The sequence below is a fragment of the Desulfomicrobium aestuarii genome, from assembly GCF_055385525.1.
Window position 1 is genome coordinate 2,274,011 of sequence record NZ_AP042427.1, and the last position, 54,881, is coordinate 2,328,891.

General features: G+C 65.7%; 57 protein-coding genes and 1 pseudogene (1 of these 58 cut by a window edge). 22 read left to right on the forward strand and 36 right to left on the reverse strand.

Annotated elements, in window-relative coordinates:
• Positions 1 to 323, reverse strand: the 5' portion of a protein-coding gene (thpR, locus tag ACZ5AC_RS10210) for an RNA 2',3'-cyclic phosphodiesterase (RefSeq protein WP_464247514.1). It extends 232 nt beyond the left edge of the window; only the first 323 of its 555 coding nucleotides appear in the window; it begins with the start codon at positions 321 to 323; the stop codon falls past the left edge of the window.
• A 280-nt stretch (positions 324 to 603) separates the two neighbouring features.
• Positions 604 to 2,079 carry a leucyl aminopeptidase gene (locus tag ACZ5AC_RS10215; protein WP_464247515.1) on the reverse strand — a complete coding sequence of 492 codons (1,476 nt, stop codon included), beginning with the start codon at positions 2,077 to 2,079 and terminating at the stop codon, positions 604 to 606.
• 127 nt (positions 2,080 to 2,206) lie between these two features.
• Between ACZ5AC_RS10215 and ACZ5AC_RS10220 the strand changes: the two genes are divergently transcribed.
• From ACZ5AC_RS10220 to ACZ5AC_RS10255, 8 genes are all read left to right on the forward strand, one after another.
• Positions 2,207 to 3,730, forward strand: a complete 1,524-nt coding sequence (locus ACZ5AC_RS10220; RefSeq protein ID WP_464247516.1) for an SDR family oxidoreductase — start codon at positions 2,207 to 2,209, stop codon at positions 3,728 to 3,730.
• Positions 3,715 to 4,203 (forward strand): pyridoxamine 5'-phosphate oxidase family protein, encoded by a 489-nt coding sequence (locus ACZ5AC_RS10225; protein WP_464247517.1) that lies wholly within the window; start codon positions 3,715 to 3,717, stop codon positions 4,201 to 4,203. The genes ACZ5AC_RS10220 and ACZ5AC_RS10225 overlap by 16 nt, the downstream gene beginning before the upstream one ends.
• A 124-nt stretch (positions 4,204 to 4,327) precedes the next feature.
• A complete protein-coding gene (locus ACZ5AC_RS10230; protein ID WP_464247518.1) occupies positions 4,328 to 5,278 on the forward strand; it encodes a YbgA family protein in 951 nt (316 codons plus the stop codon).
• 22 nt (positions 5,279 to 5,300) lie between these two features.
• Complete coding sequence (locus tag ACZ5AC_RS10235) at positions 5,301 to 6,275, forward strand: serine/threonine protein kinase (RefSeq protein ID WP_464247519.1); 975 nt, start codon at positions 5,301 to 5,303, stop codon at positions 6,273 to 6,275.
• A gap of 9 nt (positions 6,276 to 6,284) precedes the next feature.
• Positions 6,285 to 6,776 (forward strand): universal stress protein, encoded by a 492-nt coding sequence (locus ACZ5AC_RS10240; protein ID WP_464247520.1) that lies wholly within the window; start codon positions 6,285 to 6,287, stop codon positions 6,774 to 6,776.
• Positions 6,777 to 6,785: 9 nt separating this feature from the next.
• Positions 6,786 to 7,127 carry a phenylpyruvate tautomerase MIF-related protein gene (locus ACZ5AC_RS10245; RefSeq protein WP_464247521.1) on the forward strand — a complete coding sequence of 114 codons (342 nt, stop codon included), beginning with the start codon at positions 6,786 to 6,788 and terminating at the stop codon, positions 7,125 to 7,127.
• Positions 7,128 to 7,211: 84 nt separating this feature from the next.
• Positions 7,212 to 7,655 carry a hypothetical protein gene (locus tag ACZ5AC_RS10250; RefSeq protein WP_464247522.1) on the forward strand — a complete coding sequence of 148 codons (444 nt, stop codon included), beginning with the start codon at positions 7,212 to 7,214 and terminating at the stop codon, positions 7,653 to 7,655.
• A 38-nt stretch (positions 7,656 to 7,693) separates the two neighbouring features.
• The gene (locus tag ACZ5AC_RS10255) at positions 7,694 to 8,290 is read left to right on the forward strand and encodes a DUF445 domain-containing protein (protein WP_464247523.1); all 597 of its coding nucleotides are present in this window, start codon (positions 7,694 to 7,696) and stop codon (positions 8,288 to 8,290) included.
• A 15-nt stretch (positions 8,291 to 8,305) separates the two neighbouring features.
• Here the strand turns inward: ACZ5AC_RS10255 and ACZ5AC_RS10260 are convergent, their stop codons facing one another.
• Both ACZ5AC_RS10260 and ACZ5AC_RS10265 read right to left on the reverse strand, forming a co-directional pair.
• Positions 8,306 to 8,722: a secondary thiamine-phosphate synthase enzyme YjbQ gene (locus ACZ5AC_RS10260; protein WP_464247524.1), complete on the reverse strand. Its 417-nt coding sequence runs from the start codon at positions 8,720 to 8,722 to the stop codon at positions 8,306 to 8,308.
• A gap of 147 nt (positions 8,723 to 8,869) precedes the next feature.
• Complete coding sequence (locus ACZ5AC_RS10265) at positions 8,870 to 10,291, reverse strand: sigma-54 interaction domain-containing protein (RefSeq protein WP_464247525.1); 1,422 nt, start codon at positions 10,289 to 10,291, stop codon at positions 8,870 to 8,872.
• A 272-nt stretch (positions 10,292 to 10,563) separates the two neighbouring features.
• Between ACZ5AC_RS10265 and ACZ5AC_RS10270 the strand changes: the two genes are divergently transcribed.
• The 9 genes from ACZ5AC_RS10270 (at position 10,564) to ACZ5AC_RS10310 (ending at position 17,937) form a co-directional block, all read left to right on the forward strand.
• Positions 10,564 to 10,905: a c-type cytochrome gene (locus ACZ5AC_RS10270; protein WP_464247526.1), complete on the forward strand. Its 342-nt coding sequence runs from the start codon at positions 10,564 to 10,566 to the stop codon at positions 10,903 to 10,905.
• 81 nt (positions 10,906 to 10,986) lie between these two features.
• Complete coding sequence (locus ACZ5AC_RS10275) at positions 10,987 to 13,176, forward strand: molybdopterin-containing oxidoreductase family protein (RefSeq protein WP_464247527.1); 2,190 nt, start codon at positions 10,987 to 10,989, stop codon at positions 13,174 to 13,176.
• Complete coding sequence (locus ACZ5AC_RS10280) at positions 13,176 to 13,928, forward strand: 4Fe-4S dicluster domain-containing protein (protein WP_464247528.1); 753 nt, start codon at positions 13,176 to 13,178, stop codon at positions 13,926 to 13,928. Before ACZ5AC_RS10275 ends, ACZ5AC_RS10280 begins: the two co-directional genes overlap by 1 nt.
• 8 nt (positions 13,929 to 13,936) lie before the next feature.
• Positions 13,937 to 14,680, forward strand: a complete 744-nt coding sequence (locus tag ACZ5AC_RS10285; protein WP_464247529.1) for a formate dehydrogenase subunit gamma — start codon at positions 13,937 to 13,939, stop codon at positions 14,678 to 14,680.
• A gap of 59 nt (positions 14,681 to 14,739) precedes the next feature.
• The gene (locus ACZ5AC_RS10290; RefSeq protein WP_464247530.1) at positions 14,740 to 16,029 is read left to right on the forward strand and encodes a rhodanese-like domain-containing protein; all 1,290 of its coding nucleotides are present in this window, start codon (positions 14,740 to 14,742) and stop codon (positions 16,027 to 16,029) included.
• A 150-nt stretch (positions 16,030 to 16,179) separates the two neighbouring features.
• The gene (locus tag ACZ5AC_RS10295) at positions 16,180 to 16,554 is read left to right on the forward strand and encodes a rhodanese-like domain-containing protein (protein WP_464247531.1); all 375 of its coding nucleotides are present in this window, start codon (positions 16,180 to 16,182) and stop codon (positions 16,552 to 16,554) included.
• Positions 16,555 to 16,692, forward strand: coding sequence for a hypothetical protein (locus ACZ5AC_RS10300; protein WP_464247532.1), 138 nt, complete (start codon positions 16,555 to 16,557; stop codon positions 16,690 to 16,692).
• A 134-nt stretch (positions 16,693 to 16,826) separates the two neighbouring features.
• A complete protein-coding gene (locus tag ACZ5AC_RS10305; protein WP_464247533.1) occupies positions 16,827 to 16,955 on the forward strand; it encodes a hypothetical protein in 129 nt (42 codons plus the stop codon).
• Positions 16,956 to 17,226: 271 nt separating this feature from the next.
• Positions 17,227 to 17,937, forward strand: a complete 711-nt coding sequence (locus ACZ5AC_RS10310; protein ID WP_464247534.1) for a superoxide dismutase — start codon at positions 17,227 to 17,229, stop codon at positions 17,935 to 17,937.
• Positions 17,938 to 18,016: 79 nt separating this feature from the next.
• On the opposite strand, the pseudogene ACZ5AC_RS10315 reads toward ACZ5AC_RS10310, so the two are convergent.
• Positions 18,017 to 18,328: pseudogene (locus ACZ5AC_RS10315) on the reverse strand (secondary thiamine-phosphate synthase enzyme YjbQ); the annotation flags it as partial.
• Between the two features lie 108 nt (positions 18,329 to 18,436).
• Here ACZ5AC_RS10315 and ACZ5AC_RS10320 point away from each other — a divergent pair.
• Positions 18,437 to 20,599, forward strand: coding sequence for a malate synthase G (locus tag ACZ5AC_RS10320; protein ID WP_464247535.1), 2,163 nt, complete (start codon positions 18,437 to 18,439; stop codon positions 20,597 to 20,599).
• A 43-nt stretch (positions 20,600 to 20,642) separates the two neighbouring features.
• Here ACZ5AC_RS10320 and ACZ5AC_RS10325 read toward each other — a convergent pair whose 3' ends face one another.
• The 3 genes from ACZ5AC_RS10325 to ACZ5AC_RS10335 all read right to left on the reverse strand — a co-directional run bounded on the left by ACZ5AC_RS10325 (position 20,643) and on the right by ACZ5AC_RS10335 (position 23,627).
• Positions 20,643 to 21,284 (reverse strand): LysE family transporter, encoded by a 642-nt coding sequence (locus tag ACZ5AC_RS10325; protein ID WP_464247536.1) that lies wholly within the window; start codon positions 21,282 to 21,284, stop codon positions 20,643 to 20,645.
• Between the two features lie 331 nt (positions 21,285 to 21,615).
• On the reverse strand, positions 21,616 to 22,908 hold the full coding sequence (locus tag ACZ5AC_RS10330; RefSeq protein WP_464250611.1) for a protein kinase domain-containing protein: 1,293 nt from the start codon (positions 22,906 to 22,908) through the stop codon (positions 21,616 to 21,618).
• Positions 22,908 to 23,627 (reverse strand): metallophosphoesterase family protein, encoded by a 720-nt coding sequence (locus ACZ5AC_RS10335; protein WP_464247537.1) that lies wholly within the window; start codon positions 23,625 to 23,627, stop codon positions 22,908 to 22,910. Before ACZ5AC_RS10335 ends, ACZ5AC_RS10330 begins: the two co-directional genes overlap by 1 nt.
• A gap of 135 nt (positions 23,628 to 23,762) precedes the next feature.
• On the opposite strand from ACZ5AC_RS10335, the gene ACZ5AC_RS10340 reads away from it, so the two are divergent.
• Entirely contained in the window at positions 23,763 to 24,326 is a 564-nt protein-coding gene (locus tag ACZ5AC_RS10340) for a chalcone isomerase family protein (RefSeq protein ID WP_464247538.1), read from the forward strand.
• Between the two features lie 26 nt (positions 24,327 to 24,352).
• On the opposite strand, the gene ACZ5AC_RS10345 is transcribed toward ACZ5AC_RS10340, so the two are convergent.
• From ACZ5AC_RS10345 to ACZ5AC_RS10385, 9 genes are read right to left on the reverse strand one after another with little or no spacing between them, the layout of a single operon-like run.
• Positions 24,353 to 24,592: a hypothetical protein gene (locus ACZ5AC_RS10345; protein WP_464247539.1), complete on the reverse strand. Its 240-nt coding sequence runs from the start codon at positions 24,590 to 24,592 to the stop codon at positions 24,353 to 24,355.
• Positions 24,592 to 26,529, reverse strand: coding sequence for a transglutaminase TgpA family protein (locus ACZ5AC_RS10350; RefSeq protein WP_464247540.1), 1,938 nt, complete (start codon positions 26,527 to 26,529; stop codon positions 24,592 to 24,594). Before ACZ5AC_RS10350 ends, ACZ5AC_RS10345 begins: the two co-directional genes overlap by 1 nt.
• Complete coding sequence (locus tag ACZ5AC_RS10355; protein WP_464247541.1) at positions 26,526 to 27,473, reverse strand: DUF58 domain-containing protein; 948 nt, start codon at positions 27,471 to 27,473, stop codon at positions 26,526 to 26,528. The genes ACZ5AC_RS10350 and ACZ5AC_RS10355 overlap by 4 nt, the downstream gene beginning before the upstream one ends.
• An 18-nt stretch (positions 27,474 to 27,491) precedes the next feature.
• Positions 27,492 to 28,394, reverse strand: a complete 903-nt coding sequence (locus ACZ5AC_RS10360) for an AAA family ATPase (protein WP_464247542.1) — start codon at positions 28,392 to 28,394, stop codon at positions 27,492 to 27,494.
• The gene (dapB, locus tag ACZ5AC_RS10365; RefSeq protein WP_464247543.1) at positions 28,394 to 29,179 is read right to left on the reverse strand and encodes a 4-hydroxy-tetrahydrodipicolinate reductase; all 786 of its coding nucleotides are present in this window, start codon (positions 29,177 to 29,179) and stop codon (positions 28,394 to 28,396) included. The genes ACZ5AC_RS10360 and dapB overlap by 1 nt, the downstream gene beginning before the upstream one ends.
• A 19-nt stretch (positions 29,180 to 29,198) precedes the next feature.
• A complete protein-coding gene (locus ACZ5AC_RS10370) occupies positions 29,199 to 31,055 on the reverse strand; it encodes a BRCT domain-containing protein (RefSeq protein WP_464247544.1) in 1,857 nt (618 codons plus the stop codon).
• Positions 31,052 to 32,164 carry a potassium channel family protein gene (locus ACZ5AC_RS10375; RefSeq protein WP_464247545.1) on the reverse strand — a complete coding sequence of 371 codons (1,113 nt, stop codon included), beginning with the start codon at positions 32,162 to 32,164 and terminating at the stop codon, positions 31,052 to 31,054. Before ACZ5AC_RS10375 ends, ACZ5AC_RS10370 begins: the two co-directional genes overlap by 4 nt.
• A complete protein-coding gene (gene uvrB / locus ACZ5AC_RS10380) occupies positions 32,161 to 34,173 on the reverse strand; it encodes an excinuclease ABC subunit UvrB (RefSeq protein WP_464247546.1) in 2,013 nt (670 codons plus the stop codon). The genes ACZ5AC_RS10375 and uvrB overlap by 4 nt, the downstream gene beginning before the upstream one ends.
• Before the next feature lie 42 nt (positions 34,174 to 34,215).
• Positions 34,216 to 35,046: a phosphodiester glycosidase family protein gene (locus tag ACZ5AC_RS10385; protein ID WP_464247547.1), complete on the reverse strand. Its 831-nt coding sequence runs from the start codon at positions 35,044 to 35,046 to the stop codon at positions 34,216 to 34,218.
• A gap of 160 nt (positions 35,047 to 35,206) precedes the next feature.
• Here ACZ5AC_RS10385 and ACZ5AC_RS10390 point away from each other — a divergent pair, with 160 nt between their 5' ends.
• A complete protein-coding gene (locus ACZ5AC_RS10390) occupies positions 35,207 to 35,686 on the forward strand; it encodes a hypothetical protein (protein ID WP_464247548.1) in 480 nt (159 codons plus the stop codon).
• Here the strand turns inward: ACZ5AC_RS10390 and yjgA are convergent.
• From yjgA to ACZ5AC_RS10455, 13 genes are all read right to left on the reverse strand, one after another.
• Complete coding sequence (gene yjgA / locus ACZ5AC_RS10395) at positions 35,683 to 36,204, reverse strand: ribosome biogenesis factor YjgA (protein ID WP_464247549.1); 522 nt, start codon at positions 36,202 to 36,204, stop codon at positions 35,683 to 35,685. The two genes, ACZ5AC_RS10390 and yjgA, sit on opposite strands and share 4 nt — an antisense overlap.
• Before the next feature lie 21 nt (positions 36,205 to 36,225).
• A complete protein-coding gene (gene aat / locus ACZ5AC_RS10400; protein ID WP_464247550.1) occupies positions 36,226 to 36,936 on the reverse strand; it encodes a leucyl/phenylalanyl-tRNA--protein transferase in 711 nt (236 codons plus the stop codon).
• A gap of 4 nt (positions 36,937 to 36,940) precedes the next feature.
• Positions 36,941 to 39,169 carry an ATP-dependent Clp protease ATP-binding subunit ClpA gene (gene clpA, locus ACZ5AC_RS10405; RefSeq protein ID WP_464247551.1) on the reverse strand — a complete coding sequence of 743 codons (2,229 nt, stop codon included), beginning with the start codon at positions 39,167 to 39,169 and terminating at the stop codon, positions 36,941 to 36,943.
• Positions 39,170 to 39,484 carry an ATP-dependent Clp protease adaptor ClpS gene (locus ACZ5AC_RS10410; protein WP_464247552.1) on the reverse strand — a complete coding sequence of 105 codons (315 nt, stop codon included), beginning with the start codon at positions 39,482 to 39,484 and terminating at the stop codon, positions 39,170 to 39,172.
• Between the two features lie 8 nt (positions 39,485 to 39,492).
• Positions 39,493 to 39,795 (reverse strand): hypothetical protein, encoded by a 303-nt coding sequence (locus ACZ5AC_RS10415; protein WP_464247553.1) that lies wholly within the window; start codon positions 39,793 to 39,795, stop codon positions 39,493 to 39,495.
• Positions 39,796 to 40,161: 366 nt separating this feature from the next.
• A complete protein-coding gene (locus ACZ5AC_RS10420; protein ID WP_464247554.1) occupies positions 40,162 to 40,329 on the reverse strand; it encodes a hypothetical protein in 168 nt (55 codons plus the stop codon).
• A 197-nt stretch (positions 40,330 to 40,526) separates the two neighbouring features.
• Complete coding sequence (locus ACZ5AC_RS10425) at positions 40,527 to 41,990, reverse strand: ATP-binding protein (protein ID WP_464247555.1); 1,464 nt, start codon at positions 41,988 to 41,990, stop codon at positions 40,527 to 40,529.
• 22 nt (positions 41,991 to 42,012) lie between these two features.
• Positions 42,013 to 42,357 carry a response regulator gene (locus tag ACZ5AC_RS10430; protein ID WP_464247556.1) on the reverse strand — a complete coding sequence of 115 codons (345 nt, stop codon included), beginning with the start codon at positions 42,355 to 42,357 and terminating at the stop codon, positions 42,013 to 42,015.
• A gap of 47 nt (positions 42,358 to 42,404) precedes the next feature.
• Positions 42,405 to 43,055 carry a helical membrane plugin domain-containing protein gene (locus ACZ5AC_RS10435; protein WP_464247557.1) on the reverse strand — a complete coding sequence of 217 codons (651 nt, stop codon included), beginning with the start codon at positions 43,053 to 43,055 and terminating at the stop codon, positions 42,405 to 42,407.
• A gap of 15 nt (positions 43,056 to 43,070) precedes the next feature.
• Positions 43,071 to 44,306: a type III sulfide quinone reductase, selenoprotein subtype gene (gene sqr / locus ACZ5AC_RS10440; RefSeq protein ID WP_464247558.1), complete on the reverse strand. Its 1,236-nt coding sequence runs from the start codon at positions 44,304 to 44,306 to the stop codon at positions 43,071 to 43,073.
• A gap of 57 nt (positions 44,307 to 44,363) precedes the next feature.
• Positions 44,364 to 44,807, reverse strand: a complete 444-nt coding sequence (locus ACZ5AC_RS10445; protein ID WP_464247559.1) for an RrF2 family transcriptional regulator — start codon at positions 44,805 to 44,807, stop codon at positions 44,364 to 44,366.
• A gap of 303 nt (positions 44,808 to 45,110) precedes the next feature.
• Entirely contained in the window at positions 45,111 to 45,557 is a 447-nt protein-coding gene (locus ACZ5AC_RS10450; RefSeq protein WP_464247560.1) for an RrF2 family transcriptional regulator, read from the reverse strand.
• A 498-nt stretch (positions 45,558 to 46,055) separates the two neighbouring features.
• Entirely contained in the window at positions 46,056 to 46,514 is a 459-nt protein-coding gene (locus ACZ5AC_RS10455; protein WP_464247561.1) for an RrF2 family transcriptional regulator, read from the reverse strand.
• A 483-nt stretch (positions 46,515 to 46,997) separates the two neighbouring features.
• On the opposite strand from ACZ5AC_RS10455, the gene ACZ5AC_RS10460 reads away from it, so the two are divergent.
• Complete coding sequence (locus tag ACZ5AC_RS10460; RefSeq protein WP_464247562.1) at positions 46,998 to 48,713, forward strand: FAD-dependent oxidoreductase; 1,716 nt, start codon at positions 46,998 to 47,000, stop codon at positions 48,711 to 48,713.
• Positions 48,714 to 48,793: 80 nt separating this feature from the next.
• Positions 48,794 to 50,320: a DUF4139 domain-containing protein gene (locus ACZ5AC_RS10465; protein WP_464247563.1), complete on the forward strand. Its 1,527-nt coding sequence runs from the start codon at positions 48,794 to 48,796 to the stop codon at positions 50,318 to 50,320.
• An 85-nt stretch (positions 50,321 to 50,405) separates the two neighbouring features.
• Here the strand turns inward: ACZ5AC_RS10465 and ACZ5AC_RS10470 are convergent, their stop codons facing one another.
• The 6 genes from ACZ5AC_RS10470 to ACZ5AC_RS10495 form a co-directional block, all read right to left on the reverse strand.
• On the reverse strand, positions 50,406 to 50,573 hold the full coding sequence (locus tag ACZ5AC_RS10470) for a hypothetical protein (RefSeq protein WP_464247564.1): 168 nt from the start codon (positions 50,571 to 50,573) through the stop codon (positions 50,406 to 50,408).
• 43 nt (positions 50,574 to 50,616) lie between these two features.
• Entirely contained in the window at positions 50,617 to 50,955 is a 339-nt protein-coding gene (locus ACZ5AC_RS10475; RefSeq protein ID WP_464247565.1) for a P-II family nitrogen regulator, read from the reverse strand.
• Positions 50,952 to 51,680, reverse strand: a complete 729-nt coding sequence (locus ACZ5AC_RS10480; RefSeq protein ID WP_464247566.1) for a DUF1538 domain-containing protein — start codon at positions 51,678 to 51,680, stop codon at positions 50,952 to 50,954. Before ACZ5AC_RS10480 ends, ACZ5AC_RS10475 begins: the two co-directional genes overlap by 4 nt.
• Positions 51,677 to 52,372, reverse strand: coding sequence for a DUF1538 domain-containing protein (locus ACZ5AC_RS10485; RefSeq protein ID WP_464247567.1), 696 nt, complete (start codon positions 52,370 to 52,372; stop codon positions 51,677 to 51,679). Before ACZ5AC_RS10485 ends, ACZ5AC_RS10480 begins: the two co-directional genes overlap by 4 nt.
• Before the next feature lie 100 nt (positions 52,373 to 52,472).
• Positions 52,473 to 54,473 carry a monovalent cation:proton antiporter family protein gene (locus ACZ5AC_RS10490; RefSeq protein WP_464247568.1) on the reverse strand — a complete coding sequence of 667 codons (2,001 nt, stop codon included), beginning with the start codon at positions 54,471 to 54,473 and terminating at the stop codon, positions 52,473 to 52,475.
• 13 nt (positions 54,474 to 54,486) lie between these two features.
• Positions 54,487 to 54,867 carry a PadR family transcriptional regulator gene (locus tag ACZ5AC_RS10495; RefSeq protein WP_464247569.1) on the reverse strand — a complete coding sequence of 127 codons (381 nt, stop codon included), beginning with the start codon at positions 54,865 to 54,867 and terminating at the stop codon, positions 54,487 to 54,489.
• Between the last annotated feature and the right edge of the window lie 14 nt (positions 54,868 to 54,881).

The following is a 54,881-nucleotide window of genomic DNA, read 5'->3' on the forward strand; positions in this document are numbered from 1 at the left end:
TCCAGGGCTGCGAAATATTCAGCGCACTCCCGCATACCTTCGGCGAATCCCAACCAGACTACGCGCGGCGCGCCCCGGGGCGGAAAAAAACCGCCCGACCCGCCCTGCAGTTCGAACCGCCCCCGAGTCGCCGCCCGCATGGCCTTGACGATGCCCCCGACCTTGGCCTCGTCCGTCTCCCCCAGGAACTTGAGCGTCAGATGCGCCAACTCGGGCCTCACCCAGGACACCTTGGACTTGAGCCGCCCTCTCCACGCGCCCTGCACCTCGCGGATGCCCCTCGCGTACTCCTCGGGAATGGGAATGCCTATGAAAAGCCTCATGCCCCGTAACCCCTGCGCTATGTTCACTTCTCTGGAAAAAGCGCTGATTCCCCCGCACCGTCGCCAAGCGTGTCCGGGTCGGGGCGGCGTTGGCGCGTCGACTGTCCGACCGATCCAGGCATCGTTTGGTTCCCCGTCGTCATCCGCCCCGAGCGCGTCACCCGCGCCCTGCACGCGACGGGGAACCATTACGAGGCCGGAGAGGAAGTTTCGACGCGCCAACGTCGCCCCGACCCGGACACGCGCTCCCCGCCGAAGCCCTCAATGCCTTCTCCACTATCTACAAAGCCAGTTCGCCGTCATCTCCCTCGGCATAGGCCCCGACCAGCTCCCACAACGTCCTCACTCCGAACCCCGTGCCCCCGGGCCTGAAGACCGAGGCGTTCTCGTCGGTCCAGGCCGGACCGGCGATGTCCAGGTGGGCCCAGTCCACGCCCTCGGGCACGAAGTTCTTGAGGAACATGGCCGCGTAGATCGCCCCGCCCTCGCGGGTGGCGATGTTCTTCAGGTCCGCCACGTCGCTTTTCAGCGGCACGCCGTATTCGGCCCACAGGGGCATGGGCCAGTAGCGCTCGCCCACGCGACTGCCGCCCTCGCGGATGCGCTGGTCAAGCTCCGCCGTGGTGGCGAAGACGGCGGCGACCTTGGTGCCCAGGGCCACGAGGCAGGCGCCGGTCAGGGTGGCCAGGTCCACCAGGATCTCGGGTTCGAAGCGCGCGCTGTAGGCCAGGGCGTCGGCCAGGATGAGGCGCCCCTCGGCGTCGGTGTTGAGGATCTCGACGGTCTTGCCGTTCATGGCCGTGACCACGTCGCCCGGCTTGGTGGCGCGGCTGCCGGGCACGTTCTCGGTGCACGGCAGCAGCCCCACCACGCGCCGCGGCGCGCCGCCGGCCAGGCCGATGACCTTGAAGAGACCCAGGATGGCGGCCGCGCCGGCCATGTCGCCCTTCATCTCGTGCATCTTGGCCGCGGGCTTGAGGGATATGCCGCCCGTGTCGAAGGTCACGCCCTTGCCGACGAAGACCAGGGGCCGGCCTCCGTCCGGGTTGGAATCCAGCACGATGAAGCGGGCCGGCGTGTCGCTGCCCCGAAAGACCGAAGCGAAGGAGCCCATGCCCATGGCCACTATATCCTCGGGTCCGAAGACCTGCACGCCGAAGCCGTACTGCACGGCCAGGTCGTGGGCCACGCCGGCCAGATGCTCGGGCGTGGCCACGTTGGACGGGGTGTTGACCAGATCGCGGGCCAGGCGCACGCCTTCGGCCACCGCCATGGCGCGGTCCAGCCGGGCCCGCATGTCCTCGTCGCCGCCCAGGATGGCGAAACTCGCGGGAGCGTCGTCCTCGCCGGGGTCCGACTTGAAGGCCGTGAACCTGTACCCGGCCAGCAAGACGTCCGTGACGCACTCCGCGGCCATGTCCCCGTCCAGCCCCAGTCTGTCCAGATGTCCGGAGTCAACGGCCAGGCGGGCGAGTTCCTGGCCTGCCGCGACGCGCACGGCCGTGCCCACGGCGGAGCGAAAGGCGTCGGCATCGACCTCGTCAGCCTTGCCCAGTCCGACCAGCAGGCAGGACCCGGCCGCGCCGGAACACAGCCGCGTGCGCCCGGCCTTGCCGGAAAAGGCCATGTCGGGGTCCACGCCGAGGGCCGTGAGCAACGCCCGATCCTCCCCGACCCAGGACGCGCCTTCGGGCCTGAACATGACGAGGACCGCGCCGCCGGATTCATCGCAATTTCGAAAGATTTCAATATTCATCATTGCCTCATCGCTCAAAAATGGTGACATTAGAGTCAAAGGACATACGAGTCTTGGGCGCCCGAGTAAAGGCACGCGCCCGAAGTCGGACACGACTTCCCGCGCATACGCAACCAGGAGAACCCGCATGGATCACAACCGCACTGTCGCCGTCCTCGGGGCCACGGGCTACATCGGAGGCCGTCTCGTCCCGGCGCTGCTGGAGCGCGGATGGCGTGTCCGGGCCGTGGGGCGCAACCCCGACAAGCTGCGCTGCCGGGCCTTCGCCTCGAACCCGAACGTCGAACTGGCCCGCGCCGACGCCCTGGACGGCCCGGCCCTGACCGAGGCCTTGCGCGGCTGCTTCGCGGCCTACTACCTGGTGCATTCCATGTTTCCGGGGGTCAAAGACTTCGAGGACCGCGACAAGCGGGCCGCCATGACCATGCGGGACGCCGCGGCTGAGGCCGGGCTTGCGCGCCTGGTCTACCTGGGCGGGCTGGGCGACCAGGACGGCTCCTTGAGCGCACACCTCAAGTCCCGCATGGAGGTCGGCGAGATCCTTGCCGGCGGACCCGTACCCCTGACCTGGCTGCGCGCGGCCATGATCATGGGTTCGGGCAGCGCGTCCTTCGAGATTCTGCGCTACCTGGTGGAGCGCCTGCCGGTCATGGTCACCCCGGCCTGGGTCAAATCCCTGTCCCAGCCCATCGCCGTGACCAACGTCATCGACTACCTCTGCGGCAGCCTGGACGTCCCGGAAACCGCCGGACGCACCTTCGACATCGGCGGCCCCGACATCCTGAGCTACCGCGAACTCTTCGACGTCTACGCCCGCGTGGCCGGCTTACGAAAACGCGTCATCATCCCCGTGCCCGTGCTCACGCCCAAGCTCTCGTCGTACTGGATCCAACTGGTCACCCCGGTGCCCACGAGCCTCTCCCGGCCCCTGGCCGAGGGCCTGCGCAACAAGGTCGTGTGCCGCGAAAACACCATCCGCGAGCTCATCCCCACCCGCCTGCTGTCGCCCGAGGAAGCCATCGCCCGCGCCCTGGACCGCACGGTCCGGCACGAGGTCGAGACCTGCTGGTCCGACGCCGGCAGCATGCGCGTGCCCGAATGGATCGACTGCGGCGACGCGCCCTATGCCGGCGGGACGGTCTTCGAGTCGGCCCACACCGTGACCCTGTCCGCCACGCCGGCACGGGTCTGGCACGTCCTGACCCGCCTGGGCGGCGACGAGGGCTGGATGTACGGTGACTGGCTATGGAAAATGCGCGGTCGCCTCGACAAGCTCATCGGAGGAACCGGCCTGCGCCGGGGCCGCCGCCACCCGAGCGACCTGCGCGTCGGCGACGCCCTGGATTTCTGGCGGGTCCTGGTGGTGGAGGAGAACAGCCGCCTGCGACTGCTGGCCGAGATGAAGGTGCCGGGCGAGGCCCTGCTGCAGTTCGACGTGGAAGAGCGCGGCCCGAATCGCACCGCCCTGACCCTGCGCGCACGCTTCCTGCCGCGGGGTTTATGGGGTATCGTCTACTGGAAGGCGCTCGCCCCCGTGCACACGCCGCTGTTCAAGGGCATGCTCACGGCCCTGGCCCGCAAAGTCGGAGGAGCAATCCTGTCCGGACCCGTCACGCCACCCAAGGAGGACTCGAAATGCCGAATATCCTGACCGAACCCCGCTCCCAGGAAAAGACCATCAACGACCCCGACGTGCGCAAAAGTCTCGAAACCATCCTGAACGACCAGCGCAGCGGGGTCCTGGCCACGTGCTTCATGGACATCCCCCTGTGCAGCCAGATGGCCTTCGCCGTCGACGAGGACCTGCGGGCCCTGATCATGGTCACGCCGAGGCAGACCGCCAAGTACGACAACATGAGCGCCAACCCCAACGTGTCCTTTCTGGTCAGCACGGCCAGGAACGACCCGGCGGACCCGGCGCAGGCCCAGGCCCTGACCGCCACGGCCTTCGCCACGGAACTCGACGGGGAGCGCCGCCACCGCGCCGTGACCCTGTTCACCCGCAAGCACCCGAACCTCGCGGCCTTTGCCTCGGCCTCGGCCAACGCGGTCATGGAACTCAGGATCGGCACCTATTTCCTGGTCGACAACTTCCAGCAGGTCACGCGCATCGCCATGGGGTGACATTTTCGGCGCCGGACCGGCCGGTTCTGGACAACCGGCCAGAATTCGAGAATATTTCACGGAAAGGCATTTGCTTCGGACAACCCACGCGTCCCGGAGGCGCGCAACGGCAAGGAGAGACATCATGAACAGACCCATCCGCCTGGGGATCAGCCGCTGCCTGCTCGGGGACAAGGTCCGCTATGACGGAGGGCACAAGCTCGACCCGTTCCTGACCAAAACTCTGGGCGAGTATGTGGAATACGTCCCGGTCTGCCCCGAAGTGGAGTGCGGCCTGCCCATCCCGCGCGAGGCCATGCGTCTTGTCGGGGACCCGGAATCCCCGCGGCTGCTGACCCAGAAGACCGGCATCGACCACACGCGGCGCATGAAGGAATGGGCCGCCAAACGCCTCGACGAACTGGAAGGCGAAGGCCTGTGCGGCTTCATCTTCAAGAGCAAGTCGCCGTCGAGCGGCATGGAGCGGGTCAAGGTCTACTCGGACACGGGCAATCTCATCGGCCAGTCCGTAGGCGTCTTCGCCCGCATGTTCATGGAGCGCTTCCCCCTGCTGCCCGTTGAGGAGGAAGGCCGACTCCACGACGTCCACCTGCGGGAGAACTTCATCGACCGCATCTTCGTGCTGCGGCGCTACCGCGACATGCTCAAGGGGGGCCAGACCCTCGGCAACCTCGTGACCTTCCACACGCGCCACAAGCTGCAGATCCTGGCCCACAGCCCGGAAATCTACCGCGCCATGGGGCGGCTGGTGGCCAAGGGCAAGGAGATGCCCAAGGAACAGCTTTTCAGGAGCTACCACGAGCACCTCATGTCGGCCATGCGCATGAAGGCCACTCCGCCCAAGCACCGCAACGTGCTGCAGCACATCATGGGCTACTTCAAGAACGACCTCCTGCCCGACGAGAAGCAGGAACTCCTGGACCTGATCAACCAGTATGCCAGGGGCATCATCCCCCTCATCGTGCCGGTGACCCTGCTCAATCATTACGTCATGAAATACGAAGACTTCTATCTGCAGGACCAGACGTACCTGCGGCCCCATCCCGTGGAACTCAAGTTGCGAAACCACGCCTGACGGCCGGAACGCAGGAGGCCCCATGAGCAACGCCTACGACATCATCGCCAGATACGACCCCGAATTCCCGCGCAAGCGGGCCGGAAACCTGCTGACGGACACGACGGAGTTCATGAACATCCAGTACGGCGACGTGATCGAACTGGACGGGAAGCATTTCCTGGTGCTGCGGGACGAGAAGGAGCGCAGCTTCGGGGTGGAGGACCCCAAATACTGGGTCAAGCGCTGCCGGGAGCTGGCCACCGGGGAGCGCAAGATCCTCAAGCTCGTGTTCTACGAAAAGTTTCCCGTGTCCCTCGGCAGCATGCAGATCGAATGCTTTCGCAGCCCGCGCAAGGAGGCGCGCATCCTGGATCTGGTGCGCGGCGACGGGCGCTTCATGCAGGGTTATTCGCGCGACGACGCGGTGGGGAACAACGTGCGCGTCCTCGACGTGGTCAAGGGCGACCTCCTGTCCCTGGCTATCGACAAGATCGAGGCCGACCACAAAACCTACTTCTTCGAACTGCTGCCGGACATCCTGGAGAAGTTCGCCGAGGCCTGCCGGGCCATCGGCTTCCTGCACCGGCACGGCGAGAACCACGGCGACATCCGCCGCGACCACCTGTGGCTCGAACATGGGACGGGCAACTACGTCTGGATCGACTTCGACTACACCTACGAGTTCCAGGAGAGCCCCTCGGGCCTGGACATCTTCGGCCTGGGCAACCTGCTGCTCTATCTGGCGGGCAAAAAATTCTGCACCACCTTCAACATTCCCCGTCCGGAATTCGACGGCCTGTCGAACGTGCACCTGGAGCCCGCCGACTTCTCCATGCTCTTCAAAAACCGCCTCTCAAACCTGCGCAAGGTCTACCCCTATGTGCCCGAGACCCTGAACAACGTTCTCATGCACTTCTCCACCGCCTCTGAGGTGTTCTACCCGTCGGTCGGAGAAATGCTGGAGGAGCTTCTGCCCTGTATCGACGAAATCCGCCGCGGGCGGATCAACGCGTAAGGAGGCTTCATGGACCCCAAGAAAATTCTCATCGCAGTGGACGCATCCGAGAACTCGGCCCGTGCGGTGAACTACGTGGCCGACCTGCTGGGCGGCAGCAGCGGCTTCATGATCACGGTGCTGTACATCGAGCGCCCGCCCAACCGCGACCTGTTCCCCGACGAGGCGTCCTGGGTCGAGGCCGGCCAGACGCAGGAACTGCGCATCCGCACCTTCCTGAAGCAGGCCAGGACCACTCTGACCGCCGGGGGTCTGGCCCCGGAAGCCGTGACCATCGACTATGTTCCGCACTGCCAGTCGCCGGTCAACCCGGGGGCGGCGGAGTGCAGCATCGGCACGTCCATCGCCCGCGACATCCTGCAGTACCAGCAACGCGGGGATTTCGGGACCCTGGTCATCGGGCGGCGCGGCGTCTCCCGGGCCGAGGAGTTCCTGTTCGGCAGCGTGACCACCAAGGTCACCCACCTGGCCAAGGACTGCACCGTCTGGGTCGTACAGTAAGGAGGAACAATGCCCTGTCTCGAACTCACGACCAACGTGCGCATCACGGACAAGAGCGCCCTGATGCGCGCCCTCTCGGACTGCGTCTGCAAAGGCCTGGGCAAGGCAGAGACCTACATGATGGTCATCGTCAACGGCGAAGTGCCCATGCTCTTCGGCGGCAGCGAGGAGCCCGTGGCTCACCTGACCCTGCGGGCCCTGAACCTGAAGGAGGAGGCCGTCCGCATCCTGGCCGGGGATCTGACCGCCATCGTGCAGGACAGGCTCGGCATCGAAAGCCAGCGCACCTACATCGTGTTCATGGACGCCGACATGGGCAAATGGGCCTGGGACGGCCGCACCTTCGCCTGAGGGGCGGCTTGCCTGGCGAGGAGCCCTCGTGTACAGGGGCCGGGCGCCGGATCGCTTCCGGCCCAATCCTACACGAGGTGTGCCATGACCGAGAAGAATTACGCCCAGAGCATCGCCGGCGACCTGTTCCGCATGATCGAGTCCGCCAAGGAACAGGGCGTGGGCGTCGACAAGGGCTTCCGCAACCAGGCCATGTCGAGCCCCGGCATGTCCCTGACCTATCTTTTCCTGAACAAGTCCGATCTGCTGAAGGTTCCGGCCCTGCCCGGACCGGTCAAGAAGCAGGTCCGCCGCTCCAACGCCCTGGCCGTCATCGAGCTGGCCGTCGCGGGCGGAGTGAAGCAGACCGCGGGCATCCACCTCATCTGGTCCAGCGCCAAGCCCTGCTCGGGCATCGAGTCCGAGGCCGAGATGCTTGACGGCATCCAGATCCAGGGCCTTGCGGCCTTCACGGCCCAGATCAAGAGCGTGCTGCGCAGCGACGCGCCGCGCACCGTGGACCAGCTCGCCCCGGACCAGGCCGAATAGCCCTCCCCTCCATCGCGCTGTACGAACCGGAGACGCCCATGCTGCTCAAGCTCTTCCTGTCGACGGTGATCTGCGCCTTCATCGGCTGGATCACCAACTTCATCGCCATCAAGATGCTCTTCCACCCCCGCCGGCCCGTGCAGGTCGGCAGCCTGACGGTGCAGGGCATCTTTCCCAAGCGCCAGAAGGCCCTGGCCATGAACCTGGCCGCGGTCATCGAGGGCGAACTCCTGTCCCACGACGACATCCGCCAGGCCATGCAGCGCCCTGAATTCTCGGCCCGCCTCAAGGATCGGATCCTGGACGGGTTCTCGGAGTTCCTGTCGACGCGCCTGGGCGGGCTGAACCCCATGATCGCCATGTTTCTGGACGGCCCCATGATGGAAAAGGTCAAGGGCCTGCTGGACAAGGAGCTGGACAGGATCGTGCCGGGCCTGCTTGAGACGGCCACGGGCGAATTGGAGAACAGCCTCGATTTCCGCCGCATCATCCAGGACAAGATCGAGAACCTGTCCATGGAACGCCTTGAAATCCTGCTCATGTCCATCATGGCCAAGGAATTCCGATTCATCGAGGTCGTCGGGGCCGTTCTCGGCGCCTTCATCGGCCTGATCCAGGGCCTGCTCTTCTTCTGAGCGGGCCGAAGGGGCTCACTCGCCGATGATCTTGACCAGCACCCGCTTGCGCCGCCGCCCGTCGAACTCCCCGTAGAAGATCCGCTCCCAGGTCCCGAAGTCGAGCCGCCCCTCGGTCACGGCCACGACGACCTCGCGGCCCATGACCTGCCGCTTCATGTGCGCGTCGGCGTTGTCCTCGCCCACGTTGTGCCGGTACTGGCCGACGGGCTCGTGGGGGGCCAGCCTCTCCAGCCATTTCTCGTAGTCGTGGTGCAGGCCCGGCTCGTCGTCGTTGATGAAGACCGATGCGGTGATGTGCATGGCGTTGACCAGCACGAGCCCCTCCCTGATCCCGCTTTCGCGCAGGCAGGCCTCGACGTCCCCAGTGATGTTGATGAACGCCCGGCGGGTGGGCGTCTGGAACCAGAGTTCCTTGCGGTAGCTTTTCACGTAACCCTCCGTTTTGCCGCCCTCCCAGCCGCGGCGGCGTGAAGCCCGTGGCCCTTCGGGGCTGCGGACCGCGACTTGCGCCGGGCATCCGGCCGGCCCCGTCCCTCCATGCGGAGGGGGGAGATTCGCGGCGCCCGCCCCCGAAACTCAGCCCTGAATGACCTTGCGCAGGTCTATGCCGTACTTACGCATGCGGTTGAGCACCGTAAGGCGGTTGATCCCAAGAATCCTGGCCGCTTCCGACTTGTTTCCCGCCGCCTGGCGCAGGGCCTGCAGGAGTTGCTCCTTCTGATCCGCGATCCCGACGGGCGCCGATTCCCGGACGCCTGAGGCATTCATGCCGAACGCGCCCGGCAGGTGCCTGGGTTCGATGTGGCCGCCGTCGGCCAGGACGAAGGCGTACTTCAGGCTGCTCTTGAGCTCCCGCACGTTGCCCGGCCAGGGGTACTCCATGAACAGGGCCAGGGTCTGGGGGCTCAACCCCTTGATGTCCTTGTCGCTCTTGACCCGTAGCCGGTGGATGAAGTGGTCGGCCAGCAGCGGGATGTCCTCCTTGCGCTTGCGCAGGGGCGGCAGGTGCACGGGAATGACGTTGATGCGGAAGAAGAGGTCCTCGCGGAACAGGCCCCGCGAGATCAGCTCGGGGAGAATCTTGTTGGTGGCCGTGATGATGCGCACGTCCACGGACAGCTGGCGGTTCTCGCCGACCCGCTCGAAGGTCTTGGTCTCCAGCACGCGCAGGAGCTTGACCTGCACCGGCAGGGGCAGGTCGCCGATCTCGTCCAGGAAGATGTCGCCTCCGCCCGCGGCCTCGAAACGGCCCTGGCGGTGCCGGATGGCGCCGGTGAAGGCGCCCTTGACGTGGCCGAACAGTTCGCTCTCCAGCAGCGACTCGTTCAGGGCGGCGCAGTTGACCTGCACGTAGGGCTCGTCCTTGCGCGGGCCCAGGTCGTGGATGGCCCGGGCTACCAGTTCCTTGCCCGTTCCGGACTCGCCGCAGATGAAGACCGGCGCGTCGCTCTGAGCGGCCCGCTCGATGAGCTGGAAGACCTCGAGCATCTTGGAGGAATGGCCGACCATGCCGTGGAACATGGTCTTCTCCTCCAGCATGAGTGACAGCTGCTGCAGCTCGTGCTCCTTGCGGTCCAGTTCGGAAAGGTCGGTCATGGTCTCGACGGCGCCCAGGTGGGTTCCGTCGGGTGCGCGCAGGATGGAGGCCGTCTTGAGGATGGGCACGTAGATTCCGTCCTTGCGCATGATGTGGCACTTGCGCCGGACGAACACCCCCTGCTCGAACAGTTTGCACCAGGCCGAAAGGGCCTCGGAGCGCACGCGGCGGCACGCATCGCACTTGAAGATCGAACAGTTGGCCCCGATCAGCTCTTCCCTTGAGTACCCGCTGATCTCCTCCAGGGCCCGGTTGACCATCCTGATGATCCCGTCCGGGTCCACCAGGAGCAGGCCCTCCTGCATGATATCCACGATCTCGCGCCAGTGCGTCTCCAGCGGCGGGTCCTTGGGGAGGGATTGGAGGGAGCTGTCCCGGTTCATCGGGTGCAGGATATCCATGTCGTCTTCACTCCGGGGCGTCCATGCCCGGCCCTGATTCCTGGAAGGCACGGACACCAAGTTAGATGCTTAAAATTTTATCACATGTTGCGCATAGACAATCACATGTCAACCGGCGCTGAAGATCATGGAGCGAACCTGAAAAATTATATCCAATAAATTCAGCACACATTCCGCAAACAAATTTTCGGCCCTGATGGCATGCTTACTGCTCAAGTTATTAAAAATCATTCTCATAAACGTTTCATTTTTGAACCAAAAAGGAGTGCATCATGAAGAAGCAGACATTCGTAGGCCTTGCCGCCGCGCTGATCCTGGTATCCTACGTGGGGATTTCCGTAGCCAGCGACGCGGGCAACGCCCGCAAGGGCCGTTTCCTGTTCCGCCAGAACTGCCGGCCGTGCCACATGGAAAACGCGACGGGCGCCAAGCCTGCCCACTACCTGGGGCCGGACGCCAAGACCCAGGCGGAATGGAAGGCGGTTTTCGAGAAGTATTCGACCCTGCCATGCAAGGATGAATGGGCCAAGATCCCCGACGCGGACCGGCAGGACATTTTCCGTTACGTCCATGATGGCGCCAAGGATTCCCCGACTCCCGCCAAATGCGGCTGATCCGCCAACAGATTCACCGGGATCACACATTAGGGAGTCCTCGTCTTGAAACGCACCACCACTTCGACATTGGAGTCTCGCATGGACACCACGAGAAAAAGTCTCTCCCGGCGGGGCTTCCTGCAGGCGTCCGCCGCCATGGCAGCCACTGCCGCGGGAGTGCCGGGGATCAAGAACCTCGTGTCCACGGCCCATGCCAAGGGATCGGCGCCCCAGGCGCCGATCTCCTCTCACTACACGGTCTGCGACATGTGCTTCAACCGCTGCGGCATGATCGCCCGGGTTCAGAACGGACGTGTCGTCAAACTCGACCCCAACCCGAAATTCCTGAAGTCCAGGGGCATGATCTGCGCCCGGGGCAATGCGGCCATCGAACAGCTCTACGACCCGGACCGCCTGAAGACGCCCCTGCTGCGCAAAGGCGAGCGCGGCGCAGGATCATGGCAGACCCTGACCTGGGACCAGGCCCTGGACCACATCGCGGAACAGTTCACGCGCATCGCCGAGAAGTACACACGCTGCGGGATCATGTTCTCCCCCGGATCGGACATGCAATCGCAATTCCTGAACCGTTTCGCGGAGGTGTTCGGCTCCTTCAACATCACCTCCCATGAAACCCTGTGCCTGCTGAGCAAGAACCGCGCGTATCTGGATACGTTCGGGGAAACGCCGTACGCCGATATCCTGTACACCAAATACATCATCATCGCCGGCGCGAACCCGTTCGAGGCCATCATCACGCCGGACACCATCGACCTGATGGAGGCCCGCAAGAACGGCTGCAAGATCGTCGTCCTGGACCCTCGCTACACCAAGACCGCGGCCCTGGCCGACGAGTGGTACGCCATCCGCCCCGGCACGGACATGGCCTTTTTCCTGGCCCTGACGAACGTGATCGTGGAGGAGCGCCTGTACGACCCCGCCTTCGCCGCGAAAATGCTCTTCGGCCTGGACGAGTACACGGCCCATGTCCGCCAGTACACGCCGGAGTGGGCCGCCGCGGAGTGCGGCATCCCGGCCGACGACATCCGCCGGATCGCCCGCGAAATAGCCGCGGCGGCCCCGACGGCCATGATCTACCCGGGAAGGCGCAGCTCGGACTACGAGGACTCCACGCAAATCCGCCGCGCCATGGCCATCGCCAACGCCCTGCTGGGCAACTGGGACGTCCCCGGCGGCATCCTGGCCGCCCGGGAAGTGGGCGTGCGGGCCCCGTATTTCGAAGTGCCCTGGTACGACGACAACCCCGAGGACCGCATCGACCACGGCATGGCCCCCGGCCTCATCCACCACGAGGGCTCGTTCAAGCTGATGCGCGACGCCATCATCAAGGGGGAGCCGTATCCCATCAAGGGCTGGTTCACCTTCAAGACCAACTTCATGCAGACGGCCGCCAATCGGCGCAAGACAATCGAAATGCTCGATCACCTCGACTTCGTGGTCAACGCCGACATCGTCATGAGCGACACTGCCTGGTATTCGGACCTGGTCCTGCCCTCGCCGAGCTTCCTGGAGCGCAACGACCCCGTCTCCGCCCTGCAGGGGTCGTCGGCCTGCGCCTGCGCCGTGTGGCGCGACGCCGTGGTCCCGGCCATGTACGAGTCGCGGGACATGCTGTGGATCTGCACGGAACTGTCCAAGCGCCTCGGGTTTCCGGAGAGCTTCAACTTCACCATCGACCAGTACCGCAAATGGCAGCTTGAAGGCATCCCCGAGGCCTACGAGGTCATCAAGCAGGACGGGGTCTACTACAACCCGAGCAAGGTGTACGGAATTTACTTCGACTCCCCGCTCAAGACCCAGGCCAAGAAAATCGAGCTCTTCAACCAGCGCTACGCCCACGAAGGCCTGGACCCCATGCCCGTGTACAAGGCGCCGCGCCGGAAGGACGGCACGTTCCGGCTGGTCGTCGGGCGCACGGCCTTCTTCACCCACAGCAACACCAACAACGCCCTGCTCATCGAATTCAAGGACGAAAACACCCTGTGGATGCATCCCGGACCCGCAGGACGACTCGGGCTGCGTGACGGGGAACGGGTGGAGGTGGGCAGCGCGGCAGGCAAGGTCGAACTCGCGCTGCGTCTCTTCGAGGGCATGGAGGAGGGCACGGTGTACATGGCCACGGGGTTCGGCGCCCTGTCTCCGGGGCAACCCCTGGTGCACAACAGGGGGGCCAGCATCGCCGAGGTCCTGGAAGACCATGCCGACTTCATCTCCGGGAACATGGCCATGCATGAAACCCTGGTCACGGTGAGCAGGAGGGGTGCCTGATGAAAAAATACGCCATGATCGTGGATTCTTCCGTGTGCATCGACTGCAAGGCCTGCATGGCTTCCTGCAAGGTGCAGAACGGTGTCCCCAAAGGCTACTGGCGGAACTGGATCAAGCACACCGAACCGGACTTCTCCCGGGGCAAGCTGACCCGCACCCACTTCCAGCCGGGCGGCTGCATGCAGTGCGACAACCCCACCTGCGTGCAGGCCTGTCCCAGCGGGGCGACCTGGAAAGACCCGGAGAACGGGATCGTCCACGTCAACGAGGCCCTGTGCATCGGCTGCGGCAACTGCATCAAGGCCTGCCCTTACGGGGCCAGATTCCGCCACCCCGAGAAACGCGTCCCGGACAAATGCGATTTCTGCTTCGGCTCCGGCCGGCTGGAACGCGGCCTGCTGCCCGCCTGCGTGGACACCTGCCCGACCAAGGCCAGGGTCTTCGGGGACCTGAACGACCCGTTGAGCGAGGCGTCGAGGCTCCTTCGCGAGAAGCCGACCGTGCGCGTGCAGGCCAAGGTCATCGATACCCTCCCGAACATCTACTATGTCGCGAGCACGGCGCCCGCGGACTGGCCCGCCACGGTAGACTTCCCGCCGGCGTTCCTGTCCATGGCCGCGGTGGTCAACCCCGTGGTCAAGGCCGCGGTGGGGCTGTCCGCCCTCGGAGTGGCGGTCATGTGGGCCAAACAGCTGTTGTCCCCCGACAAGGAGGAGAACGAACATGAACCGTCAGCCCCGAAGAAGGATTGAGGTGCACCATGAGCGATAGAATGATCCATCGGCACACCAAACTTGCCATCTTCATGCACTGGTTCAACGCGGGATGCTGGATCGCCCTGCTCCTGACGGGCCTCGGGCTGATCAAAAACGAGCAGCTGAATCCCCTCGGCGCCTGGTTTCCCGCCATGATGCGCTCCACCTTCGGCGGCGGCGAAAACCTGCTGGCCGTGCATCAGTACCTGGGTATGGTCTGGGCTGCGGCCTTCCTGGCCTACATGCTCTTCAGGCCGAGGGAGACCTGGGTCTTCCTGAAGGAGGTCTTCTCCGTGTCCCCGGCCAGCGACCTCCTCTGGCTGATCAAGATGAACCTCAAGATGACCGTCGGCCGGAAGGGCATGGAGCGCTTCGGCATGACGCCCGACCTGCCGCCCCAGGGTTTCTACAACTTCGGACAGAAACTGTTCGCCCAGGCCTCGGTGGTCGGGGGCGTCGTGATCGTGGTCACGGGCGTGACCATGTTCCTATCCACCCTGATGCTGGACGATGCCGATCCCGCGGCCTGGTCGCGCACGATCCACTACCTGACCGTGGGCCTCGTCCTGGCCGGGCTGCTGGTGCACATCTACATGGCCGCCATTTCCCGCGAGGAGCGGCCGGCCTTCCTGTCCATGTTCACCGGCAGCGTGTCCGCGCACTACGCCAAGCACCATCATCCGCTGTGGTACGCAAAAGTGGCCGGCGAAGAGAAAGACGGCGCAAGCGGCGTGCGGGAACCGGCATGAAGGACAAACGATCGTTCCAAGATACGATACAAACCTGCAAACACATGAGGAGCAAGGCAATGCGCAGACATCTTTCCCTGTTTCACGTTCTTGTGGTCGCGCTGCTGCTGGCGGCGCTTTCAGGCTGCGCCGGGGCCAGAGGGCAGAAAGGAGCGGCCGTCAAGCTCGACCCGGCCAAGGTTCCGAACCCCTATCACAGCCTGGTGGACATCGAGTTCGTCAAGCCGCTGGTCTTCGAGGCCATGCTGAGCCAAAAGGCGCCGACGAATTTCATGATCATCGACGCCCGGCCCAAACAGCCCCGCTATGACAAGGGCCACATCCCCACGGCCGTGAGTCTGCCCGACGCGCAGTTCGAGAAGATGGCCGCCTCCGTCCTCCCCGCGGACAAGAACACCCTGGTGCTCTTCTACTGCGGCGGGACGGCCTGCCCCCTGAGCCACCAGTCCGCCTGGAAGGCCGAGGCCATGGGCTACACCAACGTGCGCGTCTACCCCGGCGGGGACCCGGACTGGGAAGCCGCCGGCTACGAGGTCTGGACAGCCCGGGACGTTCGCACCCCCCTGCCGAAGCTCGACCCGGCCAAGGTACCCAACCCCTTCCACAGGCTGATCACCCTCGACCAGATCAAGCCCGCCGTCGCCGCCGCCATGCTGTCCACCACGCCCCTGACCGACGTGATGATCATCGACTCCCGCCCCAAACAGCCCCGCTACGACCAGGGGCACATCCCCACGGCCGTGAGCCTGCCCGACAGCCAGTTCGACAAGATGGCCGCGCAGGTGCTCCCGCAGGACAAGACCACCAAGCTCATCTTCTACTGCGGCGGAACCTCGTGCCCCTTGAGCCATCAGTCCGCCTGGAAGGCCGAGGCCATGGGCTACACCAACGTGCACGTCTACCCGGCCGGCGACCCGGAATGGGTGGAAAAGGGCCTCGTGGTCTGGACGGCCGAAGGCGCCGCCCAGGCTCCCGCCCCGGCCAAGGCCAAGACCGAGGCGCGCCCGACGACCCTCAAGGCCGGCAAGGTCGAAGGCAGCATCGACAACGCCTTCTTCGCGGAACTCGTCAAGACCAACGTGGGCAGCATCCAGCTCATCGACGCCCGCTCGGCGACCGAGTACGCCGCGGCACACATCCCAGGTTCCGTGAACAAGACCGTGGACGTGCTCGAAAAGGAAATCGCCACCTTCACGGCGGAAAAGCCCATCGTCTTCGTCTGCTCCACCGGAGCGCGCAGTGGCGAGGCGTACTACATGTTCAAGGAGATGCGCCCCGACCTGAAGGACGTGTACTACGTGGACGCCACCGTCGATTTCGCCCCGGACGGTTCGATCACGATCAAGTAGCCGCACCCATTGACCTAACCTGCCATCCTGCCGTCTCGTCCTGCACAGGGACGGGACGGCAGGATACCTTCAGGCGCGGTCGATTACGGACTGAGGGGGCTGGGAACGTGGACCGTGCACATTTCGGTCAGGCCGGAAAAGGAGGACGCAATGGGACTTTCAGGCAGATCATGCGCTTTTTTTCTGACTCTGGCCGCCATCATTCTGGCCTCGACCGCCCTGGCGGGCGGAGAGGAAGAGTCCCCCCTGTACGCCCGGGCCAGAGCGGTGGCCGAACGGGACGGCTACAAAACCATCACGACGGACGCGCTGCGCGAGCTTCTCGGACAGGATCGCGCCGCGTTGCTGGTCGACGTGCGCTTCGACTACGAATACGCCGAGGGACACATCCCCGGCGCCGTGAACATGCCCGTGGACCTGAGCGACCGGGGCGACCTCTCCGGCGACCGCCTGCAGGCGTTCCGAAACGTTCTGGGGGAAGAGAAGGACCGACCGATCATCATCTATTGCCGCGATTTCCGCTGAATGCTCAGCGAAATCGCCGCAGCCTGGGCCGTGCGCCTGGGGTACACCAACGTAAGCCGCTACCCGGCCGGCTACCGGACCTGGAAGGAAGAGGCGCGGACAACCGCCCCGGATGCAATTCCCTCCGGCACCCAATGACCGGCGCCATCGCCCCTTCTGCTTTTTGCCGCGTATGGCGTTGACCCGACGCCTGCGCCCTGATGCGGATCGACGCCAGACACCGCGAGCGTACGGGCAAAGACCATTACCCGGCGATTTCTCAGGAATTCCACATGTCGGCCGGCTACGTCGTGCCTGAGGGAGGCGCCTTCTCAATAACCACCGCAGGCGTGGATTCCGAGATTTCAGCCACCACCTGCCACACCCTGATCAGACTCATTCCGACCATGTTCAGCGGCTGAGATGAGGAGGGAGAAGCGGGCGAATGGAAAATGCACGAATAACGCCGATCATACCCCTCCCGATAAAAGTGCAGCGTTCAGCTGCATGGTGAAGCGTGGCCCATGCTCCTGGAGAAGCGCAGCAACGGCGAGTTTGTTTTGCCATGGCGGGCGCGATGGTGTATGCTCGAATCGAAGTCCGGCATGGTCGGCGTGACGGATGCGTGTCCTGCGCCGCATCCGGACCGACAGGGCAATATCCGGACCAAACTCCCACCAAGCGAGGCACACGATGGACAAACCCTCCCCGACATGCGCGTGCGGCATGAGCCGCAGAAAATTTCTGGCCGCAACCTCCAGCGCCGCCCTGCTCTTCGCCCTGGGCGGCCTGCGCGGTGCGGCCTGGGCGGCCCCCTTCGAACTGCCCCCCCTGCCCTGGGCGGAAAACGCCCTGGAGCCGGTCATCTCGGCCAAGACCATCGGCTTCCATTACGGCAAGCATCACAAGGGGTATCTCGACAACCTGAACAAACTCGTCGCCGGCACGGAGTTCGAGGGCATGCCCCTTGAAAAGGTCGTCGCCGCCACTGCGGGCAAGGCCGACAAGGTGGCCGTCTTCAACAACGCCGCCCAGACCTGGAACCACACCTTCTACTGGAACAGCCTGTCACCCAAGGGCGGCGGCACGCCCCCGGCCGGGCTCAAACAGAAGATCACGGATTCCTTCGGCGACATGGACACCTGCCTGAAGGAACTCTCGGCCGCCGCCGTGGGGCGCTTCGCCAGCGGCTGGGCCTGGCTGGTGTCCGACGGCGGCGCCCTCAAGGTCATCAACACCATGAACGCAGACACGCCCCTGACCTTGGGCCTCACGCCCCTGTTGACCATCGACGTATGGGAGCACGCCTACTACCTCGACTACCAGAACCGGCGTGCGGACTACGTCAAGGCCGTACTGGAGAAGCTCGTCAATTGGGAGTTTGCGGCCAAGAATCTGGGCTGACCACGGTTCTGCCAAAAAGTGGTCGCGCCTTGTCCCGCCGGGCGGGACAAGGCGCGACCGGGCAGACTGGGGCCTCATACTCGCCGATGATCTTGACCAGCACGCGCTTGCGCCTGCGCCCGTCGAACTCACCGTAGAAGATCCGCTCCCAGGTCCCGAAGCCGAGCCGCCCTCGGTCACGGCCACGACGACCTCGCGCCCCATGATCTGACGCTTCATGTGCGCGGCGGCGTTGTCCTCGCCGACATTGTGCCGCTACTGGCCCCACGGGTTCGTGGGGAGCGAGCCTCTCCAGCCGCTTCTTCTAGTCGTGGAGCAGGCCGGACTCGTCGTCGTTGATGAAGACCGAGGCCATGATGTTGATGAAGGCCCGACGCGCGGGCGGATTCAAGCCCGCCCGAGGCGGTGAGACGCAAACTCGGGAGGCCCATGGCGTTGACCTGACGCCGCTTCCCGGATATTGGTAGGACCAATTTCCATTCCAACCAAGGAGCAGCCCATGACCTACATTCCCGTCGGCGGACTGAACGTCGCAAAGCCCCTCTATGACCTCATCCGTGAACAGGTCGCGCCCGGAACGGGCGTGGCGGACACCGATTTCTGGGCATCCCTGGAAACGATCCTGCGGGACCTGACCCCGCGCAACGAGGCGCTGCTGGCCAAGCGCGACGATCTGCAGAAACGAATCGACGCCTGGCACCGGGAACGCGCGGGCCGGCCCCATGACCCCACGGCCTACAAGGAATTCCTCGCGTCGATCGGCTACGTCGTGCCCGAGGGCGGCCCCTTCTCCATCGCCACCGCGGGCGTCGACCCCGAAATCTCGACCATAGCCGGCCCGCAGCTCGTGGTGCCCGCCACCAACGCCCGCTACGCCCTGAACGCCGCCAACGCCCGCTGGGGCAGCCTGTACGACGCCCTCTACGGCACGGACGTCTTGCCCGAGGACGGCGGCGCGACCCGAACCGGCAAGTACAACCCCGTGCGCGGCGCCAAGGTCATGCAGTTTGCCGCCGCATTTCTGGACAAGGTGCTGCCCCTGACGGCAGGCAGCCACGCCGACGTCATCGAGTACCGCACCCGGACGGAAGGCGGACTGGAGGTCTTCGAGGCCGCCCTCCCCGGCGCCGTCAGGGGCCTGCGCAACCCGGCGGCCTTCGCCGGCTACGCGCCCGGCACCCTGCTCTTCAGCAACCACGGCCTGCACATCGAGCTGTGCATCGACCGCGCCCACCCCATCGGCTCGGCCCACCCCGCAGGCCTCAAGGACGTTATCCTGGAGGCGGCCGTGACGACCATCGTGGACTTCGAGGACTCCATCGCCGCCGTGGACGGCGATGACAAGGCCCAGACCTACGCCAACTGGCTGGGCCTGCTGCGCGGCGACCTGCAGGCCGCCTTCGACAAGGGCGGCAGGACCGTCTGCCGCAGCCTGAACCCCGACCGCGCCTACACCGCCCCCGACGGTTCGATCCTGACCCTGCCCGGCCGCAGCCTCCTGCTGGTCCGAAACGTCGGGCACCTCATGACCACGGGCGCCGTGCTCCTGGACGGCCGGGAAGTCCCCGAGGGCATCCTCGACGCCATGGTCACGGGCCTCGTCGCCCTGCACGACCTCAAGGGCCTCGGCTCCCTGCGCAACAGCCGCGCCGGCAGCGTCTACATCGTCAAGCCCAAGATGCACGGGCCCGAGGAAGTGGCCTTCGCCTGCGAACTCTTCGACCGCGTGGAGGACGCCCTGAACCTCGGCCGCCACACCATGAAGATCGGCATCATGGACGAGGAGCGCCGCACCTCGGTCAACCTGAAGGAGTGCATCCGCGCGGCCAAGGACCGGGTCATCTTCATCAACACCGGCTTCCTGGACCGCACGGGCGACGAGATCCACACCAGCATGGAAGCCGGGCCCATGGTGCCCAAGGCGGCCATGAAGAACCAGCGCTGGATCCTGGCTTACGAGGACTGGAACGTGGACACGGGCCTGGCCTGCGGCTTCTCGGGCAAGGCCCAGATCGGCAAGGGCATGTGGGCCATGCCCGACCGCATGCGCCAGATGGTCGAGACCAAGCAGGCCCATCCCCTGGCCGGGGCCAACTGCGCCTGGGTGCCTTCCCCGACGGCCGCGACCCTGCACGCCATGCACTACCACGAGGTGGACGTCTTCGCCCGCCAGGCCGAACTCGCCGGCAAGGCCAGGGCCTCCCTGGACGACCTTCTGACCCTGCCGCTGCTGGACGGGAAACTTACGCCGGAAGAAATCCAGCGCGAACTGGACAACAACTGCCAGGGCATCCTGGGCTACGTGGTGCGCTGGGTCGACCAGGGTATCGGCTGCTCCAAGGTGCCCGACATCACGGACACGGGCCTCATGGAGGACCGCGCCACCCTGCGCATCTCCAGCCAGTACCTGGCCAACTGGCTGCACCACGGCCTGTGCACGCCGGAGCAGGTCCTCGAGACCCTCAAGCGCATGGCGGCCGTGGTCGACCGCCAGAACCACGGCGACCCGGCCTACCGCCCCATGGCCGCGGACTTCGAGGCCAGCGTTGCCTTCCAGGCCGCCAAGGACCTCATCTTCAAGGGCATCCAGCAGCCGAGCGGCTACACCGAACCCATCCTGCACGCCAGGAGACGGGAGCGCAAAGCCAGAGACCTCAAATAAGACTCCACAACGCGAAAGGGGCGGAATTTCCGCCCCTTCGCCGTTACAGCACCCGCCGCGCCTCCTGCCACAGGATCGAGCACCCGACCCCGCCGAAAATCAGGCCCACGCCCCCGTCGATCCACCGGGCCAGGCCCGCGTACATGGAGCGCATGCGGCCCGTGGACAGGAAGAGGGCCAGGAGCGTGAACCAGGCCGTGACGATGACGATGACCTCTGCGCCGTAGATCCAGCGCACCGCGCCGGGCGTGTCCGGGGTCATGAACTGGGAGAAGATGCTGAGGAAAAAGAGGGCCGCCTTGGGGTTGAGCAGGTTGCACCAGAACCCCTCGCGCCAGCCGCGAAAGGGGGAATCCTTGGACCCGGCCGGCACCTCCTCGACGCAGACATCGGGCATTTCGGACTTCCGCGCCACGAGGCAGCGCGCCGCGATGTAGAGCAGATACAGCGCACCGCAGATCCTGATCAGCCCGAACACGGCCGGGCTCGACGCGATGACCAGGGCCAGCCCCAGCACGGAGTAGACCACGTGGACCACCAGGGCCGACCCGATGCCCAGGGCCGTCATGACCCCGGCCATGCGCCCGCGCGAAAGGCTGTTGCGCAGGACCATGAAAAAATCCGGCCCCGGCGCCACGGCCACGGCCACCCCCACGGCAAAAACCTGCAAAAACCCGCTCTCCACCGCATATCCTCCTGAAATTCAAAATTCCCTGATTGTCGTTCCGTAGGGGCGGCCCTGCGTGTCCGCCCGACCGCGTGTCCGCCCGACCGCGTGGCCGCCCGACCGCCCGACCGCCCGGCCGCACACCGGGATTGGGCAGGCACACAGGCCTGCCCCTACGGTTGCACCGGGCATTCTGTTTATGCAGACCTCACCAGCCGCACATGATTGTCGTTCCGTAGGGGCGGCCCTGCGTGGCCGCCCGACCGCCCGGCCACCCCGACCGCCCGGCCGCACACCGGGATTGGGCAGGCACACAGGCCTGCCCCTACGGTTGCACCGGGCATTCTGTTTATGCAGACCTCACCAGCCGCACATGAAACCTGCACGTCCTGTCCTGGGCCAGCACCGCCGCGCCCCCGACGTCCACGAACCATGCCGACGTAAAGCTTCTGCGGTCCGCCGTCCACAGCCACAGATACCTGTCGCCGAACGGGCGATGGCAGAACTCGCCCAGTTCCTGCCCGGGCCGCAGCAGCGACACGGCCTCATCCACCGTGGGCATGCGCCAGCCCTCCGCCGCCACGGCCTCCCGCCGCGTCAGGGCCAGGCCCTCGTCCCAGGTCATGGGCCAGGGCGAGACGGGCCCCCAGACCAGGCCCGTGCAGCGGTCAAGCCACCCGTCCGCGATCTCCTCCAGCTTCGCTTCGTGGAACTTCCACGGCCTGCACAGCCCGTCCAGAAAGACGAAGGGACAGGACTCGGACACCCCCGAGCGCACGGGCTCCTTCCGCAACGCGCCCAGGACTTCGCACTCGGTCTCGCGCAGCACGCAGTCCGCGCCGGAGCGCCTGTCCAGGTCAGCCTCCAGGGCAGCGAGGGCCGTCTGCATGGCCGGCGCGTCGGCGAACCGCTTTTCGCGGTCCGCGGCCAGTGCGCGACCAAAAAAATCCTTCCAGACATCGGAGAAAAGCTCCGTCTGCGCGATGCCTCCCTCGGGCAGCAGGCCCGTCAGCAGCCGGTGCAGGATCACGCCCACGGAATAGAGGTCTGACCTGGCGTCGGCCGTCTCGGGCCGCGCCTCCTGTTCCGGCGCAGCGTAAAAGGGCGACCCGACCTTGAGCCCCCGTGGCCTGGCCCACGGCTCCCCGCGCAGCCGCGAAAGGCCCATGTCGATGAGCCGGACCGTGCCGTCGGCGCCGAGCATCAGGTTGGCCGGTTTGACATCCAGGTGCACGATGCCCCGGTCATGCAGATACCCGAGCCCATCGAGGGTCTGGCGCACGAAGTCCAGGGCCGTCCGCGGCGGGACGGTCCGCGTCGGCGCCTCCACGATCCGGCCCTCGCCGATGAGGGAGCCGACATTCATGCACAGGTATTCGAGGACCATGAAGGGCCGCCCCCGGTCCTCGTCAAGGTCCCAGACAGGGGCGATGTTGCGGTGGTCGCACCCGGCCAGGATGCGCGCCTCGCGCAGGAAGGCCTCACGCACGGCTTCCGCGCCCATGAGATCCACGAGAATCTCCGGCGGTTCCAGGAGCTTCAGGGCCATGACCCGCCCGAGCTCGCGGTGCCGGACCTTGAAGACCCGGCCCATGCCGCCGCGTCCCAGAGGGCCGAGGACGGTGTAGCGACCGATGTCCATCACCACAGCCTCGACCCGTAGAACTCGGGAAAGCCGCGCTCGCGGATCTTCGCCACGGTGGCGGCGATGTCGTAGGGCACGAAGCGCACGTCCACGGTGTCCCCGTCCGTGTCCCAGAGGAGATATTTCGCGTTGTTGTTGCCGTCGCGGGGCTGGCCCACGCTGCCGGCGTTGACGATGCAGGGCCTGTCCGCGAGGCCGAATCGGCCCGCCCCGAGTTCGCGGCGTTCGATCCCCGAGCCGTCCCGGAACAGCAGCATCAAATCGTGGGTGTGACCCACGAAGGTCAGGGGTTCGCCCCGGTCGAACCAGGACGCCAGGCGGTCATCCGCGGCCTGGAACAGGTAGGTCGTCACGCTGTCGGGCGGGAACCCGTGCACGAAACGTGCTCCCGCAAGCAGGATGAAGCGCGGCAGGCCGGCGATGAAGGTCAGGCTGTCCGCGGAAAGAAGGCTTGCGGTCAGGGCCAGGCCCTTTTGGGCCGTGGGGTTGAACCAGGACCGTTCGGACCGGCTGACGATGCCGAGTTCGTGGTTGCCGAGACAACAGCGCGCCCCCCGCTCGCGCACGGACCGCAGCACCTCGTCGGGGTTGGGCCCGTAGCCGACCATGTCGCCCAGGCACACGACCTCGTCCACGGCAAAAGCCGCCATGTCCGCCCAGACCGAGGTCAGGGCTTCGAGGTTGCCGTGAATGTCCGAAAGAATCGCAACGAGCATGCATTCCCCATGCGCCGAAGGCCGAGCCGCCTCTTTTCATTTGTCCCGGAGGGTGTTAAGCGGACGCTCAACCCAACCGGGAAGACATTCAAACACCGCCATCATTCCAATAAATTAGACGCTCAAGGAACGACCATGATCCGCAAATACATCCTCGTATGCCTCTTCGTCCTCTGCCTGTCCTCGCCCGCCTCGGGCGCGACCCTCGGCGACGTCACCCTGCCCGACACGGTCACCGAAAGCGGGACGGAGCTGAAGCTCAACGGCATGGGCATGCGCACCTTCACCTTCTTCGACGTCTACGCGGCCGGCCTGTACCTCGCCTCGCCCGCGGGCGACGCGGCGGCGATCCTGTCCGCCGACGGGCCGCGGGTCATGACCATGCATTTCCTGCGCGAGGTCGGGGCCGAGAAGATCGCGTCGGCCTGGCTGGACGGCCTGACCGCAAACACCCCGGCAGCCGACGCGTCCCTGAAGGAGCGCTTCGCCAGGCTCGGCGCCATGATGGAGACCCTGGACAAGGGCCAGACCCTGGAATGCGTCTACGTACCCGGCAAGGGCACGACCATCCGGGTGCGCGGCCAGGCCAAGGGCATCATCGAAGGGAAGGACTTCAGCGACGCCCTGCTGGCCTGCTGGATCGGTCCCAAGCCCGGGCCGGGCGAAAAATTCAAGGCCGGCATCCTCGGCCGACGCTGACACGAGGCGCCCACCGGGCGCCTTTTTCATTTCCGGTTCCAGGGGAAATAACGGCTCACGGCCTCCCAGGCGTAGCGCACGCCGCGCACGACAAACAGGCCGAGCACCGTCAGCAGGGCTGCGTTGGTCCTGGCCGCCTGCACCGCTGACTCCTGAAAATAGGACTTGGCCTGCCTGTACTCCTCCTCGACGGGAGTGACCACGGGCGCAGCGGCGTCGGACTCATCCTTCTCCACCGGCACAAGGGCCCCCTTCTTCTCGTCCATCACATCTTTCTCCCTATGAATTCGCCCACCAGGCGATTGAAGGCATCCATATCCCCGCGCGCACCGTAGCGCAGGGCCACATACGCTTCCGCGATCTCACGCGCCGCCGGCCCGAACTCCGGACGCTCCAGGCCGATGCGCCCGGCGTAGTCCACCGGGCCCTCCGAAGGCCGTCTGGGCAGCCCTGCCCGCTCCATCGCGCGGCAGAACCGGGCGTACAGGACGGTGACCGGGTCCACATCGGCCCGCCGCGAGCGCAGCATGAACCAGAAGACCGTCCCCAAAACGACCGCCAGCCCCAGGGCCAGCAGGCCCGCCAGCTTCCCGGCCCCGGCGCGGGTCGACGGGTCGAGGCCCAGACGCTGCCACAGGCTGCGCTGCCTGTCGTGGCTGTAGCCCAGCACCCACTGGTTCCAGGAGTTGTTGGCCGCGTCCCAGCCCAGCTGGAAAAGGCGCCCCACACGGCGCAGGGCCCGCAGCCCTTCGGGCACCGCCTCGCCCTGTCCCTGCGGGGCGGTCACGGCCTCGGCGCCCACGGACAGCCGCTGCGGGGCGACAACGGAGGTCGGGTCCACCCGCAGCCAGCGCCCGTCCTCCCAGACCTCGACCCAGGCGTGGGCGTCGGACTGGCGGACGATGAGGTACTGCCCCATGGGGTTGAACTCCCCGCCCTGGTACCCGACCACCACCCTCGCCGGCACGCCGGCGCTCCGCAGCAGGAAGGTCATGGCCGAGGCGTAATGTTCGCAGTATCCCAGGCGGGAGGCAAACAAAAACTGATCGATGATGTCCCCTTCCATGGCTCCGGGCTGCAGGCTGTACATGAAGCCGCCCTCGCGGAAAAGGGCCAGGGCGGCCTCTATCAGGCCGCGTGTCCCACGGCCCTCGCCCTTCCAGCGCTGGGCCAGCTCCCGGGCCCGGGGGTTGCCGTCCTCGGGCAGGGCCGTCCATTGCGGGCCAGCAGGCTCGACGGAGGGCGCCGCCGGGGCGGAGACGAGGTCAAAGCGCATGCGGGAACGGACCAGGCGCAGGCTGACCAGGGTCCGGTCCGAACGCAGCACGGTCCCCCGCGGGGCGATGACCGGCAGGTCCAGGGCGAAGAGCCATTCCTTGCCGTGAGGCTCCACGGTCAGGGCGTACTCGGTCCGGTCCGGCGGAAGCTCGGCGGTCTTTTCGGCCGCTTCGAAAGGCAGGTCCCGGAACCATTTGCTCCCGTCAAAGGAGTCGAGCACGAGTCCGCGCCAATACAGGCCGTCGCGGTCCGGGGCCGGGCCGAAGAAGTCGACGCGGAAGGCGACTTCGCCGGACAGGGACAGGCTGGACACGGAACCCGGCTCCAGGGTGTCGCTGAAGCCCGTCACGCCCTCGTCGCGGTCGTCCTGCACGCCCCACAGGGCGCCGGGCAGACGGGGGAAAAAGACGAAGAGCAGCAGGGCCAGGGGCAGGGACTGGGCCAACAACACCGCGCCACCGCGCAGATCCGGGGCCAGGGTGGGCCGGGCCGAGTGCAGGTGGACCAGGGCCGCGGTCACGGCCAGGACCGAGAGGATCATGTACGCGCTCATGAGCAGGCCCTGGGAATAGAGCACGTTGGTCACGACCACGAAATACGCCAGGAAGAGAAGGGCCAGCATGTCCCGCACGGACTTGCTCTCCACGGCCTTGAGCCCGAGCATGAGGGACAGCAGGGCCACGCCCTCGTCGCGGCCGAAGGAACGGCCGTAGTAGGCGAAGACCAGGCCCAGGCAGCCCAGGGCCAGAATGACGCGCAGCCAGCGCGGCGGCACGGGCCAGCCGCGGTACTGCATGCCCAGGGCGTAGCCCCAGGCCGCGCAGACGAAACCGGCGACAAAGGCCGGGACGCGCATGAGGTGCGGGGCGAAGGCCACGGCCAGGGCGGCCAGGACCACGCTGAAGCGCCGCTTGTCATGGATCATGCGGCCTCCGGCAGGAGGGCCAGGGCCTCCAGACAGCGGTGGGCGTGGGCGGCCCCGCTGCCCGGCTCGATAAAAAGGGTCGGCAGCCGCAGTCCGTAGCCCAGGCCCCGGCGCTCGGCCTCGCGCACCAGCCCGGCCAGAAGGCTGATGCGCTCCTCGTATTCCGAGGCCCGGACCTCGTCCCAGTCGAAGACCAGGGTCCGCGCCACGCCCGAACGGTACTCCTTGGCGAAAAGGCCCAGGCCACGGGCCGAGGCCTTCCAGGAGATGCGCGACGGCCCGTCCTGGGGCTGATAGGGCCGGATGCCGCCGAACTCGCCCGACTGGGCCACGGCGCCAAGCCCCCCGTCCTCCCCAGAGCCCTGCATGAGGTGCCAGTCCAGGGCGTCCACGGGCAGGAGCCGCGGGTAGACCAGGCCCGTCACGGGCAGGATGAGGGGCGACCAGGCCCGGAAGAGGCCCAGGGGATAGCGGGTGCTGACAACCACCTTGTCCAGGGGCAGCCGGCCTCGCCGGGTCGTGGGCACAGCCAGGTCCAGCTCGCGGCCCTCGCCCGCGGCCAGGGACATTTCGGCCGCGGTCAGGCCGACCCGCACCTGCAGACGCCTTCGCTCACGCCCCGCGGCGCGGAACATGAACTGCAGCCGCGCCTCCTCGCCGCAGTAGGCCGGCAGGAGCCGCCCGTACTCCAGTTCCAGCCCGGCGAGGTTGGCGTAGGCATGGATGGCCGAGACCACGGCCACGCTGCCGAGGATGAAGGTCAGCAGGAAGGCGAGGTTGTTGGTGTAGTTGATGGCCGCCAGGAGCATGGCCAGGAGGAAGGCGCCGAAGACCATGCCGGCCCGGGTCGGCAGGATGAAGACCCGCTTGCGGTCCAGGCGCGCGGGCAGGTCGGCCCGCAACCGGGCCAGCACGAGGTTGCGAAAGAAACGTGGCAGAACCATGCGCCGCTCCCGGCCCCGTCAGGGGATGGGCACCGCGTCGAGGACGGCGGCCATGTCCACGGGCGTGCCGCCGGCCGGGCGCAGGCGGTGCACGGCCAGGCTCGGGAACACGGCCTGCACGTCCTCGGGCAGGACGTAGTCGCGGCCGTCGAGGAAGGCCCAGGCCCGGGAGGCCCGCACCAGGGCCTGCCCGGCCCTGGGCGAGAGCCCGTTGACGAAGCGCCCGCCGGCCCGCGTCCACTCCAGCAGGTCGCGCACGTAGCGCAGGAGCGGCGTGCTGGTGCGCACGTGGTCCGCGCGCTCCTGCAGGTCAAGGATCTCGTCGGCGCCGGTCACGGCCTCGGGCAGCACGGGCCGCCCGGCGTTCTGGCTGCGGCCCAGGAGTTCCAGCTCCGAGTCCAGATCCGGGTAGCCCAGGCTGATGCGGAAGAGGAAGCGGTCCAGCTGGGACTCGGGCAGCGGGTAAGTCCCGGCCTGGTCCAGGGCGTTCTGGGTGGCCAGGACGAAGAAGGGCCGGGGCAGCAGGCGCGTGCTGTTGTCCAGACTGACCTGCTGCTCCTCCATGACCTCAAGCAATGCGCTCTGGGTCCGCGGCGTGCCACGATTGATCTCGTCGGCCAGGAGCACGTTGGTGAAGACCGGGCCGGGGTGGAAGACGAAGGAGGCCTCGGCCGCGTCGAAGACCGAGACCCCCAGCACGTCGGCCGGCAGGAGGTCGTTGGTGAACTGCACCCGCTTGAAGTCCAGGCCCAGCACCGTGGCCAGGGCCTTGGCCAGGGTGGTCTTGCCGATGCCCGGAATGTCCTCGATGAGCAAATGCCCCCGTGCCAGGAGGCAGGCCACGGACAGGCGCAGCTGCATCTCCTTGCCCAGGACCACGCCGCCCAGCAGATCCAGGGCCTTCTTCAGGGTGCCGTTCACTAGGCCCCCAGGAGCTGGCCCATGGAATAGAGCCGGCCGGGTTTCTGGCCCGAGAGCCAGATGGCTGCTCGCAGGGCGCCGCGGGCGAAGTTCTCGCGGGAGTGGGCGCGGTGGGTGACCTCGATGCGCTCGCCGGGACCGAAGAAATAGACCGTGTGGTCGCCGACCACGTCGCCGCCGCGCAGGGCGTGTACGCCGAGCTCCTCGTGGGGCCGGGCGCCGATGATGCCCTGGCGGCCGTAGTTGCCGACATCCTCCATCTTCCAGCCGCGGGACTCTGCCAGGACCTGGGCCAGCTTCACGGCCGTGCCGCTGGGCGCGTCCTTCTTGTGATGGTGGTGAATCTCGGTGATCTCCATGTCGTAGGCCTCGCCCAGGATGCGTTCGAGCATGGGCAGGACGCGGACCAGAGCGTTGACGCCGATGGACATGTTCGGGGACCAGAAGATCGGCGTATCCCTGGCCAGGGTCTCCAGCTCCGCCAGTTGCCCGGCCGAGAGGCCGGTGGTGCCGATGACCACGGGGTTGCCGGTTTTGGAGGCCTTGCGGGCCGTGGACAGGCTCACTTCCGGGGCCGTGAAGTCGATGACCGTGGCGCCCGGACTGGACGGCAGCAGGTCCTGCAGGTCATGGGCCACGGGGCAGCCCAGGATCTCCAGCCCGGCACTGAACTCGGCCCGCTCCACAACCCCTCGCACGCTGAAATCGTCGGATTCCATGGCCAGGCGGACCAGGGTGGAGCCCATCCTGCCCTTGGCGCCCATGATGATGACTGGAATGCTCATGTGTCTGACTCCTGTGGTGTTAGTGCCCGACTGCGCCGATGAGACGCAGATATTCGTCTTCCTGCAGGACCGCGGTCCCGAACTGCCGGGCCTTGGCCGTCTTGGCGGCCCCGACGTTCTCGCCGCAGACCAGGTAGTCGGTCTTGGCGTTGACGGCGCTCTGCACCAGGGCGCCGAGGGCCCGGGCCTGCTCCTGCATGTCCTCGCGGGAGCCGCGCATCTTGCCCGTGAAGACCACATGCTTGCCCGCCAGGGGGCTGGCGGTGGCAGTTTCCGTCGCCTGGGCCGCACCCGTGGGCCGGATGTTGAAGCCCAGGTCCAGCAGGTGCCGCAGGGTCGGGGCCAGCCGAGCCAGGCCGGTCGCGATGGACCGGGCCGTGATTGCGCCGAAGCCGCGGACGGCCTCGATGCGCTCCTGACCGACGTCCGGCAGCTCCTGCAGGCGGAAATTCTGGAGCAGCTTGCGGCTGTCGCCCTTGCCCAAATCCTCGATGCCCAGGGCGGCCAGGAAGCGCCAGTCCTCGACCTCGCGGGTGCGGCTCAGGTACACGGCCTCGGCCAGATTGGCCGACTGCACGGGGCCGAAGCCCATGGCCCGGAAATCCTCCTCTCCCAGTTCGTACACCCGTTCGAGGCTGTCATACCCCGAACGGACCATTTTTTCCACGGTTTTGCGGCCGAACCAGTCGGCGTTGCCCAGGGTCTTGAACCAGTGCTCGATGGTCTGCACGACCTGATCCGGACAGTGCTCGTTGCGGCAGAGCAGAAAATCGTTCTCGCGCGAGAGGGCCGCGCCGCAGGACGGGCAGGCTTCGGGCAGATGCGCCGGGGCTGGGACGAGAACCTCCTCGACCTTGGGGATGACCTCGCCGCTGCGGATGATCTCGATCTCGGCCCCGGTCCCCAGGCCCTTCTTCTCCAGGAACCCGGCGTTGTGGGCCGTGACGCGGCGTATGGTGGCTCCGGAGACGTTCACGGGGCTGACCATGAGCACGGGCGTGACCTTGCCCGTGCGGCCCACCTGCCAGACCACGTCCTCGACCTCGGTCACGGCCGTCTCGCCCTTGCGCTTGACGGCGATCTGCCAACGGTAGTGATGGCTGGTGGCGCCCATGGTGCGGCGCACGTCCTCGTCCGTGACCTCGACCACCAGGCCGTCCTGCGGGTAGTCGACCTGCGCCGAAAGCTCGGCCCATATCCCGTCCAGGCGGGCCAGCAGTTCCTCCCCGTCCACCACCTCGTTCGGCAGCTCGCTGTACGGCACGAAATGCACGGCCTCGTCGGCCAGGGCCCTGGCGGCCAGTTCGTTGACCGTGTCCGAGGACACGATGCCGACCACGAGGTTGCGCGGGTGTTCGAAGGCATCGGACAGGTGCTCGTCGAAATAGCTCTGCAGGATGACCATCTCGCCCACGCCCCGGCCGCGGCCGCCCAGGGGGATCATGCCCTTGGCGAAGGCCGAGCTGACCTCGTAGCCGGACTCGCCGTTGCCGCGCGTGACGAAGAAGGTGCCGTCGTCGCGGCCGGCCAGGCCGTCGAGCTTGGGAGTCACGCGATAGCGGACGTTCGCGATGCCGATCTCCCCGGCCTCCTTCTCCACGCGGGCCACGAAGCGCGCCAGCTCCTCGGCCGTGTAGGCCTTGTCCGTGGACAGCATGGGCGCGGGGTGGCGGATCTCACGCTTGCCGGCGAAGGTCTCGGGCTCCACGCGGTGCAGGAAGGGGTGCTCGGGAGCCAGCTCCCGCAACCGCCCGATGAGCTGGTCGTACTGCGCGTCGGTGACAACGGGCGCTCCGCGGCGGTAGGCCTCGTTGTACTCGGCCAGGCGCTCGGCCAGGCGGTCGGCCTCGGACGGCAGGTTCAGGGGCAGGCTCATGCCTCGCCTCCGGCGTCCCGGCCTGCAGCCTGCAGTCCGGGGAAATTCTCGGGCGGCCCGACCGCCACCAGGGTGTCGCCGGCCTCGATGACCGTTTCGGGATGGGGGTTGAAGGTCATCTTCCCGGAGGCCTTCTCGATGCCGATGATCATGAGATTGAAGCGCGGCCGGATGCCCGAGGTGATGAGGGTCGTACCGACCAGCTCCGAGCCGGGCCGGATCAGGATCTCCTCCATCTGCAGGTTGTGGCCCTGGGTGGCCAGTTCCATGAAATCGGTCACCGTGGGCCGCAGCATGACCTGGGCGATGCGCTTGCCGCCGATCTGGTGCGGGGTCAGCACGCGGTTGGCACCGGCCCGTTCCAGCTTGGCCACGGATTCGGGCCGGTCGGCGCGGGCGATGATGGTCAGCCGCGGGTTGAACTGGCGCGAGGACAGGGTGATGTAGACGTTCTCGGCGTCCTGGCTGACGCAGGCGAACAGCCCCTTGGCGCGCTCCACCCCGGCCGCCAGGAGGAGCTCGTCGGTGGTGGCGTCGCCGGCCAGGAAGAGGTGCCCCTCGCGCTCCAGCTCGAAGAGCAGGTCGGGATCCTTTTCAAGGACGACCACGGGCAGGTCCTCCCGCCGGAACTCAGCGGCGATGACGGCCCCGATGCGCCCGAAGCCGCAGATGATGTAGTGGTCGTCCAGAGAGTCGATGATCTTCTGCACCTTGCGTTTCCCCCATAAGTCGTGGAGGCGCCCCTCGACCACGACCTGCGTGAAGGCGCCCACGAGATAGGCGAAGCTGCCCACGCCCATGAGAATGAGAAAGGAGACCATGAGCCGCGCCCTGTCCGAGAGGGGATGCAGCTCCATGTACCCCACGGTGGAAAGGGTCATGACCACCTGGTAGAAACTGTCCAGCAGGTTCCACCCTTCCACCACCATGAAAATGAACAGCCCATAAATGAAGACGCCCAGCAGAAATCCGGCGCCGAGCACCAGCGGGAAAAAGGAGCCGAAACGGAACTTCACGGTCTGGTACAGACCGGTGAAACCCCTCAGGCCGGCGGAACATCCGGGCAGGAAGCGGCGCAGGAACGAACTGCGCAGTGAGCACGTGTTCATGGTCGTGTCGCCTTGGAGCCTTCCAGGCCGTAGCGTTTTTCCAGGCTCTTGATGCGGTCCCGGATGCGCGCGGCCTCCTCGAATTCGAGCATCTCCGCGGCCTTGCGCATTTCGCGGGCCAGCCTGGCCACTTCCCTGGCCGCGTTGTCCGGGCCTGGATCGTACTCCGCGGTCCGCTCGGCCGCCCGCTCCTGCTCCTTGATCTCCTGGTGCAGGTCGTACAGCACGTTCTCGGACTTCTTGCGGATGGACTGCGGGACGATGCCGTGCTCCTCGTTGTGGAGGGCCTGGCGCTCGCGCCGCCGCCGCGTCTCACCCATGGCCTCGGCCATGGAGCGGGTCACGTTGTCGGCGTAGAGCAGGACCTTGCCCCGCACGTTGCGCGCGGCCCGGCCGAAGGTCTGGATCAGGGACCGCGTCGAGCGCAGGAAGCCCTCCTTGTCCGCGTCCAGAATGGCTACCAGAGAGACTTCCGGAATATCAAGGCCCTCGCGCAGCAGGTTGATGCCCACGAGCACGTCGAACTCGCCGGCGCGCAGGGCCTGGATGATGGCCACGCGCTCCAGGGTGTCGATGTCCGAGTGCAGGTAGCGGGCCCGCACGCCCCTGGCCTGCAGGAACTCCGTCAGGTCCTCGGCCATGCGCTTGGTCAGGGTCGTGACCATGACCCGCTCGCCCGCCGCTATGCGCTCCAGGCACTGACCCATGAGATGGTCCATCTGGCCCTTGGTCGGCACGATCTCCATCTCCGGGTCGATGAGGCCCGTGGGCCGGATGATCTGCTCCACGACCACGCCCTGGGCCCGCTCCAGCTCCCAGGGCCCCGGCGTGGCCGAGACGAACACGGTCGTGCCGATTCGCTCCAGGAACTCGTCGAAACACAGGGGGCGGTTGTCCAGGGCCGAGGGCAGGCGGAAGCCGTAGTCCACGAGGGTCTGCTTGCGCGAGCGGTCGCCGTTGAACATGCCGCCGACCTGGGGCACGGAGATGTGCGACTCGTCCATGAAGAGCAGGAAATCCTTGGGGAAATAGTCCAGCAGCGTGGCCGGAGGCTGCCCCGGACTGCGGCCGTCGAGGTGCAGGGAATAGTTCTCGATGCCGTTGCAGTAGCCCAGCTCCTCGATCATCTCCAGGTCCAGCTGGGTCTTCTGCTCCAGGCGCTGGGCCTCGACGAGCATGTTGTTGGCGCGGAAATATTCGAGGCGCAGCCGCAGCTCCTCGCGGATGTCGCTCATGGCCCGGGCCAGGTTGTCGCGGTCCGAGACGTAATGGCTGGCCGGGTAGATGACGGTCTTCTGCACCCGCGACAGGATCTCGCCCGTCAGGGGGTCCGTCTCGTAGATGCCGTCGATCTCGTCGCCGAAGAACTCCAGGCGCAGGGCCTGCTCGTGCTCGTAGGCCGGGATGATCTCCAATACGCCCCCGCGCACGCGGAAGGTGCCGCGGTGCAGGTCGTAGTCGTTGCGCTCGTACTGCACGTCCACCAGCCGCCCGATGACCGACTCCATGGACACGGCCTGGCCGCGCTCCACCGGGATGACCATCTTAGCGTAGTACTCGGGCGAGCCCAGGCCGTAGATGCACGAGACCGAGGCGACGATGATGACGTCGCGCCGCGTCAGCAGGGCGTGGGTCGCGGCGTGGCGCAGCTTGTCGATGTCCTCGTTGATGGCCGAGTCCTTCTCGATGTACGTGTCCGAGTGCGGCAGGTAGGCTTCGGGCTGGTAGTAGTCGTAATAGCTGACGAAATACTCCACGGCGTTGCGCGGGAAGAGCCCCTTGAACTCGTTGTAGAGCTGTGCCGCCAGGGTCTTGTTGGGGGCCATGATCAGGGCCGGCCGCTCCGTGCGGGCGATGACGTGGGCCATGGTGAAGGTCTTGCCCGAGCCGGTCACGCCGAGCAGGACCTGGTCGCGCACGCCCTGCGCCATCCCGGCGCAGAGGGCGTCGATGGCCGCGGGCTGGTCGCCGCGCGGGACGAATTCGGATTCAAGCTGAAAGAGGGACATGCGTACCTGCACGCCGCGCTGCGGGCGCGGCGCCGAGAGGGGCTATCTGGGACGGATGCCCAGCACGTTGGGCGCGGGCCAGAAGTTCCGGTTGCTGCCTTGAAAGAAGTCGGACTGGTATTCGCCGACGAAGCGCCCGACATAGCCGGCCACGTCGACGTACATGGCCGCGTCGGCCCCGCCCTCGACGTACATGGCGCCGATGAGGTCCAGGGGCAGGTCGAGAAGGGCCTGGGCGAACTCGTGCAGGGTCACCTGCGGCCGGCAGTGGATGAACAGCACGCGGTTCGACGCGTCCATGCCGATGGCCGCGGCCGAGTGGCGGCGGTCGTTCTGGGTCCAGAGGTTCTCCCGCTCGCGGCTGATGAGGCGGTAGTTCTGGATGATGCCGTCGTAAGCCGTGAGCACGGCCTCCCAGTCGGGGTCGAGCTTGCGGTCCACCCAGCGCACCCTCGGCAGGGAGGCCTCCCGGGGCTGGAAGGCCAGAAACGCGCCGTAGCCCGGATGCAGGAAGTCGCTGACCAGGACATCGGAATCGCGCATGTAGCCGGTGCTGCGCAGGCGGTCGTCGGAGCGGAACATCCCCGCGTTGATGGCGGCCACGAAACCCGAAAGCCTGGCCCAGTCCTGCATGCTTCGCATCTGTCCCGTTTTCAGGGCCGCGCCCAGGGCCAGGTCGTAGCGGGCCGGGTCGATGCGCAGCACGGCCATGCCGCCCTGCTGCCCCGCCAGGTCGCCGACCTGGTCAGGGATCAGGAATTCGCGCAGCTCCAATCCGGGCGCCAGCATCCGCCATTCCTCCGCGTGCAGCGCGGAGGCCGTGGCGCAGAACACCAGGAGGGAGACGAGGGCGCGAGGGAGAAAGGCGAACATGCAGGAGACTCCGTTGGGCGACGGTGGCCGGATGCCGATACATTCCACAGAAGCGGAATCATTTCAAGCAGAACCGCTCCGCCGGCATTGAAGCCCGTGCCGAACCGTGCTAGACAGCCAGGAAAATCGACGCCAACGCCTGCTCACGGAGGAAGGTCTCATGGAGATAGTCCGCAAGGAACCGCAGTTCCCGTCGCCCTGTCCGCGCGGCCATGTCGCCACCGTCTGCATCCGGGCCTTCAAGGGCCGCAAGGAGGTCCTGGTCCACCTTTTCCGGCCGCAGTGGGACCCCGCAGAGGAGGGAGGCTACCCGTGGGCCGAACTCGTGCGCGAGGACGCCGCCGGCGGCCGCGGCAACAGCCGCGAAGTGCTGATGGAGTCCTTCACGGCCGAGGAGATGGACCGGATCGTCGAGTACCTGGCCGGCCGCTACGCAGAGCGCCTGACCCGCATCACCACCAACGTCCTCGAATTCCCCCTGCCCGGCGGCCTGCTGCCCCTGCGCTCCATGCCCGAGGGCAAGGACATCGGCCGCATCCGCTTCGAAATCGTGCCGGGCTATCCCCTGTCCTTCACCGTGCACGGACTGTACGACCTGAGCCAGCACAAGCCCATGGACCCGGGCGGCACCCAGGACTAATCCGCTTCGCCCTCAAATGCCTGCCGCAGGAGGCGGAACAGGGCGCGTCCGTTCTTGGACGGCTTGCCTGCCTCCTTCTCGGCGGCCGCCAGGCGCGCCAGGCGACTCAGCTGCTGCGGGTCCAGCCCGAAGCGCCCGACCAGCTCCGTCAGCACCTCCCGGTCACCGCCCACCAGGGCGTCCCGCCACTCTTCGATCTGATGGAATTCCTCGGCCTGCTGGTACCGGAGCTGGTCCAGCTCATCCATGGCCTGGCGCAGGGGCTCCGGGTCGACCTTGCGCATGACCGTGCCGATGAACTGCAGCTGGCGCCGCCGGGCCTCCTTGTCCTTCAGGGTGTGGTAAAAGCGCACGGCCTCGGCCAGGTCCTCGGGCAGGCCCAGGCGATCCAGCTGCTCGGGCGCCAGCTCCAGGAGGCTCTCGCCGAGCTTCTGCAGGGCGACCATGTCGCGCTTGCGCTGTGACTTGCTGGGCCGGCCTTCCCAGTCCTCTTCATTTCCATAGACAAATTCGGTCATGTTGGACTCCGTAAAGTTCGTTCAGGGCCGCCCGCAGACCAGGCCGCCGTCGCGCAGGGTCCAGGCCCCGCGCAGGAAAGGCAGCTCCAGGGCCGCGCGCAGCCGGGAGAGAAATTCGACCCTGGGCACCTCGAACCCGCCGAAGCGGAGCATGTGCGCCGTGGTCTGCTGACAGTCGAAAAGCGTGAAGCCCGCGCGGTCCAGGGCCCGCATGAGGGTCGCCAGGGCGGCCTTGGAGGCGTCGGGCTCGCGGTAGAACATGGATTCCCCGAAGAAGGCCCCGCCCATGGCCACCCCGTAGAGCCCGCCGACCAGTTCGCCGCCGGACCAGGCCTCGACGCTGTGGGCGAAGCCCAGCTCGTGCAGGCGACAGTAGGCGGCCAGCATCTCGGGCACGATCCAGGTCCCGTGGGCCCCGCGCCGGGGCGTGTCGGCGCAGAGGCCGATGACCCGCTTAAAGGCCGTGTCCAGGGTGAAGCTGAAGCGCCCCTGACGCAGGATGCGCTCCAAACGCCGGGGCACGTGGACCTTCGAAGGTTCGAGGATGAGGCGCGGGTCCGGGCTCCACCACAGGATGGGCGCGTTCTCGCTGTACCAGGGGAAGATGCCCTGGCTGTAGGCCATGAGCAGGCGCTGGGGCGAGAGGTCCCCGCCCACGGCCAGCAGCCCGTCCTCGTCGGCGTGGGCCGGGTCGGGGAAGACGGGCTGGGCGTTCAGGGCGAAGACGGTCATGGGGTCATCTGGGCGTGAAGGTGAACTCCAGCTCCTTCCCGTCCCTGAGGCCCACGTGCACTGAGCCTCCAGAGGCCAGCTCGCCGAAGAGGATCCGGTCGGCCAGCCTGTCCTTGACCTCCTTCTGGATGAGCCGCCCCAGGGGGCGGGCTCCGAAGGCCGGGTCGAAGCCCTTCTTGGCCAGCCATGAACGCGCCTCGGGGGTCAGTTCCAGGGTCACGTTCTTGGCCGCCAGATGGGCGCCCAGCTCGGCCATGAACTTGTCCACGATCTGCTCCATGATGTCCTGGGTCAGGGAATGGAACGTGACGATGGCGTCCAGGCGGTTGCGGAACTCGGGGCTGAAGAGCTTCTCCACGGCGGCCAGACCGCGCAGGCCGCGATCCTCCTCCACGCCGGCCTTGAAGCCGATGGCGTTGCCGCTCATCTCGCGGGCGCCGGCGTTGGAGGTCATGAGCAGTATCACGTTGCGGAAGTCGGACTTGCGGCCGTTGTTGTCCGTCAGGGTGGCGTGGTCCATGACCTGCAGCAGGATGGAAAACATGTCCATGTGCGCCTTCTCGATCTCGTCGAGGAGGAGCACGCAGTGCGGGGTCTTGCGGATGGCGTCGGTCAGGAGGCCGCCCTGCTCGAAGCCCACGTAGCCGGGAGGCGCGCCGATGAGCCGTGCCACGGCGTGCTTCTCCATGTACTCGCTCATGTCGAAGCGCACGAAGGCCACGCCGAGGCAGCTCGCCAGCTGCTTGGCCAGTTCGGTCTTGCCCACGCCCGTGGGGCCCGTCAGCAAGAAGGAGCCCAGGGGGCGCTCGGCGTTGCCCAGGCCCGCGCGGGAGCGCTTGATGGCCTGGGCCAGCTGCTCCACGGCCTCCTTCTGGCCGAAGACCTGGCCGCCCAGGTCCTTTTCGAGGTTGGCCAGGCGGTCGCGGTCCGAGGACGTGACGCGGGAGCTCGGGATGCGGGCCATGCGCGCCACCACTTCCTCCACGTCGCGCCGGGTCACGGACTTGCGGCGGTTCTTCTCGCCCGAGAGGACGAAGATGGCGCCGGCCTCGTCGATGACGTCGATGGCTTTGTCGGGCAGGCAGCGGTCGTTGATGTGCCGGGCGGACAGCTCCACGGCCGCGGCGATGGCCGAGGACTGGTACTTCACGCCGTGGAACTCCTCGTAATAGGGCTTGAGGCCCATGAGGATCTTCTCGCTCTCGGCCACGCTGGGTTCGACGATGTCGATCTTCTGGAAGCGCCGGGACAGGGCCCGGTCCTTCTCGAAATGGTTCTTGTACTCCTCGTAGGTCGTGGAACCGATGCAGCGCAGCTCGCCCGAGGCCAGCACAGGCTTGAGGATGTTGGAGGCGTCCATGGAGCCCCCGCTGGTGGAGCCGGCGCCGACGATGGTGTGGATCTCGTCGATGCACAGGATGGCGCCGTCCATAGCCTTGAGTTCGGAGATGACGCCCTTGAGGCGCGCCTCGAAGTCGCCGCGGTACTTGGTCCCGGCCAGGAGGCTGCCCATGTCCAGGGCGAAGATGCGGGTCTGGGCGAACTGCTCGGGCACCTCGCCGCGGGCGATCTTGAGGGCCAGGCCCTCGGCCACGGCGGTCTTGCCCACGCCGGGATCGCCGACGAAGATGGGGTTGTTCTTCTTGCGCCGGGCCAGGACCTGCAGGGTGCGCTTCAATTCCTCGTCGCGGCCGACCAGGGGGTCGATCTTGCCTTCCATGGCCCTGGCCACCAGGTCCACGGTGTACTTCTCCAGGGCGCTCTGCTTGCCGCCCTCCCTGGGCTCGGCCTCGACCGTCCCGCCCGCGTCGGGGAGCTCGTGGGAAATGTACTCGAGGACGCCAAGCTTCGTCAGGCCCTGGGCCTTGAGGTAATAGACTGCGAAGGCGTCCTCCTCCTCGAGCATGGCCGCCAGGAAGTCGCCCGCCTGGACCTGGGCCTTGCCGGCCGACTGGATGTGCAGGATGGCGCGCTGCATGGCGCGCTGCACGCTGACCGTCTGCACGATCTCGTGCTCGGGGCGCGGGTTCACGTCCAGGTGGTCCGTGAAGAACTGCACCAGCTGCCTGCGGAGACGGTCGACGTCGATGCCGCAGCCCTGCAGGAGATGCTGCCCGTGCGAATCCAGCGTGTAGCTGTACAGCAGATGCTCCAGGGTCAAAAACTCGTGCTGGCGCAGTTTCACCTCGCGCACGGCATTCCCGATGATTCTTTCCAACTCCTTACTCAGCATTCACACCTCTTCCATGGTACAGCGCAGGGGGAACGACCTGGCCCTGGCCATCTGATGCACGATCTGCACCTTGGTCTCAGCCACCTCGGCCGTGTATATCCCGCACAGGCCGATGCCCTTCTCGTGGACGCTCATCATGATGGCGAAAGCCTCGGTCTCGGACTTTCCGAACACATTCATAAGCACCTCCACGACGAAGTCCATGGACGTATAATCGTCGTTATGCAACAAAACCTTGAACTGCCGCGGCTCCTGCAACTGGTCCTCGACAGCGATGTCAGGCTCGGAACCCGGAAACTCGTATGGCTCGGTCATGGGGCGGCCTACTCGTCCTCACCGTACTCGTCGATCCAGGCTTGCAGGATTTCAACGACCTGCTTTGCCTGCTTGACCGAGGAAATGTTGAACTTGGAGTGGGGCGAAAAACGCCCGTTGCGCTTCTGGTAGCGCCCGACCCGGAACTTGACGGGGCCGAACTCCTCCTCGCCGCGCCCGACCTCCTGATAGGCGAACATGACCGTGGCCCAGGCGCCGCGCGTCAGCACTTCCTTCTTCAGTTCGCGGACCTTCTGGACCCCGTCCTCGTCGGACCAGTCTATGGAAATATCATCAATGGTTTCAGCCATGCCCTCTCCTCGTTGTTGCCGCTGACGGTTAATCTTCGGCGCCCGGACGCGTCGCTGCGCAGACTTCCACGGCCGCCCCTCTGCGGAGGAGCGTCCACAATGCGGAGACCGCCCCGCCGATTGGGGACTATTAATGCCGAGCGCGGTAAATGCAAGTGCGAAGGAGACCGCCGAACCGGGGACGGATCGGGGAAGGAAATACGTCACCGCGGACCGGCCTTGCCGGTCACGGCGACATCGGCACGGTGACGCCAGAAGCACCCGACGTCCCGCACAGCAGCACCGGGGCGGCTCGCAAACGAGGAATGGCATGTCCGTGCGGCCGACGGCGTCGCCGGCGGCCGCACGGTGATCAGGCGGAAAAAACTATTTGGCCAGGCGCTTGGCGGAATACTGCCACATGTCCCAGTTTTCGGGCTTGTTGACGGAAACGAACTCGGCGACGCCCTTCTTGGCGGGGTTCTGCCGACGGCGTTCGGAATACTGCCACATGTCCCAGGTTTCGGGACGGGTGAGAAGATGAGCGGTGATCATGCTGCCTCCAGTGGTTGAGGGTTAGGCGTGTGTGTAATTGGAAAATTACACAAAACCCAACAGGGGGGCAAAGCTTGATCTTTATTTCATACTCAGTTAATTTAGATAATTTGAGTATGAATTAAAAACACACCTCGTTCTCCGCCCTTCAAATCTAATATTTTCAGCAGGTTAAAACAGATTCGAGCTGTCCGACGTCATTCAAGACCGTCGCCGGGCAGGTCGGAATCCCCGCCTGGAGGATTGCCGTCGAACACGGCCGGAAGGTCGATGATGCAGGTGGTTCCACGGTTGGGAGCCGAAACGACCTCGATATCGCCGTTGTGGGCCCCGATGATGTAATCTGCCACATACATGCCGATGCCCGTCCCGTGAACCCCTTTGGAGGAAAAGAAAAGGGAGAACATCTTGTCGATGGTGGCCTGATCCATGCCGATGCCGTTGTCGGCGATGCTGATGGTCACGATACGGTCGGCCCTTTCGGCCTTCACGACCACCCGCCCCTCCCCATCCCGTTCGGCCATGCGGCAGGCGTCCACGGCGTTGTCCAGAAAATTGAGCAGGGCCGAGAACAGGGCGTGGCGGTCGACCTCGAACTCGCCGCAGTCCCTGACGACGTCGAGGGCCAGTTCGACACGCTGCTCGCGGGCCCTGGGCTCCGCGGTCAGCACGAGCTCCTCCAGGAATTCCCGGACATCCACCATGCGCGGCTCCAGGGGCCTGGGCTTCGAATAGTAGAGGATGTCCAGGACCATCTTGCGGATGTGGCCGATCCTGCCCTTGACCAGCCCCCACCCTTCGCGCAGGCGCCCATCGTCGCCGCGGGCGAGACCCGAGTCCACCTTGTAGATGCCGGCGTCGAGGGACATGAGCAGCCCCTTCACGCCGTGGGACATGGAACCGAGCATCATGCCCAGGGAGGTCACGTGGTCCTGCAGCTTGCGCAGCCGGGTGATGTCCGTGGCCATTTCCATGACGTGGGTGACGCGGCCGGAGTCGTCGCGGATGGGAGAGGTCCAGACGAGGACGTTCATCTCCTCGCCGGCCCTGGTCGTGACCACGGTCTCGACCTGATGGCTCACGCCCGTCTCGAAGGTCTTGAGGATGGGGCAGTCCTCGCACGGGTCCTTGAGGCCCTTGTACGCCTCGTGGCAGAAGCGCCCGAGGCCGGGACCGAAGGCCTCCCGGAACCTGGCGTTGGACGCCACGATCCGCAGGTCCCGATCCTGCACGGTGAGAAAGCACGGCGCCGCGTCCAGAAGGTCGCGGCACGACTCGGCCATGGCCTGCAGGGGGCTGCCCCCCACGGTACGCCGGAATCTGCGCAGAGCCCGCACCGTAGCGGCCACCACGTCGGGCTCCAGAGGGTCGAAGAGAACCACGGACGCGCCCGCGCGGAGATACTGCGCATGAAGGGCGCTGTTTTCGGCCTTTTCGAGAACGACGATCGGAACATCAGGATTGCGGAGGGAGCATTCCGCCACCTCGGCCGTTTCCGAAAAGGGATGATCAAAGACGATGCACCCGCGCCCGGGAATGAGGGCGGGGCTGGCCTGGGCCGCAAGCTCCACGTCGACGCCTTCGTCGCGCAGGGCGTCCGGGGCGGGGACGCTCGGCGCCGCTTCGGCTATCCAGAGAATACCGTGATGTTCCTTGCTCACGATGCGGCCGGGCGAATAGGGGTTATTTCAGCGCATCGGCCACGACCCGCAGAAGCTCGGTGGCGTCCACCGGCTTGGACAGGGTCGGCAGGCCCTTCTTGATGCGGGGCGAGACGCCGCTGACCACGACCACGGGGATGTCGCGCAGTTCGCTGTCGCGCCGCATGGTCGCGTAGAGGATGGTCCCGCTGCTGCGCGGCAGGTCGATGTCCAGGGTCATGAGATCCGGGCGCTCGCTCCTGAGCAGATCCAGGCCCGTCTCCGCGTCGCGGGCGACCAGGGCCGTATAGCCGTTGTCCGTGAACAGATCGGACAGGTACGAGGCGACGACGGCGTCGTCCTCGACGACAAGTATCTTCTTTGCCATGTTTCCCTCAAAACGTGCGCCGTGCCCGAGGCACGGCGCAGGTCCCGTTATTCCTTGATTTTTCCGAGGGCCTTGACCATTTCCAGGGCCACGCCCAGGCCGTTCTGCATGTCCTTGGACCCCATGGCCTTGGCCATGCCGATGACGCCGACGCCCTTGACGGAGGCCAGGTCGACCTCGGTCATGGCGTCGACCAGCTTCTCCAGCACGGCGCGGGTTTCGGGGTTGGAGATGCGTTCGAGCACCGTCAGGAAGAAGACGAGGGTCTCGCCCATGTTCCTGATCTGGTCCGCGCTGAACGACTCGGCCGTCTTGGAGCCGATTTCGCCCAGGGCCGACAGCTTCTCGAAGGTGCCCTTGCGCTCCATGCTGTCGAAGGCTTCCACCGACGAGAGGAACAGCGGCTTGGTCATGGGCTCGACGGTCCGCCACAGGTCGATGATATTCTCCAGCTGTTCGAGCACGTAGGTGATGTCGCGCACGCTGAACATCACCCGGCGGAACAGGGCGAAGAGGTCGTCCAGATTGACCTTGTGGTCCATGGTGTTGAATTCGGCCACCGTGGACACGAAGGCCCCCTTCAGGATCGGAGCGAGGGTCTCGTGCAGGTCGTGAGAGCTCTCGGCCGAGCTTGCCATGCGCTCCAGTCTCTGCTCGATCCGGTCGAGACGCTCCAAAAGTACTGCATCATTGCTCATGCGAGGTTCTCCAAATTATTTTTTGCGGATGTCGTTCTTGCCTGCCATGTACATCTGCGGCTCGAGCGGCAGGTCGTGACCCTTGAGCATGAGATTGAAGTAGACCCAGCGGAACATGAGCTTGCCCCAGTAGTTCATCTTGGACTCGCCCAGCAGGTGGAAGGGGCCGACGCCGGGCAGGGGGTACATGCCGGGCAGGGGCTCCACTTCGTAGTTGAAGTCGATGAGGGAGGCCTTGTCGTAGCCGGTGACGATGAAGCAGTTGGAGTGGCCGTCGAACTCGGGGTACGGCTCCTCGCCGTTAATCTCGCGGAAGAGGTTGTCGCAGACCACGTCGCACTCGAAGTGGGCCACGGAACCGGCCTTGGAGGTGGGCACGTTGGTGGCGTCGCCCAGGATGTAGACGTTCTCGTACTCCTCGGACTTGAGGGTGTACTTGTTGGTCTTCATGTAGCCCATGGGGTCGGCGATCTCGCTGTCGATGATGACCTGGGCGCCGAGGTTCGGCGGGATGGAGACGAGCAGGTCGTAGGGGATCTCCTCGCCGTTGACCGAGGCCAGGGTCTTGCCGCCCGCGTCGACGCTGTCGATGACGAAGTTGGGCGTGATCTTGATGTTCTTTTCCTCGCACAGCTTGCCCAGCACCGCGTTGGCCACGGACTTGGTGAAGGCGCCGGTCAGAGGCGTGACGAGCTCGATCTCGATGTTCTGGCGCAGGCCGCGCTTGGCGAAGAACCAGTCGGCCATGTACACGAACTCAAGGGGCGCCACGGGGCACTTGATGGGCATTTCCGCGATGTTGAACACCAGGCGGCCCTTCTTGAAGTTGTGCATGGCGCCGCACAGGGCCTGGGCTCCGTCGGGGGTGTAGAAGTTGTGGATGGCGCCGCCCCAGTCGTCGGTCAGGCCGTCGATCTCGTCGGGGGCGATGCGGCAGCCCGTGCTGACCACCAGCCAGTCGTAGGAGTACGAGCCCTTCTTGGTGCTGACCTTCTTGGCCGCGGGGTCGATGTTGGTGATTTCGTCCAGGACGAAGTCCACGCCGCGGGGCACGAAGTCGGTCTTGGGCTTGATGCAGTCGGCCAGGGTGTAGATCCCGAAGGGGACGAACAGCCAGCCGGGCTGGTAGTGATGCTTGATGTCGCGATCGATGACCGTGATCTTCCATTCGTTCTCGGCCAGCTTCTTCCTCATTTTCGCCGCGACCATGGTGCCGGCGGCGCCCGAACCCAGAATTACAAGATTTTTCACTCTACACTCCTGAAATGTGATGAAATTACGACCAGTTCCAAAACGGCCGCGACCCGTTCAGCGCACCGCGCCGCCTCGGCCTTGAACACCATCCGGAAGCGGCTGCGGCGTTCCCATCAGATCGGCGAGGGTGATGGCCTCAAGTTCGCGCTCGATGGCTTCGATCACGCCCGCCCAGACATCCTTCGTTCTGCACTTGCGGCACTCCGGGCACCGGTCCTCGACACTTCGGCAATGGTTGAGGCGGATGCCGTCATCCATGACTCGCAGCACCAGCCCCAGGGAAATGTCCTCGGGACGGGACCCCAGGCGAAAACCCGCCCCGCCGCCGGAACAGACGAGGCCGGCCGCGCGCAGCGAAGCCATGACGTCTTCGACGCAGGCGAGGGGTATTCCCGTGCTGTCGGCAAGGGCGCCCGCCGACAGCGGGGTCCGTTCCGCATGCAGGGCCAGATCGAGAAGGAGGCGGGAGGCGTAGTGCGTTTCGGTCGAGATTCTCATGCGTGCCCTGCTGCCGCGTGCGCGTTGGCCCCTGCCGGTTCATGGCCGGAAGCCGACAAACAGCCATTTGAATGCATTGACGAAAATCTTTTCAGGAGGGAGAAAAGGGTCACACACACGCCTTGTCCTCAGCCCTTGAAGATCGTTCGTTTCACACTCGTTAATTCGGATCTAAATTAATTTGATTAAATCAATTTAGATCAAAGTGGTCTGAATTATTTTGACACCGCCGCCCGTGTCAAGAAGTATTTTACGCTTTTTTTCACAAGGTCGCCGGGACCGTTCGGGGCCCGGAAACCGCCTCTAGCCTTCGGTTCCCGTGGAACGCATGTGCCAGCACCCTGGGCGGCTTTCGCCCATCATGTCTGCGAGGGTGATGGAGTCGAGTTCCCGTTCCAGCGTTTCCGTGACCCCGCGCCAAACGGCGCGAGTCCGGCAATCGTGGCACTTGTTGCAGTTCACGTCGTCGGCCGCGCACTGGGCGAGGCGGATGCCGCCGTCCATGAGGCGCACGACCGAGCCCAGGGTCACCTCCTCGGGCCGGCACCCGAGATAGTGGCCGCCCAGGGCGCCGCGCACGCTCTTGACCATGCCGGCCGCCTTGAGGGGCCGGATGATCTTCTCCACGAACTTGATGGGGATGCCCGTATTCCCGGACAGCCTTGAGGCGGGAATGGGCGCCTGATGTGCGTTCAAGGCCAGATCCAGCAGGAGGCGGGACGCATAGTGGGTCGTAGTGGAAATTCGCATGAGATTCTCCGCAGTTCGATGTTGAACGCACCCGTCCCCGCCTCGCCGGACCGGCGGGGACATGACCGTCAGGCCCGCAGGGGATGCCGCGGGCAGGTGAAATAATTCACGAAACAGAAGACGAGTCGCCTTCGGGGATGACTTCCCCGGCAGGCACGACGTCCTGCCGGGAGGTCAAATGCAAACATTTTGATGTCGCTGCGGACTGATGATGAACACACACGCCTAACCACTCATCTTCCGGAGGCCACCCGGCCTATTCAGACAACATCAATTTAGATCAATTGAGTCCGAATTAAACTTTTCCCTGACTTTCTGTCAAGAACTGATCACATTGTGATGAAATGTTCCGTGATTTCAAGCAATTTCGAAGGGAGGTCCGGGCACTGGCTCTGGGGGGAGCATCCTGGCATCGAGGAAGGCCGCGCGGAACGGGTTCCCGCGAACCACTGATGCCGGTGAGTTGTAGAAAAAGCAGAAAAAAGAATGCGGGGGAGTTCAGCAGATGCCTTCGGGATCCTCATCGTCGTCGGAGGCATTGGGACAGAAAGGCGGCACTCCGTTGATGACGTCGGAGAGCTTCAGGGAATCCAGGGCGCTGGCCATGATGGCGCTGACTCGCCGCCAGGCGTCCCTGGTCATGCAGATGCCGGAACGGATGCAGAGTTCGGCGTCATCGCAGCAGTCGGTCAGGCACAGAGGACCCTCCATGACGCGGATGATCTCGCCGAGGGAGATGTCCTCGGGGCGGCGGTTGAGGGCGTAGCCGCCCATTGCCCCGCGTTTGCTGGCAACCAGTTCCGCCTGCTTCAGCGACTTGAGGATCTGCTCGATGAACTGCACGGAAATTCCCGTCCGCTCGGCAATGGCGGTGGTCCGGATCGGGGCGTCCTTCTCGTTCATGGCCAGATCGATGAGAATGCGGGTCGCGTATCTGGAGCGTGCGGAAATCTTCATTCGGGAGCCTGTGCTGAATGGTTGACGTGTTTAAAATCATGCCTATTTCAAACATCTTATCACGTCAACCACCATGGCCGCACAAAGGCGAGAGGGCAGATGCTGCAGACCGGGCCTGACGGCATACATGTCGCATTGTGACACATGCAGCCACCTTTTCACGGGCTGATAATCAGGAGCACTACATTATTTTCCATTCAATGATCTACTGAGAAAGTAGTACCTGAAGATATGAGACATAATTATTCGAGCTCAATATGTGTCCACACCGCAATGACGGGCTCTTCTGCGGAAGGGAAAGCGCCAAAACCTCGGGCAAGAACCAGGACGCCCCGTCCGGAAAACCGAAGCGACTAATTCCGATCAACCTGATCTAAATAGATATTTCCGCTACCCCTCCCGAAAAAAATGTATTAGCGATGCCTTTCATCTGACGCATGACATAATTTTCATTCAACCTGCCAGTTTTCCAAGGAGTTTTCCATGTCCCTCAAAGTTGTCGTCATCGGCGGAGTGGCCCTGGGCCCCAAGGCCGCCTGCCGCATCAAACGCGTGGCCCCCGACGCCGACGTGACCATGGTCGACGCCAGCAAACTCATTTCCTACGGCGGATGCGGCATCCCCTACTATGTTTCCGGCGACGTCAGCGACCACCAGCAGTTGCAGGAGACGAGTTTCCACATGGTCCGCGACGAGCAGTTCTTCCAGGACTGCAAGGACTTCAAGGTCATGACCGAAACCAGGGCTCTGTCCATCGACCGCAAGGCCAAGACGGTCCTGGTCCAGCGCAAGGACGGAACCCAGACCGCCCTGCCCTACGACAAGCTGGTCCTTGGCACGGGCAGCACGCCGCGTAAGCTGCCCATCCCGGGCCGCGAACTTGGCAACGTCTTCACCGTGGCCACCCTTGACGAGGCCATCCGCATCAAGGAGCAGGTTGCCCACGGTGTGGGCTCGGCCGTGGTTGTCGGCGGCGGGTTCATCGGCCTGGAGATGGCCGAGGCCTTCGCCGACATGTGGGGCATCGAGACCACCGTGGTCGAGGTCGCCGACCAGATCATGCCGGGCTTCATGAGCAAGGCCATGGCCACCATCGCCGAGAAGCACCTGGCCGAGAACGGCGTCACTGTCCTGACCTCCGAGATGGTCCAGGCCATCGAGGGCGAGGACGGCAAGGTGGCGCGCGTGGTGACGAACAAGCGCACCATCGAGACAGAGTTGGTCATCCTGGCCGTGGGCGTCATCCCCAACGACACCCTGGCCCGTGAGGCAGGCCTGCTCTGCTCCGAGCGCGGCGGGATCATCGTCTCCAAGACCATGCAGACCTCCGACCCGGACATCTACGCCGGCGGCGACTGCGTGCTTGTGGAGAACATGGTCACGGGCAAGCTCGGCTACTACCCGCTGGGTTCCCTGGCCAACCGACAGGGGCGCATCATCGGCACCAACGTGGCCGGGGGCCGCGAGACCTTCGACGGCGCCATCGGCACCTACATCATCAAACTCTTCGAGTACGGCTTCGCCGGCACCGGCCTGTCCCTGCCCGTGGCCCTGCGCGAGGGCTTCGACGCCTTCAGCACCCACGTCATGATGAGCGATCACTCCCACTTCTACCCCAAGCGCGACATGGTCAGCCTGGAGATCGTGGCCGAGCGCAACACGGGCCGGGTGCTGGGCCTCCAGGGCGTCTGCCACAACGGCGACTCGATCAAGGACCGCATCGACGCCATGGCGGCGATCCTCAAGTACCGCCCGACCCTGCGCGACGTCTCCAACATGGAACTGGCCTACGCCCCGCCCTTCGGCTCGGCCATGGACGTGCTGAACTCGGCGGCCAACGCTGCGGAGAACATTCTCATGGGCCGCAACCTGCCCATCCAGCCGCTGGAATTCGCCAAGCTGTGGGAAAACCGGGTCAACGAGAACCTCCTGTGCATCGACACCCGCGAATGGGGCAACGCCGAGCCGTTCGTAACCAAGTACCCTGAATTCTGGAAGAACATACCGCAGGGACAGATCAAGGACCGTCTGGACGAGATCCCCAGGGACAAGAAGATCGTCCTGCTGTGCAACACGGGCGGACGCTCGTACGAATCCCAGGTCATCCTGCGTCACGCCGGGTTCCTGGAGCCCGTCAACCTGCAGGGCGGCATGGGGTTCATCAAGCAGCTCGGCTTCGACCCGAGCGAGGACGAGTAGAACGCGCGGCCGGCCCCAAGGGGCCGGCCTTTTGCATTCCGGACGATGCGGTCGGCGACGGACGGCCGCAAGGAGAAAACATGACCAGACTCTTCGTAGCCATCGCGCTGCTCTTTCCCGCCCTGGCCTTGGCCGCTCCGACCCAGGTCACCCTTTTTCCCGCCTCGGCCCAGGTGGAGGAAATGTCGGCCCTGTCGTGCGCTCCGGCCGACGGGGGCCTGTCGTCCTGCACCCTGACCCTGCCCGGCCAGGCCGACCCGACCACCCTGCGCTTCGGGAAACTACCGGGCGATGCGTCCATCGCCGACCTGACCTGGAAGACCCGCCACGACCCCGACCAGGCCGCCCTCGCCCCGCTGCTGGCCAGACGCGATGAACTGAAAGCCCAGCGCGACGCGGCCGTGGCTGAACTCGAAGGCGTGCGCGGCCGCCTGGCTTTCTGGAAGGCCCAGACCGAGCCATCGCAGCAGACCGTGGCCGCCCTGCGGGAAATGGCCGCGGAACTGGACGCCAACGTTCGCGCCGGGGCGCAGCAGACACTGGCCCTGGAAGGAAGTATCGCCGATCTGAATGGAAAGCTCGCCCGGGTCGAGGAGGAGATCGCCGCGGCGGCCGGACGGCAACGCACGGTCTGGGAGGTCGCGCTGCTGGTTTCCGGGAACGCCCCGCGTGAGATGGCCTACTCCTACACGTTGCGCGACTGCGGCTGGAGCCCCCTCTACAGGCTGGAGGCCCTGCCCGCGTCGTCGAAGATCGATTTCTCCTGGCAGGCCAAGGTCTGGCAACGGTCAGGCCAGGACTGGAAGGAAGTGCACCTCTTCCTGGCCACCCTGCAGCCAGAGACCCAGGCGGAGCCCTCGGACCTGCCGCCCTGGGAAATCAGCCCGGTGCAGATTTTCCAGAAGGCCATGCGCGCGCCGGCCATGATGGAGATGCGCGCCGGCGCGGCCGACGAAATGGTCGCGGCGGCGCCCGCCCCGCCCCGCGAAATCCGCCGCGCCACCTACGCGGCCTGGGACATGGGCGCGAAATCCCTCCCCGCCGGCGCGGAAAGAGTCATCGACATCGAGCGCGACTCCTGGCCGGCCTCCTTCCTGCACCTCATGCGTCCGAGCCTGGACGCCAAAGCCTTCGTCCAGGCCCGGGCCGAGTTCAAGGAACCCAAGGAACTGCCGCCCGGCACCGCCTTCTTCCTGCTGGACGGCGCCATGGTCGACCAGCGCGAGTTCGCTCTGTCGGGACGCGAGGGTACGATGTCCTTCGGGACTGATCCCCTGCTGACCTGCGAGACGGTCCTGGGGGACAAGAAGACCGGCGAGAAAGGCCTCTTCGGCCAGAAGCAGTCCTTCGTGCGCGAGTGGACCCTGACCGTGCGTAACGCCGCCTCCCGTCCCGTTCAGGTCCGCATCGAGGAACCCCGCCCCCTGCCCCGCGACGAGCGCATCACCATCGCCCTGACGGCCAAGCCCGAGCCCCTGGCCGAGGACGACCCTGAAATTCTGGCCTGGAACGCCACGGTCCCGGCCGGCGGGGAAAGCGTCATCGCGCTCAGTCTCAAGATGGAAGCGCCCGAGGATCTCCGCATAGACCCGGGCTGGCGCTGGTAACCGTCCCGGCCGACACGACGCGAAACGCGCTCCCCTCGTCCGAGGCGGAGCGCGTTTTCATTTTCCCGACCCAAGGCGCCGAACGTCAGCCTTTCAGGCCGCGGCCGTCATCCTTGGGCGGAGGCAGCGGTGCGCCGCATTTCTCGCAGCGCTCCCTGCGCCGGCCGCCGGCCGCGGCCTGCTGCCTGTGACCGCAGTGCGGGCAGACCTGCGTGCGGCTCATGAGCCTGCGCATCATGTCGACAAGAAACATCGCTCCCTCCCGTTCCCCTCGATTCCCGACAGCACGCGCAGCCTCACTCCGGCTGCGGGCAGTTCAGATGGCATATCCCCGCCACGCCTTTGATGGGCAGATTGAAACATATACCCGAACCGGGCTTCTCCAGGTTGCAGGCCTTCACGATCGCCTCCATGACGCGCAGGCTGATGTCGGAACGGACCAAGGTCAGGACGATCTCCTTCTCGGGTTCGATGGCCAGACCGAGAATGGATTTCATCTCCCGGATGCCCGTACCGCGGCCATAAAGAATGGTCCCGCCCTCGGCCCCTGCCGCCCGGGAGGCGTTGACGGCGGTTCCGCTGTGGCCCTTGTTGACGATGGTCACGATGCAGTCGAAATTTTCCAACAGATTCATGAGTCGCTCCTTGTGCGCGAAGACATGATCCCCAGGATCAGTACGGAAAGAATGGGGGCCAGGGAAACCAGGGAGACGAACCCGAAACCATCGGTCACGGGGTCACGGCCGTCCATGGCCCCCGCCACGCCGAGAACGATGGCCATGACGAAGGTCACGGTCATTGGTCCCACGGACGCGCCGCCGGCGTCGAAGGCGGCGGAAATGAAGGTCGGGTTGGAAAAGCGGGTCATGATCAGGGCAATGAGGTATCCCGGCACCACGAACCAGAGGATATGGATGCCCGCCAGCAGCTTGAACATGCCCAGGGCGACGAACACCCCGACGCCCAGGGACAGGGTCACCAGCACCAAGCGCTGGGTGATGGCCCCGGTCGAAACCTTCTCCATCTCGATGGCCAGGACCCGCAGGGACGGCTCGGCGGCCGTGACCGCAAGGCCGAAGAAGAAACCCAAAGGCACTAGGGCCCATTTCCACTCGGCCGACCCGATGACCCTCCCCATTTCCAAGCCCGCGGGCAAAAACCCCTGGGTCACCCCCTGCAGGAAGAGGATAAGCCCCAGGTAGGACAGGACCACGCCTTTGACCAGCCGCATCACGTAGTCCCGCGGCAGGCGCAGATATCGCCACTGCATATAGAGAAAAAAGAGCACCAGAGGCGCAAATGCCATGAGGAGTTCCAGGGCCACTTCCCGCACATCCAGGAAATCAAGAAGGATGGTCATCCGTAGATCATCCCCAGCGTCATGACGCCGATGACCGGGCCCATGACCGTGAGTCCCACCAGACCGAAGCCGTCGGCGAGGGCGCTCCTTCCCTGCAGCACACCTGCCGTCCCAAGGCCGAGAGCGATGATGAATGGCACGGTCACCGGCCCCGTGGTCACGCCCCCGGCGTCATAGGCGACGGGCAAAAATTCCGGCGGAGTGACGAAGGACAGGGCCAGGATCAGGGCGTACCCGCCCATCAGCACCTTCGCGATGGGCACGCCGACCACGATGCGCAGCACCGCTCCCGCCACACAGACCCCGACGCTCAAGGCCACCGCCAGAATCAGCATGCCCCGGGGCACGAGGCCGTTCGAGGTGGCCCCGATCTGGCGGGCCAGCACGAGAACATTGGGTTCGGCCACGGTGATGGTCACGCCCAGCACGAAGGACATGAACAGAAGAAAGACGACGGACCCCCGGTTGGGCAGTTCGGCCCCGATCATCTCGCCCATGGGTAGAAGGCCGGTGTTCACCCCGAAAAGAAAGAGAAAGAGCCCCCCGCCGACAAAAAGCGCCCCCAGCAGAAACCGGACGAACACCTCGCCCGGCATGTGCAGCAGGGCGAATTGCAGGCCGCATACGACGAGGCTGATGGGCAGGACCGCAAAGGCCACATCGCGCAGCAGTTGGAGGAGTTCTTTGTTCATCCGGCATCCCGTTCAGGTTTTCGCACGTCGGACCGCTCCCGACGGAGGGACACCGTGCATTGGACCAGAGAATGAACGATTGCACAAATATCGCCTGCCTTCAAGCCGCAACCCCGGATTCATCCGTGGCCCCGTTAAATAGCCAGGCCTTGTCCGATATCACGTCCTGCTCCCCGAAGACGTGCGCCCGGTCGCCCGGCTCGAAGACCCAGGCCGGGTCGGGGTTGAGGTGGGTCTTCCCGCCGCGCTGCACCGCCACCACCGTCAGGCCGTGCTCCTTGCGCAGCCGCGAGGCGACCAGGCTCTTGCCGTCGACGAAGGCGCCGCTGGCTACGGTCAGCACCGTGGCTCCGAATGACGAGCACGTCCCCTCCAGGCTGCAGGCGTCGGCCGTGTTCAGCATGGACCGCCGAAGCATGCCGTAGCCTTCGGCGCGGATCTCGCGCACGAAGCGCTCGATGTCCGCCTTGGGTACCAGGTACGTCGAAAGGACGCGGATGAACATCTCGACGGAGGTCTCGTACTCCTCGGCCACCACCTCCTGCGCGCCGAGCTGCATGAGGGGCTCGATCTCGGCCACGAAGCGGGTGCGCACGACGATGTGCAGGGCCGGGTTGTGGGCCCGGGCCGTGGCCACGATGCGGCCGATGGCCGCCGGGTCCGAGATGACCACGGCCAGGATGCGCGCCTTGGCGACGTTGATGTGCTCCAGCACCGCCGCCTGGGACGCGTCGCCGTAGAGGATGGGCTCGCCCTTGGCCCGCTCCCGGCGCACGGTGTCGGGGTTCATCTCCAGGATGACGTAGCGGATGCCCGCCGCCTTGGCCGCCCGGGCCAGATGGTGCCCGCCCAGGCCGAAGCCGGCGATGACGAGGTGGTCGCTCATTTCGGCCTCGGCCTCACGGGGCGGCGCGGCCTTGAGGCCGGGGGGCATGAGCTTCACGAGCCGTTCGGATATGGCCGGGACGGCGGCAATGAGGAAGGGCGTCACGGCCATGGTCATGATGGCCACGGCCAGAAAGTACTGATATTCCGTGTCGGTCAGCAGATTGCTGCCCATGCCCACGCCGGCCAGGACGAAGGAGAACTCGCCGATCTGGCACAGGCACAGGCCCCCCAGGATGGCCACGTGCCACGGGTAGCCCAGGAGTCGGCCGGCCACGGCGGCCAACGCGGCCTTGAGGACCAGGATGGTCGCGGTCAGCCCCAGGACCTGCGGCAGGTGCGTGACGACGAAGGCCGGGTCCAGGAGCATGCCGATGGACACGAAAAAGACGCTGGTGAACACGTCGCGGAAGGGCAGCACCCCTTCCAGGGCCGAGTGACTGTACTCGGACTCGCTCATGATGAGCCCGGCCAGGAAGGCGCCCAGGGACAGGGACAGGCCCACGCTCGAGGTCAGCAGGGCGATGGCGAAGCACAGGCCCAGGGTGGTCATGAGGAAGAGCTCGCGGCTGCGCGTGCGGATGACGGCCTCCAGGATCCGCGGGATGAACTTCCTGGCCGCCACCAGCAGGACGCCGCCGACCAGGGCCGCCTTGAGGCCCATCTCGCCCAGGGACATCCACGGGTTGCCCCCAGAACCGGCCAGCAGCGGCACGAGGAGCATCATGGGCACCACTGCCACATCCTGAAAGATGAGCATGCCCAAGGAGATGCGGCCGTGGGGCGCGCCCAGCTGGGCCTTCTCGGCCAGGAGCTTGAGCACGATGGCTGTGCTCGACAGCGCGGCCAGGAAGCCGATGAACACGGCCTTGCCCAGCCCCACCCCGAAGACCATGAAGGGCAGCTCGAACACGGCGATGGTCAGCAGGACCTGGGCCGCACCGCCGATGAAGACCGGCTTCCTGAGGCGCTGCAGCTCCTCCAGGGACAGCTCCATGCCGATGACGAAGAGCAGCAGGATTACCCCGATCTCGGCGAAGATCTCGACCTCGTGCTTGGCGCCCACGAGGCCGAGGCCGAAAGGCCCGGCCAGGACGCCCGTCAGCAGGAAGCCGATGACCGGGGGGATCTTGAAGCGGTGGCTGGCGATGATGACGGCGCTGGACAGCCCGAAGATCATGACCACGTCGGACAGAATGGGTATTTCGACGCTCATTCCCTGTCCCTCCTCAAACCTTGGCCGGGCCGAGGCGCAGCCGGTAGTTCCTGACGAAATCGAGGAGTCGCCCCGCCTTGCGCTCCATGTGCGCGACCCAGGCCTCCAGGACCTCGCCGCCCTCGGCGGTCATGACGTACACCCTCTTGGCCGGCCCGGACCCTTCGGCCTCCCACCTGGACTCGACCAGCTTCTCCTCCTCCATCTGGCGCAGATGGCGGTAGATCATCCCAGGCGGGACATCGTCGCGCAGGAATCCGTATTCCGGCAACCGCTGCAGCAGCTGATAGCCGTAGGACGGCCCGTCCAGGAGAGCCATGAGGATGGACGGCTGGATGTACCGTTCGGGCTTGGCGCCCCCGGCGTGCCGGGCGCAGGATTCTTTTTCACTCATTAACATATATCCTT

Coding starts and splice junctions, on each gene's coding strand:
- ACZ5AC_RS10215 (WP_464247515.1), bottom strand. CDS start 2,079: ATGAATATTGAAATCTTTCGAAATTGCGATGAATCCGGCGGCGCGGTC.
- ACZ5AC_RS10220 (WP_464247516.1), top strand. CDS start 2,207: ATGGATCACAACCGCACTGTCGCCGTCCTCGGGGCCACGGGCTACATC.
- ACZ5AC_RS10225 (WP_464247517.1), top strand. CDS start 3,715: ATGCCGAATATCCTGACCGAACCCCGCTCCCAGGAAAAGACCATCAAC.
- ACZ5AC_RS10230 (WP_464247518.1), top strand. CDS start 4,328: ATGAACAGACCCATCCGCCTGGGGATCAGCCGCTGCCTGCTCGGGGAC.
- ACZ5AC_RS10235 (WP_464247519.1), top strand. CDS start 5,301: ATGAGCAACGCCTACGACATCATCGCCAGATACGACCCCGAATTCCCG.
- ACZ5AC_RS10240 (WP_464247520.1), top strand. CDS start 6,285: ATGGACCCCAAGAAAATTCTCATCGCAGTGGACGCATCCGAGAACTCG.
- ACZ5AC_RS10245 (WP_464247521.1), top strand. CDS start 6,786: ATGCCCTGTCTCGAACTCACGACCAACGTGCGCATCACGGACAAGAGC.
- ACZ5AC_RS10250 (WP_464247522.1), top strand. CDS start 7,212: ATGACCGAGAAGAATTACGCCCAGAGCATCGCCGGCGACCTGTTCCGC.
- ACZ5AC_RS10255 (WP_464247523.1), top strand. CDS start 7,694: ATGCTGCTCAAGCTCTTCCTGTCGACGGTGATCTGCGCCTTCATCGGC.
- ACZ5AC_RS10265 (WP_464247525.1), bottom strand. CDS start 10,291: ATGGATATCCTGCACCCGATGAACCGGGACAGCTCCCTCCAATCCCTC.
- ACZ5AC_RS10270 (WP_464247526.1), top strand. CDS start 10,564: ATGAAGAAGCAGACATTCGTAGGCCTTGCCGCCGCGCTGATCCTGGTA.
- ACZ5AC_RS10275 (WP_464247527.1), top strand. CDS start 10,987: ATGGACACCACGAGAAAAAGTCTCTCCCGGCGGGGCTTCCTGCAGGCG.
- ACZ5AC_RS10280 (WP_464247528.1), top strand. CDS start 13,176: ATGAAAAAATACGCCATGATCGTGGATTCTTCCGTGTGCATCGACTGC.
- ACZ5AC_RS10285 (WP_464247529.1), top strand. CDS start 13,937: ATGAGCGATAGAATGATCCATCGGCACACCAAACTTGCCATCTTCATG.
- ACZ5AC_RS10290 (WP_464247530.1), top strand. CDS start 14,740: ATGCGCAGACATCTTTCCCTGTTTCACGTTCTTGTGGTCGCGCTGCTG.
- ACZ5AC_RS10295 (WP_464247531.1), top strand. CDS start 16,180: ATGGGACTTTCAGGCAGATCATGCGCTTTTTTTCTGACTCTGGCCGCC.
- ACZ5AC_RS10300 (WP_464247532.1), top strand. CDS start 16,555: ATGCTCAGCGAAATCGCCGCAGCCTGGGCCGTGCGCCTGGGGTACACC.
- ACZ5AC_RS10305 (WP_464247533.1), top strand. CDS start 16,827: ATGTCGGCCGGCTACGTCGTGCCTGAGGGAGGCGCCTTCTCAATAACC.
- ACZ5AC_RS10310 (WP_464247534.1), top strand. CDS start 17,227: ATGGACAAACCCTCCCCGACATGCGCGTGCGGCATGAGCCGCAGAAAA.
- ACZ5AC_RS10320 (WP_464247535.1), top strand. CDS start 18,437: ATGACCTACATTCCCGTCGGCGGACTGAACGTCGCAAAGCCCCTCTAT.
- ACZ5AC_RS10330 (WP_464250611.1), bottom strand. CDS start 22,908: ATGGACATCGGTCGCTACACCGTCCTCGGCCCTCTGGGACGCGGCGGC.
- ACZ5AC_RS10335 (WP_464247537.1), bottom strand. CDS start 23,627: ATGCTCGTTGCGATTCTTTCGGACATTCACGGCAACCTCGAAGCCCTG.
- ACZ5AC_RS10340 (WP_464247538.1), top strand. CDS start 23,763: ATGATCCGCAAATACATCCTCGTATGCCTCTTCGTCCTCTGCCTGTCC.
- ACZ5AC_RS10345 (WP_464247539.1), bottom strand. CDS start 24,592: ATGGACGAGAAGAAGGGGGCCCTTGTGCCGGTGGAGAAGGATGAGTCC.
- ACZ5AC_RS10350 (WP_464247540.1), bottom strand. CDS start 26,529: ATGATCCATGACAAGCGGCGCTTCAGCGTGGTCCTGGCCGCCCTGGCC.
- ACZ5AC_RS10355 (WP_464247541.1), bottom strand. CDS start 27,473: ATGGTTCTGCCACGTTTCTTTCGCAACCTCGTGCTGGCCCGGTTGCGG.
- dapB (WP_464247543.1), bottom strand. CDS start 29,179: ATGAGCATTCCAGTCATCATCATGGGCGCCAAGGGCAGGATGGGCTCC.
- ACZ5AC_RS10370 (WP_464247544.1), bottom strand. CDS start 31,055: ATGAGCCTGCCCCTGAACCTGCCGTCCGAGGCCGACCGCCTGGCCGAG.
- ACZ5AC_RS10375 (WP_464247545.1), bottom strand. CDS start 32,164: ATGAACACGTGCTCACTGCGCAGTTCGTTCCTGCGCCGCTTCCTGCCC.
- uvrB (WP_464247546.1), bottom strand. CDS start 34,173: ATGTCCCTCTTTCAGCTTGAATCCGAATTCGTCCCGCGCGGCGACCAG.
- ACZ5AC_RS10385 (WP_464247547.1), bottom strand. CDS start 35,046: ATGTTCGCCTTTCTCCCTCGCGCCCTCGTCTCCCTCCTGGTGTTCTGC.
- ACZ5AC_RS10390 (WP_464247548.1), top strand. CDS start 35,207: ATGGAGATAGTCCGCAAGGAACCGCAGTTCCCGTCGCCCTGTCCGCGC.
- yjgA (WP_464247549.1), bottom strand. CDS start 36,204: ATGACCGAATTTGTCTATGGAAATGAAGAGGACTGGGAAGGCCGGCCC.
- aat (WP_464247550.1), bottom strand. CDS start 36,936: ATGACCGTCTTCGCCCTGAACGCCCAGCCCGTCTTCCCCGACCCGGCC.
- clpA (WP_464247551.1), bottom strand. CDS start 39,169: ATGCTGAGTAAGGAGTTGGAAAGAATCATCGGGAATGCCGTGCGCGAG.
- ACZ5AC_RS10410 (WP_464247552.1), bottom strand. CDS start 39,484: ATGACCGAGCCATACGAGTTTCCGGGTTCCGAGCCTGACATCGCTGTC.
- ACZ5AC_RS10415 (WP_464247553.1), bottom strand. CDS start 39,795: ATGGCTGAAACCATTGATGATATTTCCATAGACTGGTCCGACGAGGAC.
- ACZ5AC_RS10420 (WP_464247554.1), bottom strand. CDS start 40,329: ATGATCACCGCTCATCTTCTCACCCGTCCCGAAACCTGGGACATGTGG.
- ACZ5AC_RS10430 (WP_464247556.1), bottom strand. CDS start 42,357: ATGGCAAAGAAGATACTTGTCGTCGAGGACGACGCCGTCGTCGCCTCG.
- ACZ5AC_RS10435 (WP_464247557.1), bottom strand. CDS start 43,055: ATGAGCAATGATGCAGTACTTTTGGAGCGTCTCGACCGGATCGAGCAG.
- ACZ5AC_RS10445 (WP_464247559.1), bottom strand. CDS start 44,807: ATGAGAATCTCGACCGAAACGCACTACGCCTCCCGCCTCCTTCTCGAT.
- ACZ5AC_RS10450 (WP_464247560.1), bottom strand. CDS start 45,557: ATGCGAATTTCCACTACGACCCACTATGCGTCCCGCCTCCTGCTGGAT.
- ACZ5AC_RS10455 (WP_464247561.1), bottom strand. CDS start 46,514: ATGAAGATTTCCGCACGCTCCAGATACGCGACCCGCATTCTCATCGAT.
- ACZ5AC_RS10460 (WP_464247562.1), top strand. CDS start 46,998: ATGTCCCTCAAAGTTGTCGTCATCGGCGGAGTGGCCCTGGGCCCCAAG.
- ACZ5AC_RS10465 (WP_464247563.1), top strand. CDS start 48,794: ATGACCAGACTCTTCGTAGCCATCGCGCTGCTCTTTCCCGCCCTGGCC.
- ACZ5AC_RS10470 (WP_464247564.1), bottom strand. CDS start 50,573: ATGTTTCTTGTCGACATGATGCGCAGGCTCATGAGCCGCACGCAGGTC.
- ACZ5AC_RS10475 (WP_464247565.1), bottom strand. CDS start 50,955: ATGAATCTGTTGGAAAATTTCGACTGCATCGTGACCATCGTCAACAAG.
- ACZ5AC_RS10480 (WP_464247566.1), bottom strand. CDS start 51,680: ATGACCATCCTTCTTGATTTCCTGGATGTGCGGGAAGTGGCCCTGGAA.
- ACZ5AC_RS10485 (WP_464247567.1), bottom strand. CDS start 52,372: ATGAACAAAGAACTCCTCCAACTGCTGCGCGATGTGGCCTTTGCGGTC.
- ACZ5AC_RS10490 (WP_464247568.1), bottom strand. CDS start 54,473: ATGAGCGTCGAAATACCCATTCTGTCCGACGTGGTCATGATCTTCGGG.
- ACZ5AC_RS10495 (WP_464247569.1), bottom strand. CDS start 54,867: ATGAGTGAAAAAGAATCCTGCGCCCGGCACGCCGGGGGCGCCAAGCCC.